Source organism: Ralstonia insidiosa (genome assembly GCF_008801405.1).
Taxonomy (GTDB): Bacteria; Pseudomonadota; Gammaproteobacteria; order Burkholderiales; family Burkholderiaceae; genus Ralstonia; species Ralstonia insidiosa.
In genome coordinates this window covers 57,331-112,171 of record NZ_VZPV01000003.1, presented here as the reverse complement: position 1 = coordinate 112,171, position 54,841 = coordinate 57,331, and the positions used below count along the sequence as shown (strand labels likewise).

Below are 54,841 nucleotides of genomic sequence, written 5' to 3'. Positions count from 1 at the left end.
AACCGCTTCCGTTGCTATGACCGGGCGCCAGGTTCTCGTCATTCAGTGCGGGGGTGACACCGTGTGGCTCCTGCCGGAGCGTGCGCTGTGGTGGCCTGCGCAGCGCATGCTGATGGTGGCGGATGCGCATTTCGGCAAAGCGGCGACGTTTCGCGCACGCGGTGTGCCTGTTCCCGCCGGCACTACGGCCCAGGCGATTGCGCGATTGGACGCCATATTGGAACGACTGCCAGTGATGCATATTGCGTGGCTGGGCGATCTGCTGCACGCGCGCGAAGCGCATGCTGCAGTGGGCTCTCTGGTCGACTGGCGTGAGCGGCATGCCGACGTTGTCTGCACGCTGGTCCGCGGCAATCACGATAGGCATGCGGGCGACCCACCAGCCAGCCTTCGCATCGACGTGGTGGAAGAACCCTGGATCGTCGGGCCGTTCGCGCTGTGCCACGAACCGCAAGCGGTGCCTGGCCACTACGTGATCGCCGGACACGTGCATCCGGGCGTTGTCATCAGTGGCCGCGGGCGGGATCGGCTGCGACTGCCGTGCTTTCGCTTTGGGTTGGGCTGCGCACTACTGCCAGCGTTCGGTGAATTCACTGGCTTGTGGACAGCGCCTCCCACACCGGATGAAACGCTATATGTCACCGCCGAGGGACGTGTCTGGCGCCTATCGAGCTAAAGGCACACACAGCCAATGGCATTGGCTCGCCACGCAATATCAATGACAATATCGGCTGCGCCGGCGTGACACGTCCTCGATGGTCATGACGGCATCTCACCACCAAACTCGGAGAACGCCATGCGTGACATTATTGACGGTTTCCTGCGCTTTCAGCGCGACGTTTTTCCGCAGCGCATCGAACTTTTTAAGCAACTGGCGACATCACAAAGCCCCAAGGCGCTGTTCGTGACATGCTCTGACAGCCGCGTCGTCCCTGAGCTGCTTACGCAGCGCGAACCGGGCGAGCTTTTCGTGATCCGAAATGCCGGCAACATCGTGCCATCGTACGGTCCGGAGCCAGGGGGTGTTTCGGCTACGGTCGAGTATGCGGTCGCTGTACTCGGTGTGCGCGACATCGTCATTTGCGGCCATTCGGATTGCGGTGCGATGGGGGCCATCTCGCGCTGCACCTGTCTCGATCATCTGCCAGCAGTGGCCAACTGGCTAAGGCATTCCGATGCCGCAAAAGCGATCAACGCCGCGCATGAATTCGACTCGCCTCGCGCCAAACTTGACGGACTCGTACGCGAGAACGTCATCGCACAGCTAGCAAACCTGCGCACGCATCCTTCGGTTGCATTGGCGCTCGCGCAAGGCCGAATGAATCTGCACGGCTGGGTATATGACATCGAAACTGGCAGCATCGATGCGCTCGACGGCACAACACGCCGCTTTGTGCCACTCGCAGATTCGCCGACCACGGTTGCCGTCACGTCCCGGAACGAGGGCTCGGTGGGGTGAGGTAGGTGGGCGCGGGCCCGTGTACTGCGGCTGCGAGCCACCGGCTGCACGAGTACACGGCCCCACGCGAACAGGGTTACCACCGCACAAACGCAACCTGCGGTGTGCGGTAGAGATTGCGGCGCACGCGCTATTGAGAAGCGTCGTCTGACACGCCGACACCGCCGCTTTTCATGACCGTAAACAGGTCAGTCAGTGCGCCTTCAAGGTAGGGAAAGCGGAATCGGTAGCCCGCTTCCATCGCTCGCCGGGGCTTAACGTGCTGACTCCCAAGAAAGAGGATCGACATGTCCCCCAGCACAATTCGCAACGCCCATGCGGGAACGGACAAGAGCATCGGGCGGTTGAGTGCCCGCGCCAGCGTCTGAGCGAACTCCGTATTGCAGACGAGGTGCGGCGCACACGCGTTGAATGCGCCCCGGCAGTCTTCTCGCTGCAATAGGAAGTCGATCAGGCCAACCTCGTCGTCGAGATGAATCCACGGCATCCATTGCCGGCCGCTACCAAGGCGACCGCCAAGCCCCATGCTGAACGGCAGACGTAGCCTCGGCAGCATGCCGCCATGACGGGCAAGCACCGGAGCCGTACGCAGTAGGACGACTCGCATGCCGAGCTGCTCGGCGCGCTGAGCTTCTTGCTCCCACGCCACGCAAAGCTGACTGCCAAAGTCACCTTCGCCCGGGCGGCTGTCCTCATCCAGGGGCGCGTTCCCGCGGTCTCCATACCAGCCAATGGCGGAAGCCGAGAGCAACACGCGAGGCCGCCGCACACGCTGGCCGAGCCAATCCACGAGTTCACGTGTGAGGTCGATACGGCTGCGCCATAGGACCCTGCGTCTCTGCGCGGTCCACGGGCGGTCGGCAATGGGTGTGCCGGCCAGGTTGACTACCGCATCGAACGGCTCGGCGCCATCCAGCTCGCGCAGCGCGGCAACACCCTTTGCGCCGGCGCACAGCGTTGGCACACGTTGCGGAGTACGGCTCCAGACAACGAGCTCATGGCCCTGCATCTTCCAACAGTGGCAAAGCGCTTGCCCAATCAAGCCGGTGCCGCCGGTCAGCAATATACGCACGGTTGTTCAGGGGTCATGTTGAGGGGAGGATCGGGTCAGCCGGCTTGGCGCGTTGCTCTACAACGTTTCCAGCCGCGCGCGCAGGCTAGCGGCATGCGCGCGCAGGGCATCGAGCGCCTCTGCCGGCATGTTGGCGAGTTGGCGATACACCATCGCAAGGCGAGGGTTGCGGTCGAATACCGCTGCGTGACGCATGAAGAAATCCCAGTACAACGCGTTGTACGGGCAGGCTCGCTCACCAACGCGCTGCTTGCTGTCGTAGTGGCACCCCTTGCAGTAATCGCTCATGCGCGAGAGATAGGCCGCACTGCTCACATACGGCTTGGTGGCGATGCGTCCACCGTCGGCCCATTGGCTCATGCCAACCGTGTTCGGCAGTTCCACCCACTCAAAGGCATCGATGTAGACACCGAGGTACCAGCGGTGTACCTCGGCAGGCGCGATGCCTGCCAGCAACGCGAAGTTGCCAATCACCATGAGGCGCTGAATGTGATGCGCATGCGCCGTTTGCAAAGACTGGCCGATTGCCAGCTGCAGGCAACGCATCTGCGTGTTGCCGCTCCAAAACCACGATGGCAGCGGCGCCTGATGATCAAGCGCGTTGCAGGATTCATATCCGGGCATGTGCGCCCAATAGATGCCGCGCACGTATTCGCGCCAGCCAAGGATCTGGCGTATGAAACCTTCGACAGCAGACAGTGGTGCCCCACCCTCCCGATATGCGGCTTCCACCCGAACGATCACCTCGCGCGGACTGAGCATCTTCACGTTCAAGGCAAACGACAGGAGCGAATGGAACAGCCTCGGGCTGGTGCTGCTCATCGCGTCTTCAAAATCGCCAAAATGCGGTAGCGTCTGCACGACAAACGCCTCCAGGCATGCCAGCGCCTCCGCGCGATTCAAGGGCCAGCGAAACTGCGCGGCCTGTGGGTCTCCAAAGCTCTTCACGCCACTGCGCTCCAGCGTGGCCCATAAATCGCGGTGGTCATGGCTAGGACGCGCGTCAACGGGTTCGCTCGGCGTGCCGCGCCACGGCTTGCGATTGTCGCGATCGAAGTTCCACTGCCCCCCTTCCGGATTGCCGTTGTCGTCCAGCAAGACATGATGGCGTCGGCGCATATCCCGATAAAACCGTTCCATGAGCCACTGTTTGCGGCCCGCAAACATCGTTGCCAAATCATGCCGACCCGTCATGAAGTGTTCTGTGTCCGCTTCATGCGTGGTCAGGCTCTGATTGGCCGCCCAGGCGCGCAGTTGGGCATCGAGCCGCCATTCGTCGGCGGACTGCCATTCCACGCGTATGGCTTCATACCGCTGGGCTAACGCAGCGAGGTTGCCCGTCACCGACTGTGTGTTGCTCGCGTCGTCGATGGACAGGTAGTGCACCCGATGGCCTTGCGCCAGAAGGTAACGAGCGAAGTCGCGCATGGCCGCAAAGATGGCGAGGATTTTTTGCGCATGGTGCAGCACGTAGTCCGTTTCCTGACGCACCTCCATGAGCACATAGACCACATCGCGATCCACCTCAGCAAACCACGAGTGCTGTGGGTTGAGCTGGTCACCGAGCACCAGCCTCACAGTCTTGGCGCCATCCATCACGGTGTCCCCCAGAGGCGAAGGTACTGCCCCTCTGCATCGTATTGCGACAACTGCTTCTGGATATTGAAGCGCCGCCCTCCCCGCGGATCAGTCCCCCGACCCGCGATGTACAGCCAGTTGCCCTGGTTGTTGTAGACGTCATAGTCCACCAGTTGCGCTTCGAACCAGGCCGCGCCCGCGCGCCAGTCGCCCCCGAGTTCGTGGACCAGATAACTGGCCACAACTTGCCGCAGCCGGTTGCTGAGGTATCCCGTCGCCTGTAGCTCACGCATTGCAGCATCCACCAGTGGTTCGCCCGTGCACGCCTGGCACCAACGCTCGAACGCCTTGGCGTTATGTCGCCCCTTAGGGTGCTCCACCAGCCCACCTGCCCGGTACAGCCGACGCCCGTGCTGCAGATGCAGGAAGCGAAAGTAGTCCCGCCACAGCAGCTCGAACCACAACCAGTAGCTGCCATCGTTGGCGCCATTCGTTGCCTCGAACTGCCGGAGCTCGGCCATGATCCTGCGCGCGGACAACGCACCCGTGGCAAGCCACGGTGACCATTTGCTCGAGTAGTCGACACCAGTCAGCGCGTTTCTGGTGCGCTTGTAGCTGTGCGGCAGTTTGCGCGCCAAATACTGCGTCAGATGGGCCAAGCCGGCAGTTTCACCACCGTCAAACGCAGGGGTGCCGTAAGGGAATGACGAACGCATATCCTGGGGGCGGCGCTCGACACTGTCCGCGGCCGAAGTGCAACACAGGCTGGGTGGGACGTCGACGCCCGGAGGCCATGGCATGATTCGCGCCGGCAGCTTCAGGGGCACAGGCGGTTTAACCCCTAAGCGCTCCACCTCCTGGCGAAAGGGTGTGAAGGTACCTGGCAAGGCGTGCACGGCCCACGGCAAGTCACCTGGCTCAAGCAGGCTGTTCTGCCACAGGGTATGGACCCGCAAACCGGCGTTGCGCAGCGCCTCGACCTCGGCCTGCTCTTGCGGGGCGGCGATCTCCTCGCACACCACGGCGGTGGCGCCTACAGCGCGTGCCAACGCAGGAAGCGTGGTGCAGGCCGCCCCCCTGCACTGAAGCAATCGGCTGCCCAGGCGGGCAAGCTGACCATCCACGTCGCGCAGGGCCGCCGCCAGCACTGCACGGCGATGACGACCGACGCGAGTGAACCCCCACGGGGTCGGCTCATCGTAGTCCGCATGGCAGTACACCGGCACGACGTACCGGGCGCCACTCGTGCATGCGGCACGCAGTGCAGGCTGATCGTGCAGACGCAGATCGCCGCGAAACCAGAACAGCACCGTACTCAAGCCGCCCCCTCTTCACCGGCAACCCGTTTGCGCGCCTGACGGCACCGTGCTGAACAGTACTTGACCCCGTCCCAGGTCTTCGCCCACTTCTTGCGCCAGACAAAGGGCAAACCACATTGAGGGCACTGTTTGCTCGGCAGGTTCTGCTTCTTGTGCATGCGTGAGGTCAGACATCGAGACTTTGCTGCTGATGCATGGAGCAACGCGGCATGGTCATGCCCCCGCAGATCACGCTTGAACCAGACCACGGTGAACGTCATCGCAGCACACCCAATTATTTGGCTGGGACTGGGTCCTGACGTTCGTGCGACACCCAGATCATCGCCGCGGTGTCGATGCCGAGCCCGCGCGCCCGCGCAACAACCGACTCGCGCTGCACCGGGTCAAGATGCTTGTCGCGCGCCAGGATCCAGCAGTAGCTGCGGTCCGGCCCCACGACGAGCGCCCAACGGTAGTCGGGATCGAGTGCCGCCACGTGATAGCCGCCGTAGAAGGGCCCGAAGAACGAGACCTTTAAAGAGCCGGTGCCGTGATCCCCGGTGAACAAGGCCCTGCCGATCGCTTGCCGCCACATTCCGGTGGTGGGATCAAAACCGCGGTTCACCACGCGCACGCTCCCGTCAGGCTGTGACTCGTACGTTGCCGAAACATCCGTCAAGCCGCGCTCGAACGCGTGATCCAGCCGCGCCTGCTCGTACCATCGGCCCTCATAGCGCTGGAGATCGAACGGTGCGACTGGGTAGATGCCCTGTGGAGGACTGGTCGGAGCGCAGGCCGCCACCAAGACTGCGCAAGCCATCATCACGCCCAGCAGTTGCAAACGCCCTCGGCGCCCTCGCGTTACCCCTGTCGACGGCGGCAGGTGTTTCCGCAGACACCACAGACACCACATGCGTTTGAACAGATGGTTGATCCAAGAAGCGGTGTGATCGTCGTGCATGTATCTCACCTTTTGCCTTGTCTGCTGGACGGCTCTGCCACCTGCGCCTCGGCACCAGGAGGGCACGCGTGGCCGCGCCAGCCGCCTTGAATTGCGACACCCAGATTCATGAAACGAACTCGGCCGATGGCATCAACGCTCGGCATTGCTGTGACGATGCCGTGGAGTATAGGGAAGCAAGGGGTTTGCTGCGCCCTGCTGGTTGCGAATTCGGCCACCAATATCAACGCATTCTCGACTCACGTGCCAGCCACGCATTTCATCGCGCCAAAAGGTTTTGTCTTCTGATGCATTCAGCCACTAGCCTCATGCTGTGATCAGGAGAGATCGTGGGAAAGCACAACACCTCAATGGAGCCACGTCGCTATCGAAGCGGTGAAGCCGCCCGTCTGGCACGGATGCCCGCCGCCACGTTGCGGATCTGGGAACGTCGATATGCAGTGGTCTCCCCCCCAAAGACCCCTTCAGGTCAACGTCTCTACTCAGACGACGACTTGCAGCGGCTGCGGTTGATCAAGACCCTCGTGGATCAAGGGCACCCCATCAGCGCAATCGCCGGCCTCGACTGGGAGGCACTGAAAGCACTCATGCTGTCACGGGAAAGCACACCGCCGGAGTTACCCGAGACGCTCTCTCTCCTGGTCGTTGGCCCCGCAGACATGCCGAGCGCTGGATCGGCGTTTGGCAGCATGCGCATCTGCATGCGTGCCGGTTCCATCGAGGAAGCGTTCCAATACGCCGATACCGGGAAGACAGCGGATGCGCTGTTTGCCTCGGTCACGTCCCTGCATGTCGAGACGGTCGCACGCATCGTGGCACTGGCAGAAGGCGTACATGCAAAAGCGGTTAGCGTGGTCTACGCATTCGGCACCCGTCGCGCAATTGAACTGGCGGGTCTTGCGGGAGTGCGCGCCATCGGCCAAGCCGACACGCAGGCCAGGCCCGCACAACTGATCGCCGAACTCGCTGACTGGGCGACGGCACATCGACAGGCAGACATGCTGAATGCCGGCACCGGGCCGCGCGCGATGCGCCGCTTCGACGACAAAGCCCTTGCCACTCTCGCAGATATTTCGTCAGCCATTCAGTGCGAATGCCCGCGGCATCTTGCCGAGCTTGTACTGCAACTCAGCGCGTTTCAACGCTACAGCGATGAGTGCAGATCGCAGTCGCCTGCTGATGCCCTGCTGCATCACCGCCTTGGCACCGTCGCGAATCGCGCGGTGCAACTGCTCGAGACCGCGCTGGCAGAAATTGTGCGTCAGGAAGGACTGGTGAACCGCGCGCTGTCGCAAGCGGTTTGAGGGAATCGAGGTCGGAACAATCGAGGTCGGAACGCGTGAGGAAGCATCCATGGGATTTGTGTGGATTACAGGCGCCAGCGGCGCTGTCGGCAATGCCCTCGCGAGACGATTGAACCACGCAGGAACACCACTGGTCCTGACGGCGCGAAATCGGGAGAGACTGGAGACGCTTGCCGCTTCGCTTGCGTCGCCGGAGGTCTTGGTTTGTCCCGCTGACACAATCGACCGGAATGTCACACAGCTTGCCCTCGAGGCCGGTATTGCACGGTTCGGTGCGCCCGAGGGACTGGCGCACTGTGTTGGGTCTATAGTCATCAGGCCGCTCCACCTGACGTCGGATGACGAACTCCAGCACGCACTCGATACCAACTTCATCTCGGCGTGGAATGTGCTGCGCCTGTTCGTGCAGCAGGTCATCGCTCACAAGACGTGGGCGAGCGCAGTGTTGATTGGTTCCGTCGCCGCGACGGCCGGTTTTCCGAACCATGAAGCCATTGCCAGTGCAAAGGCAGCGGTCGGTGCGCTTGCGCAGTCTGCGGCCGCGACGTACGCGGACCGTGGTATCCGCGTCAACTGCATTCATCCAGGGCTGACCACGTCAGCCATGTCAGCTCGCCTGACCGGCTCCCCAACAGTTGCAGAGCGACTTGCAAATGCCAACCCACTGGGCCGACTCGGGCAAGGCGACGACACTGCGGCGCTTGCGGAATTCCTGCTCAGCGCCGCCGCCTCCTGGATCACTGGCCAGCAGATCGGCGTGGACGGCGGCCAGGGAAGGTTGCTCGTGCCGCCGAAATCATGAGCGCGCTGGACCGCCCACACCAAGCGCTACGCCTTGGAGATGAAGTCCGCCACGTCGGACAGTACCGGCCCAAGAAATTGCAGAGGCGGTGCGAGGGCTGCCACCAGCGTCTTGTGATCCAGGCGCGGGTAGACCTTGAGCGCAACCGGATGCCGATACTTCATCAATCGTTCGGCCAGGGAGAGCGTGTTGCGTCGCACGTCAACATAGGCATCATGTTCTCCGGTAAGTAAAAGCGCGGGTGGCTGCCAACGCTGATCCACATGAAACAGCGGCTGGCTGTCTTGCGTTTCGTGCGGATGATTGAACACGGGCAGTATGTCAGCCGTCTGGATCGGCAAGAAGTTATACGGGCCTGCCATTCCGATCCAGCCAGAAAGCGAATCGGTACGGATCCCCTGCGCCCCCAGCCAGCGCGAATCCGTAGCCAGCATGGCCGCGTTGTAGGCACCCGCGCTATGGCCTGCGACAAACAGGCGTGCATCTGCGTAGCCCTGCTGCGCGAGCCAGCGCCGCGCGAAGGCCGTAGCAGCAGCACAGTCCTCCAGGAAGCCCGGATAGCTGACTTCCGGATACAGCCGATAGTCGGCCACCATGGCAATCGCACCGATCGCCGCCAGCGCCTCGCCGACAAAGGCGTAGTCCGTGCGTGCGCCATCTCGCCAAGACCCGCCGTAAAAAAACACGATCGCGCGCGCGGGCCCCGCCACAGGTTGAACAGGTCGGTAGACATCCAGCTTCTGTCGTGGGTTATCGCCATACGCCAACCCCAGCGTCGGAATACTGGCGCCAGACCTGGATACCGCATTCAAAACATCCAAGCCGGAGCAGCCGGTCAGGCTTGATAGTGCCGCAGCCAGCCATGCTCGACGGGTCAGGCGGGTCATCGACATGCGCACTCCAATGCCAGGGCATGACAGCGCGTATTGCGCCCATTCAGACGTGCGCCGGTGTCAGGCCGTGGCCAGTCAGCACGGCGGAAATTGAGCAGGATCACCATGAAAGTACGCGTGGAATCGTTGTGTCGTCTGGCATATACGGTCCGCCTGCGTGGTTGGATGCAACCGCGCCTGCGCGTGCACCGTCGTCCACCCAGCGCTTCTCAGGTGCGCGATTTATTCTGCATCCAGTCTCGCATGGCAAACGTATATGGAATCAGCGCTGTGTAGCGATGGAAGCAAGCCGCGCAGTGCGCAATCGATACCCGACCAAAGGAGATTGATCCATGAAGCGAGCACTGCTATTGGTTCTAACGTTGACGACCGCAACACTGAGTGCATGCGGAGGTGGCGACGACACACCCACGCCGATGGCATCGATGGCATCGACGGCGTCAACAGCACAATTCCCCCAGAACGCCGACATGTGGTCGGGACTTGGCGGAGACGCCAGCGCACCGGCCGCCATTGCCAAGGTGGTCGACGACGCGGTGTCCGGGTTGCTTGCAGACCCCAAAGAGGCACCGTATTTCGCCAACCTCGGTCAGCCCGGACACGATACGGTGGGGCGTCTCAAGGCTTGCCTCAACCTCCAGTTCAAGGCGCTGTTTGGTGGCCCCTTCAGCTATCCGGGACAAGTCGCCGCGGACGGTGCCACGGTCATGTGTGACGACATGGCCACGGCGCATTCTGATGTCGGCGTTCCCGGCTGCGTGTTCGACCAGTTCATCACCGATGCTGCCGCTGTCATGAAGACCGATGGCGTTCCGGATGGCTACATCTCCCGTGTGGCACCCGTCCTCACGGGTCTCAAATCGGCCATCGTGTCGTCCATGCCTAAGTACCTGGGCCCGAATACCGCCCAGAACTGCCAATGAATCCGCGACGCCCGCTGCAACGGTACACCTTGCTCAGCGTTGCAGCGCTTACGGTCGCGATCGGTCTCGTTGGAGCAATGCACTTGAAGGCAGCTCGCCCTGTGCTCGCCATGCTTGGCGTCCCCTGCCCCGTCAACGACACCACGGCCGAGCAAGTCAGCGCGCTACGTGCCAGCGGATTGGCGCATCTGCGGGCAGACCAGTTGGCACCTGCACGACCGCTCCCGGGCGGGTTCGTGCTGGATGGCACGACTGCGGATGAGGCCGCTCGCTGGGCACACGAAAAGGGCATCGCCTGCGATGCCGTCACGCACGGCTATCAGTATCTTCGCTGCCGCGGCGTTGACGCCTCTAAGCTCGGTCTTGCCGGCCCGCCCGTCAGCGAGTTGTGGCTCAGCTTCGGTCCAAGTGGTCATCTCATCGGTGTAGATGTCTACCGGCGCGGGATGAGCGCCAACGACACCGCCGCCGCGTGGGACGGCGCGACACATGCGCTGCGCAACGCGCTCGGTGCACCAACCTCGACAGTGGGTAATGCATCACCGGCGGTATTGAGCGCATCACCACTGCAAACGGCACGTTTGCAGTATCGATTCGCCGATTACCTGGCGATCGTCACAGCCAGCAACCTGCCATACGCCGGGCTGGCAGTCAGGGAGCAGTACATGTCGTCTCGTCTTTGATTTCCATTGAACGCGCCGGGGCTTCGCGTTACACCTCCGTCCTAAGGGTCGGAGGTTTTTTTTGCCGCCAATAACGCAAAGGCCGGCAAATTTGCCGGCCTTCACTTTCGCTGACTTCATCCGATCGCTGCTGGGACAATGCCAGTCAACGTTATGTGTCATGCATTGCGCCCTTGCCCACGATGGGACCGGTAGCCTGCCCTGTCGGAGACCCGCCTTTCGGCTCCAGCGAGACGGCGAGAATCGCACGCGCATTGAGCTTTGCAGCGTTTTCCCTCGACAGCGGAATCGACGTCGATCGGTCAGACGCGAACACGCCCAACGATATCGGCTTGCTATTCTCAGGAATCAACCAGAGTTCCGTCGAGGCGCTCTCGGCAACCCGCAATGCAACGGCCGGCACCACGACGATCTCCCGCTTTGCCGTGTCGATCGTCATTGTCCAATGCGGCAAGCCATTCTCGTCGGTGATGGCCGCGGCAATGTAGGCCGGCTTCGCGTCAGGCGCTGTCGCGGTCGATGAAAACAGAGAAAGGTTCAGCGCAACAGCCGTGACCGTCGCCAAGCTCGTTGCGAGCGCCACAGTGCGCCAGAGCCCAATACTGTTCCAGATCCGCCGCACCAGCGGCTCAGGTGCGGGCGCCGCAGCGTGATCAACGTGGCCCAGATCGGCCTGGATCCGCTTCCATACGCGCGCAGGCGGCACCATGTCTACGGCGTCTTCTCCGAGGGGAGACAGGCGCGCCTCCCAGGCACTGACCGAGTCCCGTAAGGCAGCATCCTGATCCAGCGCACGCTCAAGCGCCTTGCGCTCCTGGCTGTCCAACAGTCCAAGAACGTACTCGGCGCAATCCAGATCGCGATCGAGCGTCATGGCTGTTGCTCCAGGCACGTCTTCAACTGCAGCAGACTGCGCCGCACCCAACTCTTCATCGTACCGATGGGCACGCTCAGTCGCGCTGCGAGATCTGGGTAGCTCGCGCCCGTATAAAACGCTTCGACGATCACGCCTCGCTGCCGCGCTTCAAGCTTTTGAATACAACCCTCCAGACGCCGGCGCTCCTGAGTCATACCCGCCGCCTCCGGCGGCGTCGCTTGCTCGTCGATGATGTGCGTCCAGTCAGTCTCTTCTCCTGCTGTCTCGCGAGCCTGACGAAGGCGATCGATCGCCTTGTTTCTCGCCAGCGAAATCAGCCACGTCATAGCCGTTCCTCGGCCAGGATCAAATTGATCGGCGCGTTGCCAGATGGCGACATAGATTTCCTGGAGCACGTCCTCCGCTTCACCCGAGCTGCGAAGAATGCCGTACGCGAGCGAATAGAGTTTGGGCGACGTGAGGGTGTAAAGCTCGGCAAAGGCTGGGCGGCTGCCTTCTGCGGTCTGCTTGAGGAGTTGAACTAAATGTTCCCGACCACCATTCTGGCGCGCAGATATTGAGTCCTCAGACTCGAGCAAAGATGCTCCGACAACGTGCATAAGATTTCGCGTGCCTCGGTTGCCCGCAACAGGATGCGACAAAGGTATACCAACCGCATCGCTCGCGCAACGAACGCCCTGAGCATAGCGAAGTGTGGATGGCATGCCGTTCCTCTCATCACTGTTCGAACACGCGCGGGGGCACACGCCCCCGCGTTGTACGGGACCGATTACGGCAGGAGCACCTTGTCCACAACGTGAATCACGCCGTTCGATTGGTACACATTGCCGATCGTCACGGTGGCGACACCGCCCTTGTCGTCAGTGACAAACAGGTTATTACCCTTCTGCATGACGGTGAGTGCATCCCCCTCAACGGTCTTGAGGGTGGCTTTGCCACCGCCATCCGAGACTGCCTTCATGAGGTCCTGCGCAGAGAGCCGGCCAGGTACGACGTGATAGGTCAGCACTTTGACCAAGGTCGACTTGCTCTCGGGCTTCAGCAGGTTGTCGACCGTGCCGGCAGGCAGCGCCGCGAACGCTTCGTTGGTTGGTGCAAACACGGTGAACGGCCCCGGCCCGGACAGCGTATCGACCAGCCCGCCCGCCTTCACGGCGGCCACGAGCGTCGTGTGATCCTTCGAATTCACAGCGTTCTGAACGATGTTCTTGGACGGATACATCGGCGCCCCGCCCACCATCACGGTCGCTTCGCCATCACCCATGGCGGCCGCTGCTACGGCAGCATAGCCGCCAGACAAGATTGCGAGAGAAAGCAGAACACCAGACAACCCAGTCAATTGATGCTTTTTCATTGTTGACCTCAATCGTGGCGCTTCGCAACGTGGAAGCAACCTATATACGTGAGGAACTCGCCGGTGGATGCATCGCTTGATCGCGCAGCAACGCAAACGCTGGTTGTGCTGGATTGAAATGGCTTTGCGTCAGAAAAATTGCGCGGCAGATGTCTCGCGCGCGTTGAGTACTGAATAGAGTACGAAGTCATCGCTCAGCATCGGATTCATCTGCAACTGCGTCCGCAAGCCCGGAAAAATGCCTGGATGCAAGTAGAAGGTTTGACCTTTGAACGATGCAAACGTGATGTCAGACGTTGATCGCGCCAACACGCTCGAGAATGCAGCAGCTTGACGCTCTACCCACTCATTGCATGCACCTTTGCGATATGTTTGCCAAACGCCATCTGACCATCAGAACCGTGGTCGCCACGCTCTGCGCAGCCACAAGCTTTCATGCCTTTGCGGCTTGCCGTGACACCCTGGCGCCAGCCGAACTTTCGGGCAAGGGCGAACTCTGCATCTTCGGATTCTGCTTCTACGACGCACAGCTCTGGAGTGCAAAAATTCCGGCTGGCTATGATGCCGCTTTCGCGTTGGAAGTCACGTACCGACGCCCTGTCACCAGGACCCGCCTGATCAAAACGGCCATTGATGAGATTCGGCGGATTCAGGTGCCTCCGCCATCCGATGCCACTTTGGCGCGATGGCAGGAGGCGATGATGCCCGCGTTCGTGGACGTGAAGCCCGGCGACACACTGTGCGGCGTCTACCTGCCGGACCGCGGTGCGCGCTTCTATGCCAACGGGCAACTGACGACCGAGGTTGACGACCCGGCCTTTGCCCGCGCCTTCTTCGATATCTGGCTCGCCCCCGGCACCCGGGCACCTGCCCTGCGCCACCATCTGCTGGGCGAGTCACAGTGATGCGCATACGGCTAGTTGTCGTCCCCCGGCGACTGGAAGCCTGGTTGCCCAATCTGGCTCGGGAATTGCGGCACGCGCCGGAAGCGCGACGTGTCGTAGCCCATCGCCTCGAAGCGGTTGAGTGCCGCGCGATAGTCGGCATCGCTCATGTCGGGGTCACGCGAGAACACCCAGCCGAGGCTCTTGTCGGGATAGCCCAAGAGCGTCACCCGGTATTCCGGGTCGACATACAGCGTCTGTTGCGAAACGTAGATCGGCCAGAACAAGCGCACGCGCCACTCGCCACCGCCGCTGCCCGCTACCACCGAATCCACAAACTGCATGCGCTTGAAGGGCGCATCGAAACCGCCGGGGCGGTAGACATAGGCATCGTCGATACGGCCGTCGGGCCGCAGCGCCCACTCGGCGTAGCTGCCGACGTTGCCGCGCTCGCCAAAGTACGGGATATTCGCGATGACATACCAGCGGCCCATGTAGCGCTGGAGATCAACCGGCACCGTCTGCAGCGGCACGGCAGCCCGCGGATTGGGATTCGGCGGAGGCCCCGAGCACGCCGCACAGGCAATCAGCAGTGCGGCCACCGAAAAGCGGCCCGCCCAACGTAACAGGACGCGCGAGCCCTGACTTTGACCATGCGTTCCCATCGTGCCCTCCTTTATGCAATTGCCGGACAAGCCGGCTGGTTTGTCTGCGTGCTCAGCGCCGCGCACGATGCCGCGTGGGTTGGCGTCGCCTTCGTCGCGATACTGCTGGGGCTTCATCTGTGGCTAGCCCGCGAGCCGAATAGAGAGTTACGGTTGGTGCTATGGGTGGTCGTGGCTGCGGCGCCTTGGGAGACGTTGCTGATACGCGTCGGACTGATCGACTATCCCCACGGCACACTGTGGGCCGGGTTCGCGCCACCATGGCTGCTTTCGCTCTGGGTGTTGTTCGCGATCCAATTGAATGTCCTCTTTCGTTGGTTGCGTGGCCGGTGGTGGCTGGCAACGGTGTTGGGCGCCGTTGCCGGCCCGTTGTCGTTTCGCGCCGGCGCGGCCCTCGGGGCGGCACAGATGCCGGATGTGGCGCTCACCATGGGTGTGCTGGCCGCCGGCTGGGCGCTGTGGGTGCCTGTGCTGGTATGGATAGGCCAGCGCAGCGACGGAACCGGCCAGTTGCCATGAACGCCTAACGCTTGGCGAACCGGTAATGCGCGACCCCCCACTCGTTGCCACCGGCATAGCCAAACAGCGTCGACACCGCCAGGTAGAACATGCGCCACCGCTGGAACCACACCGCCGCTTCACGCTCGCCATAGGTCTGTGCGAACACCGGCATCAAGCGGCTGCGGGCAGCATCGAGGTTGGCCAACCAATGCTTGGCCGTGCGCGCATAGTGCGTGCCGCTGACCCACCATTGCCTCGTGACACGCAGGTCATCCTGAAAGTGCAGCAGCAGCGCCTCCGACGGCATGGTCCCGCCGGTGAAGAAATACTTCGACATCCAGTCGGTGCCGTCCTGTACCTGGAAGTGATAGGCCAGCGTGCGGTGCGCAAAGATGTGCACGAACAGCACGGCATCCGGGCGCATCCAGCGCGCAATCTTGCCAAGCAACAGCCCGTAGTTTTTCATATGCTCGAACATCTCGATCGATACGACGCGGTCAAATCGGCCACCTTTTGGCATGTCCGCAAACTCGAAATCGACGATGTTTCCGGTGTGCACGCTCAGGTTGGTCAGGCCACGCTCCGCGGCGCGCGCTTCGATCCAGCTGCGCTGGCCCTGCGAGTTGGACAGCGCCACGATGCGCGCATTGGGATAGCGCTTGGCCATCCACAGCGACAGCGAGCCCCAGCCGCAGCCCAGATCGAGAATGCACTGGCCGTCTGCCAAACCCGCCCGTTTGGCATAGCACGCGAACATGGCCTCTTCTGCCTCAGCCAGCGTTTCACCGCCGGTGGGATACAGCGCGCACGAGTACTTCAGTTGCGGCCCGAGATGCGCCTCGAAGAATGCCGGCGGCAGTTCATAGTGCTGCGTGTTTGCCGCATCAGTCTCGATTGCGATAGGGCTGCTTTGCAGTTCGTCGAGCAGGGCGTTGAAGCGCCGTGATCGCAGCTCGCCGTCATGAATACCCTCGTCGCGCAGGCGCTGGCGCATGAGCGCACGCATGCCCGCGCACACCAGCCCATCGGGCAGCCAGCCGCGCTCGCAGCATTGGATGAGCCAGCCGTCACTCGGCTCGGCCGCGGCCCGCGGGGGGATAGTGGGTGTGGACAGTGCAGTCATGTGTGGTCTCCTTGGGTCTGCACATCAATGGCGTGGCGGCCAGGGGATCAGAACGCTCGTGGTACGCGCGTACTCGGCGTAGTCGTCGCGCGTGGCGCGCATGTGGGCTTCCAGCATGGGAACGCCCGAGACCTTCACGAGCAGCCACGCCATCGCCACCGGTGGCAGCAGCGTCAGCCACGCTCCCGGCGCGCCAATCGCCAACGGCACATAGGCGAGCCAATGCACGCATTCAAAGAAGTAGTTCGGATGCCGCGAGTAGCGCCACAGCCCCACTCGGCACGTCTTGCCGCGGTGGGCCGGATCGGCGGCAAACCTGCGCAGCTGCCTGTCGGCCAATGCTTCCCCGACCACCGCGATCCCCCACAGCATGACTGCAGCCGCCATGGCGAACATGCTTGGCGATTCGGGCCGGTAGCTCGGCACGGCAAACGCAATCGAGAGGAACATCGACACCGCGGCCTGCAGCTGGAAGAAGCCGAACATCTTCCTCGGTGCCGCTGCGCCCCATTCCTCACGTAGCTTGCGATAGCGCGCGTCTTCCGGCTTACCAAAATTGCGGCGCCACAAGTGCCAACCGAGTCGGCACCCCCATACCGCACCACCCACGCCGACCAGTACGCGCGCCTGCTCAGCCCCCGTACCGAGCCACGCATAGAGCAATGCCACCACGCCGAGCGAAAATGCCCACACCGGGTCGATCATGCCGGCGTTCTCGTTGGGCAACTGCCACGCCCACACGGCACTGAACACGGCCATCAGAAACAACAGCGCAATGATGGCAACACCAAATACCGACATGCTCACCCCCGTTCGAGCAGGAACTGCGACACGCCGATCCGCCCCTCTTCGAAGCCGGCCTCGCAATAGGCGAAGTACAGCCGCCAGATGCGGATGAAGGCGTCGTCAAAGCCGAGCGAGCGCACCGCATCAAGACGCGCTTCGAAACGTTGGCTCCAGCGGCGCAGCGTCTCAGCGTAATCGCCGCCAAAGTCGAGCCGGTCAATCACACGCATGCCGTGCTGCTCCGCCAGGCGGATAAAGCGCTCGCGACTGGGCAGCATGCCACCCGGGAAGATGAATTGCTGAATGAAATCGGTGCCGGAGCGGTAGCGCTCGAAATGCGCCGCATCAATGGTGATGCTCTGTACCAAGGCCCGACCGCCATGGCGTAGACAGCGCGCCAGCGTCTGAAAATAGGTTGCCCAGTAGGACTCGCCCACCGCCTCGAACATCTCGATCGAGGCGATGGCGTCGTACGCGGCATCAAGATCACGGTAATCGCGCAGCTCGACGCGGGCCTGCGGCTCACCAGCAAGGCGCGCTGCCGTGTAGCGGCGCTGCTCTTCTGACAGCGTGATGCCATGCACACGCGCGCCCCGCCCACAGGCCATCTCCATGAGACCGCCCCAGCCGCAACCGATCTCAAGCACATCCATACCCGGCCCGACCCTCAGCAGATCGCATGCGCGCTGATACTTGGCAGTCTGCGCATCGGCCAGACTGCCGTGTACGTTGCCGTTGAACCACGCCGACGAGTACGCCATGCCCTCGTCAAGCCAGAGCCGATAAAAATCGTTACCCAGGTCGTAATGCAAGTGGATATTGCGGCGACTGCCACGGCGGCTGTTCCTGCGCAGGAGGTGGCGCAGGCGCAGGAGCGAGCGCGCAAGCGCATTCCCGAAGATTGCCTGGTCTAGCGTGGCAGCGTTGACGATCGCTAAACGCAGCAGGCTCGTCAGGTTGCCCGAATCGATCCATCCGTCGCGATAGGCCTCGGCAAAGCCCACATCGCCGCTTCGCAAGATGCGTGCACAAGCGCGCCAGTCCAGGATGCGCAGATCGGCGAGCAGCGGCGAGCCGGCGTTACCGATGTGCATCTCGCCGTCGGGCGTGACAAGGTGGAAGAAGCCGTGCCGCAACCGACCGGCCAGCGCCACGAAAAGACGCCCTGCGGCGGGAACATGGGACGGTACCCAGGCAAGGGACTGCGTGGCGGTCATCGGAAGTTCTCCAGAGACGACTTGTCGCGAGCATCGCGGCGCAAGAAGGGCACGCCCTTGATCCACGGGCGACGGCCCCGCCAATGGATGCGGCCAATGACCGCAAGGGGCTGCGCAGGAAAAGGGCGAATCTTCAAAGGAGCCTCTTTGCGTCGTTGAATACTCACCCCTGGCTGCGGCCGGGCAGCAGCGCAAGAAATTCGCGCCGCAGGTTCGGGTCTGTCAGAAACACGCCGCGCATCACACTGCTGACCATGCGCGATTGGTCGTCTTTCGTGCCGCGCCAGTGCATACAGTAGTGTTCGGCCTCCAGAACCACAGCCAGACCATCGGGCGCCATCCGCTCTTCCAGCAAATCGGCAATCTGTTTGATGGCCTCTTCCTGGATCTGCGGGCGGCTCATGACCCAGTCGATCAGCCGTGCGTACTTGGATAGCCCGATCAGCTGCGAATCTTGACTGGGCATGACGCCGACCCACGCGCGCCCCATCACCGGACACAGATGGTGCGAGCATGCGCTGCGCACCCGCAGCGGCCCCACAACCATCAGTTCATTGAGCCGCTCCACATTCGGGAACGCCGTCACCTCAGGCGCCGCGACATAGCGCCCCGCAAAGACCTCTCGCACGAACATCTTGGCCACACGGCGAGCGGTTTCCCGGGTGTTGTGGTCCTGCTCCACGTCGATGACGAGCGCGCGCAGCACTGCTTGCAGACGCTCCTCGACTTCTGCCTGGAGAAGATCGAGCTCGCCATCGCGCAGGTAGGCGGCGATGTTGTCGTTCGCATGAAAGCGATGGCCGGCGCTCATCAATCGCTCCCGAATCCGGACAGAGAGCGGCACGCTACCCACCGCCCCGGCAAGTCCGGGCGGGTCTAAAGTGAGCTTCATTGAATTGCCTCCGAAAGTGGGCGGCGCACTCACCACCCATGCCGGCTCAGGTGGGCTCCTGAGCAACGTATACGTAGCTAACTCGCAGGTGGATGCATCGTTTCCGCGCGAATGGCGAACTCCATCGCGTCTTCAAGCATCAGCCGGGCGCGGTTGGCGACATCGCCGAGGTGCCGATGGAGTTGTTCGTCGAGCGAAGACCGCACCGCGCAGCCATCGCTGAAGCGCTCGAATGCATCGAGCTGGCGGATCAGCGCAACAAGGTGGCGCGGGCATTCGCAAGCGATCGTCTGCGACGCGTTGGCAAAAATCTCTAGCTGGCGGTCCGTAAAGCGGCGCGCGTTACGCCGCAAGGGCTGCAGCTTTGCGTAGACCGCGTCCACACGCACCAGCTGCGACAGTTCCTGCAGGATCTGATCGAGTTCGCTATGTGCGTTTGGCTCTCGATACAGCCGCACGCCTGCGGCACGAAGCATGTCGGTGGAGCGCACCGTGCCGAAGCTGTAGATCACGCCAACGGCGCTGGCGCCCGAGCTGCGTGCCGCGGCCAGGATGGCTTCGGCCGTTTCGGGCTGCAACGACGCGGCTTCCACAATCAATGCGTCTGTGTGCGGCGGTGGCTCCAGCGGCGTCTGTCCGTCGATGGCTGGCAGCTCGGTAATCGGATCGAGACCCAGCGACGCAAGGGTGCCTTTCCTGCGCCGCACGCGCTCCGCCAATAGTGAGCCGCAGACGGCAAGCGAAATGACTGCGTGGGCTTGGGGTGGCTGAGGCGCTTCAGCCGCGCTGGACGTTTCGAGCAGTTGCTCAAGCTCGGCGCTGGCAGCATGCGCGATCGCACCGATGGCGTGCCCCTGATTCACAAGAGACCTTAGGAGCGTGAGCCGTTTGACGTCCTCCCCGGAATACAAACGCTGTCCGGACTCCGACTTAGCCGGCGAGATCACGCCATAGCGCTGTTCCCACACGCGGAGCGTGGATACAGGCATCTTGGCCATGCGGGCGGCGGTTCCGCTGCGATACCGGGGCGTTGCGTTGTCTTCGTGCTGCACACTCGTCTCCTAGCAGTGCCATGTACTCACTATGAAACGCTGTACAACCAATATCGTCAACGAAATGAAGCGTAAAACGCGGTGACTCAGTGCAATTGAGTCAGATTTGAGTTGTTATTTCACAGAGCCAATGGCAGTTGCGGCACGTGCGTTCTGGCTGTGCAACACCCTTGCCATTGCATTGCTGATCATGATGCAGCACGCGCTGACTGCCTTGCGCGGCCCGCCCAGGTGACGCACTCGCCACCAGTGGTGCACCCAGCACCTTCCTCTCCCAGCAACGCAGGCGTAACCGGCATAACCGGCGCATGGAATCAAAAGCAGGCGCGAACGCGCCCGCTTCTGAAAAAAACCACGGCGTGTGATCAGCTCAGCCGACGTGGACCTCGATCCGCCGTGGCTTGGCTTCGTCGCGGCGCGGAATCGTCAGCTTGAGCACACCGTCGCGCAGTTGAGCATCGATGCGCGACGCATCAAAGTCGGGGCTGAGCACAAAGGTGCGCGAGAAATGCGGGTGCCGGACTTCGCCATGCTGCAAACGCAGACCGGGCGGTGTGGGCACCATCAGTTCCGCATCGATCGTGAGCGTGCCGTCTTGTACCCGAATATCCAGCTTCTCGCGCGGTACGCCTGGCAGATCGGCATACACAGTAATCCCCTGCTTGTTCTCAAAGATGTCGACTGGTGGCGCCAGCGGTGTCTGCCTCGTAGCGCCCTGTTCCGCCTGCCGCCGTGAAGCAGCCGCATTGCCCGGCTGCGATTGCGTGGTCAACTGAGTCGTCTCATTCATGATGTGCTCCGTCATTGGTCTGCAAGGCGTGGCTCAGCCTTGCACGGTGATCTGGCGAGGCTTTGACGCCTCAGATTTGCCGACAGTGATCGTTAGACAGCCGTTGACATAGCGTGCATTGACTTTCTCCGGGTCGACGTCCTGTGGCAGTTCGATCACGCGGCGGAAGGGGCCCACGAAGCGCTCGTCTGCGTAGACGCGCGTGTCCTCCGTAAGCTCGACATCGGGCCGCTTGCGCTCACCACTGATGCTCAGCAGCCCCTTGTCGATCGAGACATCGATTTGCGCGGGATCGAGCCCCGGAGCAAATGCGACGATGACGACGGCGTCGTCGGTGCTGCCAATGTTGACAGGAGGGAAGGTGCCGATGCGCGTTGCGCGCAGGCTTGCGGGTCCCCCCGCGAAGAGGCTGGCCATCTGCCGTTGCAGGCGGTCAAATTCGCCCAGCAGATCGGTGCCAAAAAACAGATCGCTCATAGCTGGCTCCTAAAGGCGAGCCTGCACGGAGACTGAACCGAACTACGCGCTCCAGTTCATCCATCCGTGGCAGGCCACTGACAAACAAATCGAAACACGCAGCGCGAGAACCGCGACTGCATTGACGAAACCTAAAATAGGGAGGCACGCGGAAATTTCAAGGGGCCAAAAGACACCGCATCTGGAGGTGCCGCGGAGCCCAATTGCTGGGGCCCGGCAGACTTATCGCGCTTTTCCTGAGCAAAACAATCCCTTATAAATCAATCAGTTATAAATCCCCTGTCTGACAGACTGAATTTTTCGGATCTGTGCTGAGCGTTGCGAGGCGCTCCAGCTATCGTGACGCCGGGTACGCCGGGTGCCGCCGATCCCCCCTCCAAGATCCCGATGACTTTGATGCCCAAAAAAAGGCCGCACAAACGCTCCATGCTTCAAGTGATGTACAACGAGGCGAACACAGCATGAAGCCCCTGGATCTGACGCGTTTCGATCTCAACCTGCTGGTCGTGCTTGAGGCGCTTTGGGCTGAAAGGCACGTCGGCCGCGCGGCAGAAAGATTGCATTTGTCCCAATCCGCAACCAGCCACGCCCTATCGAGGCTGCGCACAGCCTTTGATGATCCGCTTTTCATTCGTAACCCCCGCGGGATCGAGCCGACGCCGCTGACCGTGGAGTTGATGCCGAGAGTGGCGGCGGTGCTGGAGTCTGTCAGGCTTGTGGCCAGCCCACGTGGCCCGTTCGATCCGGGCCGTTTGCAAGCGACGCTTTCGGTGGCAGCCACCGATCACGCCGTACTGACCGTCATCGCCCCTGCTCTGGCCAAGATCCAGGCCGCCGCACCAGACGCCGTGCTGAAGCTCAGGCCAGCCGATAGCGAAACCGCGCTGCGCATGCTGGACGCCGGCGAACTCGACATCGTGCTGGGGTCGGGCTCCTTTGCCGAGATCCCGCAGCGCTTTGATTGCCAGCTGGTCCATCAGGAACGCTTCATCGGCATCGCGCGCAAGGGCCACCCGGCTCTGATCAAGCGCGACAAGAAGCTGCACATGGACTTGGATGACTTCGCTCGACTGCCCCACGTTCTGGTCTCGCCGCGCGGCGATACACGGGGCGCCGTCGACGATGCGCTGGAGAGCCTCGGCCGCACCCGCAAGGTGAACGTCACCTGCCCCAGCTTTCTGGCGGTTCCGTTCATGGTCGGCGCCTCACAGTCGATTGCCGTGGTTGCAGAGCGAATCGCATTGCAAATGCAGGAGACCGCGCAGCTGAGCCTTTTTGAATTGCCCTTGGCGCTCCCCACCTGGGAGGTACTCGTGATTCGAGCCCGAGGGCGCGCCAACGAGCCCGCCGTTGCGTGGCTGACGAACATGATGATCGCGGGCTGAACATCGGCAGGGGCTTGCTACGGGCGGGGGCGACGGACCATGCATCTGGTGCATCGACATGCTGTGTCGATGCCATTGGATCGATTGCCGCGGTCCTCCTAGAGTTGGGCCATCGTTGATTCAGCCCCACCAGGAGTCCCCCCATGAAAGCAGAGCCCACCTTGGTCATGATCCCTTGCTTTGCCGGAGCCCCGTGGCAGCTTGACCAGTTGAGCGGCTTGCAGGGTCGCGCCATGCGCACCTTACGTTTGCCGGACGACGTGCGCGAACTGGAAAAATTGGCCGACTTCATCCTTGACCAGGTGAAGGACCTCGAGCGCTATGTGCTGGTTGGCGACTCATACGGCGCGGTCTCCTCCATCGCGGTGGCGACGCGGCAGCCGAAAGGCCTTCAGGGCCTGGTGATCTCCGGTGGTTTTGCCAAGAGCCCGATCACGTCGCCCTTGCTCAAGACGCTGGCAGGGCTTGCACCCTTCTTTCCCGGGCCGTTTTACCGGCAGACGACCCTTCGGTTCCATGCAGCGCAGTTGGCTTCGACCTTTGACAAGGAGGGGGAGATTCCTTGGTCTACTGGAAAGAGTCGCGCCTTCTTCATCAAGGAGACGCCCCACAAAGCCTACGTCAACCGCATCCGCTCGATCGAGACAGCGGACTATACGGCCCAGTTGAAGAAGATCAACGTCCCCACGCTGATCCTGACGCCCGAGGAAGACAAGCTGATCGGCAAAGAAGCCGCGGGAATCCTCCTGAACGGCATCAAGGGCGCGCAGGAAGTCGTCATGCCGCGCACCGGCCACATGTTCAGGTTCTCGCATCCTGGCGCCTACTCTCGTGAGATCAGGAAGTTTCTGGAGCGGGCATCGCTTTAAGCGTATGCACCTGGGCGTGGATAGCGCTTGCGCTGGCAAGTTGCAGGCGCTTTCAGCGCATCACAGGCTCATCGCCCCAGCAAATGCGGGGGAAACGGAAAAATCCACCTGCGTCTGCGCCAACGGCTGCATGGCGGTGATGAGCGCGCGGGCATCGCCGCGTCGCCACTGGAAGGCGTAATGCAACGGTGCCAGCGGCGTGCGTGCACCCACCGCGCGCAAGTTCAGCGCACGCACCCAGTACGCAGGCAGAAAACCCACCCCCACGCCTTGCCGCAGCATGCCCGCCACAGCGCCCCAGCTGTTGCATACGATGCGCTCTTGCACCGTCGCACAGTTGGCCAGCAACCAATCATCCAGCAGCCGTGTGGTGCCCGCTCCGGCAGGCAGCGTGACCAACGGGTGGCGTTGCAGAAGCGCCACTGCACCCAGACGGGCCGCACCCGGCAGGCTGGGCGCGGCGGCCCAGGCAAAGTGCGCGGCGCCCACGGGCTGCGACAGCAGTTCACTGCGCGAGGATCGGCCCGCAATCACCGCAAAGTCCAGTTCGCCGTCGGCCAGGCGGCGTTCCAGCACGCCTCCCACGTCCACATAGGGCTCCAACCCCAGTTGCGGGTGTGCCTGCCGCGCTGCCGCCACGAAGGCTGGCAACCAGGTCAGCGCTGAAAGATCACCCACCCCAAAGCGGCAGTGACCCGTGAGTTCGGCCCGTGCATCCAGCGTCTGGCCGAGTGCCGCCATGGCATTGAGCACACCCAGCGCGGCGGGCAGCAGGCGCTCGCCCGCCTCGGTGAGTGCAGCGCGGTGGCCGCTGCGGTCGAACAGCGACTGGCCCAGCGTGGCTTCAAGTTCAGCAATGCGCTTGGACAGCGATGACACCGACAGGTGCACGCGCTCGGCCGCCGTGGCGAAATTGGCGCAGGTTGCGGCCCACCAGAAGGCTTCGAGCTGCTTGATCGACGGTTGAGGCATCGTGATTTCGTTTCGTAAAAGCGAACATAGTCATTCTAAATATTTCGCTTTAATTCGCAAAACCGTCGCCCTACAGTGTCGCAGCTTCTTGGAGTGAACCGCATTCCCCCATGGCTTCCTACGCTGAACCCTCATCCGTCACCCTGCCCGCCGCGCTGCGCAACATGCTGTCGCTGCACGACTTCGAAGCTGCAGCGCGTCGGCGCCTGCCCCGGCCCATCTTTGGCTATATCGCCGGCGCCGCCGAGGACAACGCCTCGCTGCGCGACAACCGGGCGGTGTTTGACGACTACGCGTTCTCGACCCGGGTGCTGCGCGATGTCTCGAAGCGCTCGCAGGCGGTGGAGCTGTTCGGCCAGTGCTACAGCAGCCCGTTCGGCATTGCGCCAATGGGTATCAATGCGCTCACGACCTACCGCGGCGATCTGGTTCTGGCACGCGCGGCGCAACAGGCCGGCATCGTGTCGATCATGAGCGGGACATCGCTGATCCCCATGGAAGAGGTGGCGCGCGAAAGCCCGGCCACCTGGTTCCAGGCTTACATACCGGGTGACCAGGCGCGTATCGACGCACTGATCGACCGCGTGGAGCGCGCCGGCTTCGGCACGCTGATGGTGACGGTGGACATCCCCATCTCGGCCAACCGGGAGAACAACATCCGCACCGGCTTTTCCACCCCGCTGCGCCCCAGCCTCCGTCTAGCCTGGGACGGCATGGTGCGGCCGAGCTGGGTGGCAGGCACCTTCCTGCGTACGCTGCTGCGCCACGGCATGCCGCATTTTGAGAACTCGTTCGCCACACGCGGGGCGCCCATCATGTCGTCCACCGTGCTGCGCGATTTCTCAGCGCGCGACCATCTGACCTGGCGCCACATCGAAGCCATTCGCCGCCGCTGGAAGGGGCCGCTGGTGGTCAAGGGCCTGCTCAGCGTGGAGGACGCACTGGAGGCCCGACGGGTGGGTGCCGATGGCATCGTGCTGTCCAACCACGGCGGCCGGCAGCTCGACGGTGCAGCCTCGCCCATGCGCGTTCTTGAAGCCGTAGTGGCCGCCATGGGGCCTGCTTACCCGGTGCTCATCGACAGCGGATTCCGGCGCGGCTCAGATGTGCTCAAAGCCTTGGCGTTGGGTGCACGCATGGTCCTCGTGGGTCGCCCTTTCAACTACGCCGCTGCCGTGGCGGGGGAGGCCGGCGTGGCCCACGCCATCGGCCTGCTGCGTGATGAAGTCGACCGTAACCTGGCCATGTTGGGTGTAACGCGCTGCGCCGAGCTTGGGCCACAGCACATCGTGCGCCGCCGCGCCTGAGCGGCCCCCTGAGGCTGTCCGTCGACAAGACAGGCAACGACAGATCCATTCCGCCCGGAATGATAAAAACACACACTAAAAACAGAGACACAATGCAAGCACTGCGCCCTGAAACTCCTGATGACAGCAAGACACGACTGAGGAAAGTTGCGGCAGCCACGATCGTTGGCTCCATGCTGGAGTGGTACGACTTTTATCTGTACGCCACGATGGCCTCGATCGTCTTCAGCAAGATCTTCTTTGATACCTCCAACCCGACAAACGCCACGCTGCAGGCATTCGCCACCTTTGCAATCGGCTTTGTCGCCCGGCCGGTGGGTGGAGTGTTCTTCGGCTACTTCGGTGACAAGTACGGTCGCAAGAAGATGCTGTTCGTCACGTTCTGCCTGATGGGACTGTGCACGACGGCCATCGGCCTGATTCCAACCTATGCCTCTATCGGCTTCTGGGCGCCGCTGCTGCTGGTGCTGATCCGCATTGTTCAGGGCCTGGGCGCCGGAGCCGAGCTGGCCGGCGCCGCCGTCACCTCATACGAACACGCCGCAGAGAACCGCAAGGGCCGCCAGGGATCGTGGCCAGCGCTGGGCTTGAATCTGGGCCTGCTGCTTTCGTCGCTGACCGTCTACCTGCTCACGATGGCTGGCGATCAATTCCTGCTCGCGGGTGGATGGCGTATTCCTTTCCTCCTGAGCTTTGTCCTGGTGCTGGTCGGGATGTGGGTGCGCAAGAGCCTGCCCGAAACCCCCGAATACGCCTCTTTTGAAGAGACCAATCGTCAGGAAAAGCCCCTTCGCGATCTGCTGGCCTCGCATCTCAAGGGCCTTGGCGTGGTGTTCTTTATCGCCGTTGGATACAACGCCATCAGCTACATCTTCAAGACGTTCTCTCTGGCTTACCTCACGCAGTTCAAGGGCGTATCTGCCAGCGTGACGTCGCTGTCGGTGACGTTGGCCAGCTTGGTCGCCATTGTCACGGTGCCGTTCTTCGGCTGGATGTGCGACAAGTTCAGCAGCAAGAAGGTGCTGATGGTGGGCGGCATGCTGTCAGCGCTGTTTGCCTATCCCTTCCTCTCGCTGCTGGGCACGGGTGCCAGCACGGCGATCTACTGGGCCATGGTGATTGGTACCGGCGTTCTGGCACCGATGATGTTCGCACCGCAGGGGTCTTTCCTGAGCCGCCAGTTTCCCGTGCAGAACCGTTCGACTGGCGTCGGTTCAGGCCGCGAGATCGGCACCGCCCTGGCGGGCGGGCTGGCACCACTGTGGGCGCTGTCGATGGTTGCCCAATCGACAACGCATGCCACAGGTGGTGTCGTTGTGATCCTGGTCTGCTCTGGTCTGATGGTTGCGGTTGCAACGCTGTTCGACCAGGGGCGTCGATTCGGTAGCCACAAGAACTGAGCACAGACGCGCTGGCAGAGGTGTCTTGCACGTGTGAACCGACCTCTGCCAACCCAAGCGGGTTGCATTCCGGCGATCAGCCCTTCTTGCGTTGCGCAGCAAGGCCTTCGCGACAGGCGGCGTAGCCCTGATCCGGCTGGCCCGCGCCATGCTGGCTTAGCCAGTCCGCCGCTTTGCGGGCGTCGTAACAGCGCGCCAGCGCCAGCAAGCTGAAACCATTGGGATCGGTCAGCTTTAGATTGAGCGTCTTGGGGCCCTGCATCATGGCATCGAGCATATCGACACGGTCATCCATGATCGCGTAGGTGAACGCAGGAAACCCTTTGGTATCGGGCGCATTGGGGTCGACACCATAGCGCAGCAGCACCTTGAGCACCGCAACGCTGTTGGGGCCTTGATTACCGAGTGCAATGCCCAGCGGGTCGTACGCACAGTCGGTACATGGCTTGCCGGTTGCGGCATTGTTGTAGCGCTTGAGCATGGCTTCAACCACATCGGGCCTCGGCCCCTCCGGCATCCAGGCAATGTTCAGCCGCAGATAGCGGGTCAGCAGCGCATTGCCGCCAACCGGATACGGCAGGTCAACGCGCAAGCCGTGGTTGAGCATGTCCAGGAACTTGTCTGGTGCACTGCGGGCAAAGAAGGCAAGCGACGCATTGTCACGCTCCACACCCGTGATAAAGCTGCGAGACACGTCCCCGCCATGTTTGAGCAGCGGCTCGACGGCGTTCCAGTCGATCGTCTTGCCATTGCGCAGTTCAGCTTGAACCAGCGGATCCACTACGTCTGCCGGCAGCTTGCCTCCGGCAGGCGTGGCACGTTGAAATGCGGCGTCCAGCAAGGTCGCATAGAGCGCTGGCTGCCCACGCGCGCGCAACAGCACCTTCGCATCACGCGGATCAAAACCATGCTTGAGCAGGCGGTTCACACCCACCGCGTTCTTCGTGTCGATGACCGAAAAGAACAGCGTGACAGCGTCGCGCGGCTGCACCTTGGCGGCCTTGAAAATTGTCTCGAATGCGGCGTCGGCAACCTGCGGCTCGAGTGCCCACGGCAACACAGCATGGGCAACCGTGCCACCGGATACCTGGGCATCCAACGCGCCTAGCGCTTGCAACCGGGCGAGTGCGTAGGTCGCTTGCGCCTGCGGCATAGCAAGCGTGTACCGAACCACATCCTTCACGACCTGGGCATCGTCAGCCGGGGCCTTGGGCAGACGCGGCAGGATGTCTTCGTTGAACGCGGCGAAATACTCGGCCTGAAGCGGCACAGGCGGGTCGGTATCAAACAACGGCGTGTTGCGCATCAACCAGTGGCGTGCCGCCGGCCACCATGTGTCTTTGCCTGCCTCGTCGCGGGGCACCTCCTCCGCCTTGAGCAGGATCTTCGCCTCCGCGAGCGTGGCTGCGCGGTCCGCGCGCAAGTCAACGCTGGTGAACGCGTCAAGGCTGAGCAGATCATTCAGACGCTGGCCGCAGATCACCTCCGCCTGCCGATCGGGCTTCAGACCATCAAAGCGTTTGCGATAGTCGGCAGGCAAAGCATCGAAGGCGGCCTGGGTGATGGCCGACGGGCGCATACCTGGGCAAACGAAACTCGACGCCTCTTTGCCCGGGATCGCCTTAGGCAGTGGCGGCAGCGGTGCCGGCGACGCGCCTTCGGCCGCCACACGATAAAGATCGCGCCCGTCGACCTGGAAGCCCTGCATGACCAGCATCAGCGCATCCGTACCCATGTGATACGTGCTGAAGTTGCGCCCGGTGATCGACGTGGCCTGGTAGGCCGTGCCCTTCGGGGCTTCGATCAGCAACGCTCCCGCGCCAGCCAGCACGCAACCGTGAGCAAAGGCGATCTCCAACTCCGGCTTGTGGGTCACGTCCACCAATTCGACGGTCTCTGCACTCCAACGGCCGTCTGCCTGTTTGGTGCGCGCAACAAAGCCTTTGTCGTTGTGCTCGATCCGGAAAAATGCGGGGGCACCCTGCTTGGTGGCGAAGTCACCTACCCAGGTTTCGCAGGTGGTGGCCTGGCCGGTCGAGGCAGCGGCCAGTCCAGCCGCCTGCAGCAACCCCAGCGCAAGTGCGGTCGACATCAGGGCGTTGCGTAGTGGGAATCGCTGGCGCCGGATGCCACCGTTGCCCCTCGTGCCAGACGACATGCCTGGTCTGTTGCCGGATGGTGCGGGTACTGCAATGAAGACAGTCATCTGTTTGTCTTGTTAGGTTGTTCTACGACAGAAGACGCGCTCAGGTGCACAGCCTGGATAGACCGCCTCGACGTTCGATACGCAGGCCGCACCTCAGCCTTTCGACTTGGCCGCCACCATGGTATGCGCCTGCTCCATCAACTGCGTGGCCACGATCTCGAAGGGCTCAAGGCTCCGCTCCGCCCGGCTGAGAACAACCGCCCCCTCTACCGAGGCGATCATGACGGTGGCAAAGCGCTTGGCCGCGGCTGCCGGTAACCCACTCCGCCGCAGCAACTGCGCCAGGCGCTCACGCCAGGCGCGGAAAACCGTGGTCGCGTGCGACAACAACTCGGCGGAATCCGTTGCCACAGTCACGGCCAGCACGGCGCACCCCGATTCGCACTGCGACTGGGTCAGCACGAAACGCCAGATGGCGAGAAAGCGCTCGACCACGGCATCAACCGGCATGCCAGCCGTGCTTTCCAGCGCGTCAACCAACACAGCGCCTGCGCGGTCGACTGCGGCAGCCATCAACTCGTCCTTGCCGCCCGGGAAATGGTGGTACAGCGAACCGCGCGGCGCCCCCGTGGCTGCCAGCACCTCCGAGAACGACGTCGCGTGCAGGCCCCGTTGTGCCAGCAGGCCCATCGCCCCCTCCACCATGCGCTCTCGCATCTCACCCGCCATGATCGGGCACCTCCATTCTTTCCTGGGTTGACAAGGACTATGAAGACCATCATAGTGAATTCAACTATGACAATCGTCATAGCCCCACGTGATGCCATCTTCATTCGCCACGCCATCTGTTGAGAAAGGAAGAACCGCCATGACTCTCGAAGACATCCGCAGCGCATTGCTCGGCAACTGGACGAGCATCGCCCCCGAAGTACGCCCAAGCGCGCAGAAGAACCCGGACGGCACGCTCAAACCGTTCTACCTGCGGCGAGACTTCACCGTGCTGCCGGGCGACAGATTCGAGCTGGCCGTCACCAACTTTGTCGATCCGTATGGTCAGGTACCGCTGGCCCGCATCTTCATCCGGGGGCATATGTTCTGGCAGGGGGAGCACCCGATCGCCCCGGGTGCGCAGAAGGTGGATTTCATTGCAGACGAGGCGTACGAGGTGACGCCCCTTCAGCCAGGCTTTGCAGATGTGCTCAACCAAATCGCTGCGCAGGGCTACGCCAAGTGGGAGTCAGGTCAGACGCAGAGCATCTTCGGCAAGAGCTTCGCGCCTTTTGGGTTGGCTGCGGGCAAGCACTTCATGGAGTACGACCTGGTGTACCTGGCGCACGGCCTGTTGTTCTGGGGTGCGCGCAACGTTGACGGACGCGGGTTCGACACCGAGCAGAACCGGCCGACCAACCTGCAGATACCGCTGGCGCGAAGATAAACAACGTCAGGCGATACAAACCCAAAAAGACTCGGGTGGCATGCCTTTGCACGCCGTTCAAGCCGATCTTGAGGCGGGTCGCCTCGTTGAAGTGAAGATTGATGAAGTGCCGCCTGGCGGATTTGCCATGCAGATGTCGGCGGTCTATCCGACGGCATCGCCGCCTGGGCCTGCGGGTCGCTGGCTGATTGAGCGCCTGCGTAGCTGGTCCGCGCGGTAACGTCTGGCGCGCAGACTGAGCGGGCCGATGACATGACCTCAGTCCCCCGTGCGCGCATCGCGCCGCACCGCCTGAGGTGGACGGCCAAATCCACGCATGAACGCCTCACGCATATGGCGGCGATCTCGGAAGCCGGTTTCCCTGGCAATGACATCCAGCGGATGCCGGCCTTGCTCGACCATCAGCCGAGCGGCCTCCAGCCGCAGCCCCTCGATCGCCTTGGCGGGCGACTGCCCCGTTTCCAGCGCAAACACGCGACTGAATTGGCGCGGGCTCAAATGCACGGTCTCGGCCAGTTCTTCCACGGTCAGAGAACGGTGCAAATTCCGACGCGCATAGTTCAGTGCGTTCTGGATCCGATCCGACTTTGGCGCGAGATCGAGCATTTCAGAATGCTGCGACTGACCGCCCGCCCGGTGCTGATGCATGACCAGCTTGTGCGCCACAGAGCGGGCCATGTCCGCGCCCAGATCCTTCTCCACCATCGCCAGCGCCAGATCCAGGCCAGCCGTCATGCCGGCAGACGTCCAGATCGGGCCGTCGACGATGTAGATGCGGTCTTCCTCGACGTGGATGTCTGGAAAACGCCTCTGCATTTCCCGCCCGTACGCCCAATGCGTGGTGGCGCGACGCTGCGCCAGCAAACCCGCCTCCGCCAGCACGAAGGCGCCGGTGCAAATGCCGGCAACACGCCTGGCACGGCTGGCACCCTTGCGCAGAAACGAGACGATTTCGGCAGGGGCCGGTGAACTGACCGGGTCATTGACGCCAGCGACCATCCACGTGTCGACATCGCCCCTGCCGCGCAAGCTTCGCGTGCCGACCGAGAACCCAAGCGACGAGCGCACCTCTGCGCCGCTGACCGAGAAGTTGCCAAGTACATAGAACGGCTCACCGGCCGCCATGTTGGCGTACTCGAACACGGACTGGCTAGCCAGCGCCATGATCTGAAAGCCATCGCTGATCAGAAAGCCGATTCGGTGCATGCCCGTTCTCCGTCAAGCTGTGTCCTGAATCATGACTATATACGTCATTTCAGCCATGACCAATCAGAGCCAGAATGCATTCACGCATTCATCAACCCGCTTCACAACGGAGTGACGTCATGACCCAAGCACATCAAGGTACGGCCCTGATCACTGGCGCATCGTCGGGCATCGGTGCAGTCTACGCAGACCGCCTCGCCCGCCGGGGCTACGACCTGATCCTGGTCGCACGCAACCGCGACCGGCTGGCCGCACTGGCCGATCGCATCACCAATGACACGCAGCGCAGTGTCGAGATTGTCGATGCCGACCTCAACAACCGCACAGCGCTAGCGGCCGTCGAGACCAAGCTCAAGCAAGACGCAAGCATCACCCTGCTCGTCAACAACGCGGGCGTGGGGACGCACACGCCGCTGCTCGACAGCGATGTCGATGCAATGACGCGGATGATCGACTTGAATGTGACCGCGCTCACGCGGCTGACGTACGCCGCTGCGCCAGGCTTTGTCGCACGCGGCAAAGGCGCCCTCATCAATATCGCGTCCATCGTCGCCATCCGGCCGGAACAGCTCAACGGCGTCTACGGCGGCAGCAAAGCGTTTGTGCTTGCCTTCAGCCAGTCGTTGCACCATGAACTCGCAGACAAGGGCGTGCAGGTGCAAGCTGTGCTACCTGGTGCCACCGCCACCGATTTCTGGCAGATCGGCGGCCTTCCGCTGGAAAACCTGCCCAAGGAAATCGTCATGTCGGCAACTGATATGGTCGACGCCGCCTTGGTCGGATTTGACCAGCGTGAACTGGTGACGATCCCGTCATTGCAGCCCCGCGAAGAGTGGGATGCCTATGAAGCCGCGCGGCAGGCGATGTTCTCGCACCTGTCCAGCGCGACTCCTGCAGCCCGGTATGCGTAGGAAACGGCGTTCACTGCCTCCAGACATGCGGAGTACTCAGTCGTCGCTTGCCTCTGAAGAGGCAAGTCGACGACATCGCATTGCTCGAGCGGCCTCCGGCTGCGGTCAGCGCAATCGCATAAGATGGCCGATTCAAGGCCGCCTTTTTCAACGGCAACGCCGTTTCTCACCTTCAGGAAAATTTTTTCGTTCTCCGTATCAGGAATCTGTCAGTGCGGCGACCAAGTTGCACGGAACGCGTTTGCGCACTACCGCAGCGCACCGTACGGCAAAGACGGGCAATCACGCCCTGTCCCCGTCAATGACACCTGCTCAATCAAGGAGAACGAAAATGAAACAACAAGCCATCATCGCCGCCGCCCTGGGTAGCCTGCTCGCACTGGGCGCCCTGTCGACTCCGGTGCAAGCGGCAGACGCAACGGCCAAGGAAAAGTGTTACGGCGTAGCCAAGGCCGGCCAGAACGATTGCGCCAGCCCGGGCAGCGCCCACGCCTGCGCCGGCCAATCGAAGATCGACAAGGACCCGATGTCGTGGAAGTACGTGCCGGCCGGCACCTGCGCGCAGATGGGCGGCACGATGCAAGCGCCGTCCAAGTAACGCGTCTCACCGGTACGGCTAAAGCGAGCGGCACCACCGGGCAGCAGGTTATCGACGAGGTGTTGCTCAAGGCTCAGCCGTCCAAGAGATTCCTGACCATCGATCAGGTGGCCGCGCTTACGGCGTTTCTCGCAAGGGATGCGGCGGCCTCCATGACGGGCGTGGTGATGCCCATCGACGGCGGTCGGACCCCATGGAGACATCATGGCAACCAAGACAGCTCCCATGGCTCCCGTCGCTCCCGACAATGTGCGGCGGATCGGCGCTCAATCGCCCCTCGGACAAACGGTGCTAGTGCTGCAAGGCGGGGGAGCGCTGGGCGCATACCAAGCGGGCGTGTACCAGGCTATGCACGCGGCGGGTATTGAGCCGGACTGGATAGTTGGCACATCGATCGGCGCGATCAACGGCGCGATCATCATGGGAAACCCGCCCGAGCGCCGAATGGAGCAGTTGCACGCCTTCTGGGAACGTACGGAAATCCAGCAAACGGACTTGCAACGCTATTGGGCGAGCCTACTGGGCAACACGTTCACCAACCTGGGAACGTTCACGCGCGGACTCCCCGCTTTTTTCGCGCCTAACCCTGCTGCGATGTTGGGACAGTTTGCTGCCGTGGGTATCGACCACGCCGCCTACTACACCACGGCGCCGCTGCGCCAAACACTCTTGGACCTGGTGGACTTCGATTACCTGGCTCAGCGCGACCATCGCCTGACGGTAGGGGCGGTCAACGCCAATACGGGCGTGATGCGTTATTTCGACAGCCGCCATGAGCCGCTGCGCGTCGAGCACGTGATGGCCTCCGGTGCTTTGCCTCCTGCGTTTCCTGCTGTGCGCGTGGACGGCGAGCCCTATTGGGACGGCGGCATTTATTCCAACACGCCTGTGGAAGTCGTGCTGGATGACAACCCGCGCCGTGACTCCACCATCTTCGCCATCCAATTGTGGACACCGCACGCCAGTGAACCGCAGAGCTTGGCGCAAATCAGCGAGCGACAGAAGGACATCCAGTTCTCCACCCGCGACACGAGCCACGTGCAGCGTCAACAGCAAATCCACAAGTTGCGTCACATCATTCGCGAGATGAGCAAGCGCTTGCCCCCGAAGCTGCGTGACGACCCCGCCATCCGCGAGCTTGCGGCCTGGGGATGCGGCACAACAATGCACCTGGTGCGCCTGCACGCGCCGCGCCTGCCTGGAGAGGACGCGTCCAAGGACATCGACTTCACCCGCCAGGGCATTCGCACGCGCTGGGAAGCCGGCTACAACGATGCCTGTCGTGCCATCGCTCAACGGCCATGGACCACTCCAGTGGATCCGACGGACGGCGTGATGATCCACGATATCTCGTGATGTAAAACCAGTGATGAACGGCTTTATGTTGACGACTGCGCTGACATCAGTCTGCCTGCTGAGCGCAGGCGTGATGGGTTACGCCATTCAGCGCGGCGCAACCTGCACAGTCGTCGCGGTGACAGAAATACTCGACACGCGCCGCTTCGGGCGGCTGCTCGCCATGCTGGAGGCGTCTCTATGGGTGCTGGCCGTCATCCTCGGATTGAAAATGCTCGGCCTGCGGATGCCAATGCCTCAAGGATACGCATCGACTGGTTTAACGGTGGCAGGGGCGGCGCTGCTTGGCATCGGCGCGGCGGTGAACCGGGCATGCGTGTTCGGTGCTATCGCCCGCTTTGGCAACGGCGAGTGGGCCTACATTGCTACGCCCCCGGGATTTCTTGCAGGTTACTGGCTGGCCGCACATGTCTTTCCCTTCATGACTAACGCCCCTTTGCAGCAGGCCGCGCCAGCGTTATCGCTACCGGCATGGGCTGCTGCAATAGTGATGGCTGTCGTCGCCGCACGTGTTGCCTGGACGGTCTATCGCACATTCATCTGCGGTGCCAAATGTCAGGCTGACAATTTAGGCAATCGAAAGAGCTCGCCACGGGTCACCTGGGCAGCGCGGGCGTGGCATCCCTACAGTGCCACGCTCGTCATCGGAGTCACTTTCATTATCCTGCTGACACTGGCTGGCGCCTGGACCTACACCGATACCCTCGCGGATTGGGCGCTCGAGCGCATGAGTGCGGCCGCTCTGCGCGGCCCGCTATTGCTGGCGCTGTTTGCCGGGGCAGCCCTGGGAGGATGGACGGCAGGCCACTTTGTACCGACTCGCCCCACAGGGACGGCGATAGGTCGTTGCGCGTTGGGCGGGGCCCTCATGGGCATCGGTAGTTTCTGGATCCCCGGGGGCAACGACGGCTTAATCCTCACTGGCCTGCCGCTGCTGTGGCCGTACGCTTGGATTGCGTTCTGCACCATGTGCGTGGCGATCGCAGCCTATCAGTTGCTGAGCCGGCATGTCCGGGAGGGTCAGAACAACCGGCCGTAAGGTTGCCTGGCAGTTCTCGACATCCATCACGAGACCCAGCTCACGCTGGTTTCTCGTGACGGTCTGCGTCGCAGTTGTCCTTGTTGTTCCACTCTTCGCTTCATTTCCGTCCGCTTACGTATGCAAGGAAAGCGCCATGCTGAAGGGCCTAGCTATCACTCCACCCGCTATTGGGCGCATTTTCATTGGCAAAATCGCCCATTCTTTGTCAGGAATCGGCGGCGGCCGCGACCAATGTGCACCACGCCACCATCGACCGCTACGCAGCGGGACGTGGTGAGGTGAGTAGCGCTCTCTATGCCCAACCGCAACCCCCTACATTCATGCAAGATGCCATCACACAGGCGCTGAACGCCGCCCTAGCCCGCCACCGCACGGGAGACCTCGGCGCCGCTGAAACGGCATACCGCACCATCCTCGCGGCACATCACAACGACCCCGATGCCACTTATTTCCTCGGCCTGCTGCTGCACCAGACCGGCCGCAGCGACGACGGCATGGCTCTGGTCGAACGCGCGCTGCACCTGCAGCCGGATCGTCCCGAGCGCTACAACGAACTCGGCAATGCCCGCGTACAGCGGGGCGAATTGACCCAAGCGGCCGAGGCGTTCATCCACGCGCTCGAACTGAAGGCGGACGACAAGCTCATCTGGAACAACCTGGGCGCGACCATGCTGGCGCTGGGCATGGCGGACGACGCGGCGACAGCCTTCCAAAACGCCATCGCCCTCGACGCCGACTTTGCCGACGCACTGGAACACTATGCCAACCTGCTCAGCGCGCGTGGCCAGACACAGGAAGCCGCCCTGTACCATTGCCGCGCCATACTTGCCCGCCCCGAAATCGACCAGCCGGAACAACTACGCCGTGTAGCGCTTTACCGGCTGGGCCGGCACGCAGAGGCAGCAGAAATCTATCGGCGCTGGCTGGAAAGAGAACCGGACAACCCCATTGCACGCCACTTCCTTGCCGCATGCGCAGGCACCGACACCCCTCCACGCTGCGCCGACGCATTCGTAGAGCAGACGTTCGACGACGCCGCGCCGCAGTTCGACCAGAAACTGACCGGGTTGCGCTACCGCGGTCCGGAATATGTGGGCGATGCCCTGCGTCAGTTGGCCTTGCCGCAGGGCTCACTGGATGTGCTGGACGCCGGCTGCGGCACTGGCCTGTGCGCACCACACCTCGCGCCCGTGGCCCGAACGCTGACCGGGGTCGACCTATCGGCCGGCATGCTGGCGCTGGCGCAAGCTGCCGGGCTGTACCACCAATTGGTCAAGGCCGAACTGGGTGAATATCTCGGCACCCACCCTACCCAATGGGACCTGATCGTCGTGGCAGACACATTGGTCTACTTCGGAGGGCTGGAACACATCGCTAGCGCGATGGCCGCCGCCTTGCGGCCTGCCGGCCATGCGATCCTGACATTCGAGGCGCTGGACACCAGCAGCGACGGAACCGATTACGTGCTGCAGCCCAGCGGCCGCTACGCACACAAGCTGACTTACATCGAACGCTGCCTTGCCGACGCCGGCTTTACCGGAATCACCAGCCGGAGCGTCCCCATTCGTCACGAATTCGATCGCGAGATTGCAGGCTGGGTGGTCGTGGCGGAACTACCGCGTTGGGACCTTGCCGCACCAGTCGGCACCCGCTCCTGAACTGGACAATTAGAACGCCTTCACGACCCACCGAACCAGTTGTAGCCCTGGTCAACCCAATAGCCACCCGGAAACGTGTTGGTGACGAAGATCTCCATGATGTGCTTCGGATTCTTGTAGCCGAGTTTCGTCGGCATGCGCAGCTTCATCGGGAAACCGAATTCGGCAGGCAGCCGCATGCCGTCGTACTCGAACGTCAGAAGCGTCTGCGGATGCAAGGCAGTCGGCATGTCGATGCTCTCGTAGTAATCATCCGCACACTTGAAGCCGACGTACTTGGCGCTCGTATCGGCCCCCACTCGGCGCAGAAACTGGGCAAACGGTGTTCCGCCCCAGCGGCCAATCGCGCTCCATCCTTCAACGCAGATGTGGCGTGTGATCTGTTCGGCGTGCGGCAGCAAATACAGTTCGTCGAGCGTCCAAGTGCGCTTACCTGTGACCAGACCTGACACAGTCAATCGGTATGTCGATGCATCGACGTGCGGCACCTCCTCCATCGAGTAGAACGCGTTGAAGGGAAATGGCCGTGTCAGGTCGGCTTCGGTGTAGGTGGGGGCAAGGCGCTTGGGGTCAAACAGCCAGGCCTGCACACGGTCATTCATGCGTGAGACCTTCAACAGGAAATCATTGACCGAGGCGTCGTCTACGAGGGTGCAGCCTGTGAGCATCGTCAAACCACCAAGCGTGAGAATGCGCCGGTTGAACAGGCGCCGCGATGGCATCTCGAGTTCACGGCGCACGTCGATCTCGAGCGCGCGCCGGTCCAGGCGATAACGGGTGACAGCATTGCGGGGCTTCGATGGCATGGTGACTCTCCTTTCAACGCCCGCGGATCATTGCCAGCAGCGACCGAGGAACGAGCGCCGCCATCGTGACGTGGACCACAAAGAAAAGGACGAGGAACGCCATCGCCCAGAAATGCACGACACGGGCTGTGTCATAGCCGCCCAGCAGTGTGCGCAGCAGCGGGAACTGGACCGATTTCCAGATCGCGAGACCCGACAGCACAAGCAGAATCAGGTCGATGATCGCTGCCAGGTAGGCTGCGCGCTGGACCGCGTTGTAGACCCTCAGATCGCTGTGACTCAGCTTGCCGTGCAACGCTGCCAAGACATCGCGCAAGAGTGTTCCCGGCGTGACCGGAAAAAATTTCCGGAGGATACGCCCGGTGATGCACGCGAGCGTCAAGTACACCGTGCCGTTGATGAACAGCAGCCACATCGCCGCAAAATGCCATTGCAAGGCACCGCCAAGCCAACCCCCCAGCGTAATGCCGGCCGGAAACTCGAACCATTCATAGATTGGCGAAGCGTTGTAGATGCGCCAGCCGGACAACACCATCGTGATCGCCGCAAGTGCGTTCAGCCAATGGCTCACGCGCACCCACAGTGGATGAATCAACCGCACCGGAACATCCGGCGCGCGGGGAGCAGCAGGAACCGCACTCATCATGCAATCTCCTGAAAGGGACATGGCGGGCTGGTTGACTGGTCAACCGTGCACCGTCCTATCCCGCCTGTGGTGACGCCCTGATCGCAGCGCTCATTCACAGAGGGGCACCGCACCACTTGCTGGTCAAGTGGCGCGGCACTATCACCGTTACTGCTTCATCTCATCCTTTTTCATATCGCCCTTCATCTCGTCCTTCTTCATCTCATCCTTCTTCATCCCCCCCTTCTTCATCTTGTCCTTCTTCATGCCTTCCTTTGCCATCTTGTCGTGCCCCATCGCGTCTTTGGCCATCGGGGCTTCCTCTTTCTTGGGCATGGTATCGGTCTGTGCGAACACGGCACCGGTGCTAACAAAGGCGAAACCGGCGACACAAGCAGCAATCAGTGCTTTCTTCATGGTGCGACTCCTTGGTGGAAAAGGTGTGTGGAACGACTTAGTCGAACATCGTCACCAAAACTGACACGCGATCACAATTTTCTTGCCAACAAATGCATCCAATGCGTCACTTCTTATGGCTTGGTGACGCTATCGGAAGAATTGCGATGTGGTCATCGCTAAGCGTGCGACTCAACGCGATCCTGTGTCAACTAAAGGCATGCGCTCCAGACTTGCTTAAGCGGGCACGGGGTATGACTGAACGGCGGCGCAGCGCGAATCCGGCCACCGCTCACGGGGTAATGCCGGTGTCACCGGCGAGTCAAGCATTGGATTGACCAGGGTAGCCTGCTGGAGGCATCTGATCCGGACGCTCGGCATCCTCGCGCAGCAGGATCTGCGCGCGAAGATGCCGGCGTTGAATGGTGCTGATGTCAGCGCAGCAATTACGCAGCGGCACCCACCTCGGTGATCGCGCTATAGACCAGCGTGCGCAACTGGCGGCGCACCGGATACGCCGACGACGGCAACACCTGCGTCAGGAACAGGCCAATCAGATCCTCCTGTGGGTCGACCCAGAAGAAGGTGCCAGCGGCGCCCCCCCAGAAGAAATCGCCAGTGCTGCCGGGGACCAACGTGGCCAGCTGCGCCACCGTGGTGGCAAAGCCGAGCCCGAATCCCACGCCGTCATAGGCAGCCTCGCTGAACATCGAGCGCGGCGACATGCTGGAGATGCTGGCCCCGCCCGGCAGATGGTTGGCGGTCATCAGCGCCAGCGTCTTCGGCCCCAGCAGGCGCACGCCGTCCAGCTCACCGCCTTGCAGCAGCATGCGCGCGAAGCGCAGGTAGTCAGCAGCGGTCGACACCAGGCCACCGCCGCCCGAAACAAAGCTGGGCGGCTTCAGGTAGAGGCTGGTGCGCGGATCGTCTTGCAAAGCCGGCCGATCTGACACCGCCGTCGAACCAAGCGCCCCCACGGCGTAGCAGGCGCAGAAGCGAGATGCCTTCTCTTCCGGCACGTAAAACGCCGTGTCGACCATGCCTAGCGGATCGAATATCCGCTCCTTCAGGAAGGTCTCGAACGGGATGCCGCTGACCTTCCCAACGAGGTAGCCCAACACATCGGTGGAGACGGAGTAGTTCCAGGCCTCGCCCGGCGAGAACTCGAGCGGCAAGCCAGCCAGCTTCTCGATCATCTCGTCCAGCGTGCCCTGCGTGGCGATGTCGCCCAGCTTGAGCTGGCGATACGCCGCGTCAACGTTGGTGTTCTGGTGGAAGCCGTAGGTCAGGCCGGAGGTATGGCGCAGCAGGTCGACCACCAACATGGGGCGCGCGGTCGGGCGCGTCTGGAAGCCCTGCATGAAGCCACCGGCGTAGACGCCCAGGTTTTTCCACGCCGGGATGTACTTGCTGACCGGATCATCCAGCGCGATCTTGCACTCCTCGACCAGCATCATGATCGCCACGGACGTGACGGGCTTGGTCATCGAGTAGATGCGGAAGATCGAATCCTCGGCCAGCGGGACTTGCCGCTCGCGGTCAGCCTGGCCGAGCACTGAGTTCAGGACCCGCTCACCGCGACACCACACCTGGGTCAGGGCACCGGGCAGCTTGCCGGTGGCGATATAGGCGTCATCGATAAAGCGCTCAACCCGCCCGAGCCGATCCCTGGACATCCCATGTGTTTCGCTACGCCGCGCATCCATGCTTTCCCCTTGTACCTTGTATTCACAACTGCGCCGCTGGCGCAGGCTGACAATGGCATGCCGGTGCGTGGTGTTGCTGACCGCGCGTACCGGCCCGATGGCTGTGTGGTGGAGCGCAGGCATGCCCGGCTTCGCCACACGCCGCCATGATGACATTACCCGCGGCGCTCGATGCGCTTGCACCCCCGGAATGCGCTATTGCCATTCAGATTGATCAAGCTCTGGCGGCAGGCTCCAGGCTTGGCTTTCCGCGCGGAAATAGGCCATGACCTGATTCGCCTCGTGTTCCGTATCAATCAGATCGGGCAGACCCCCATCCACAGCCTCGGACATTGCATCCTCGTCAGAGGGATCGCGCATGCTGGCAGCCAGGACGCGCTCCAGCACCGCTGCCCGTGATGCCATGCCGATGTGCCGGTAGATGTTGGCGATCTCCTGCACGCGCGCCTCCCCAAGGTTGGGGATCGCTGTGTAGCCCTCATTGGCGAAGCCGTCCTCCAGGTCAAAGAGCGCGACAGCATGTTGGAAACCGATGGGGAGAGACCGCAGTTCGTCGTCGGTGTGGCCATGCCCGCTCCGACCGCCACTGGATAGCACGCACACCGGCAGATACTGCAACGCGTCGAAGAACAGGTCGTTGTCTTCGATGGTCCAGAACGCAAGCGGCAGGCGCTTGCCACCCAGTTCGCTTGCCCAGAACTTATGCAGCATGCCGCGCAACGTGAACAGTGCGGGAATCGTATAGATGGGAATGGGTTGGGTGTGGGGCATGGCGTTGAGCACTCGAAAAACGCGGCCATCAAATGCACGGCCACAAGGTCTGACATCACCCGCCTTTGCGCGAGTGCCTGCAAGCAATCGAACCACGCACACCATCCAATTGCCCAGCCCGGCACAAACCGCCGAGTTGGGCACTGCCGTCAGATATCAGATCGACAGGCAAAGCTTACCGAAATGCTTACCCGCCGCCTGATGGGCAAACGCCTCGGCAATGTCCTCCAGCGCGAACGTGCGGTCAATCACCGGCTTGATACCCGTTGCCTCGATCGCGCGCACCATGTCGCGCTGTTGGCTGCGGCTGCCGACAATCAACCCTTGCAGCGTCTGGTGGCGCAGCATCAGCTCAACGGTGGGCACCTGCCCGACAACGCCCGCCAGCACGCCGATCAATGCAATATGGCCGCCAGTGCGGCATGCACGGATGGATTGCGTCAGCGTGTCCGCCCCGCCGACCTCGATCACCTGATCGACGCCCCGCCCGTTCGTGTACTCCAGCACCTTGGCAGCCCAATCCGTGTCGCGGCGGTAGTTGATGGTGTGATCTGCGCCAAGTGCGCGAACGCGTTCCAGCTTCTCGTCGGACGACGACGTTGCGATGACCGTTGCGCCCATCCGCTTGGCGAACTGCAGCGCGAAGATCGATACGCCGCCGGTGCCGAGCACAAGCACGGTGTCACCGGCCTTCAATTGCCTGTCGACCACGAGCGCGCGCCATGCGGTCAGGCCTGCCGTGGTGAGCGTTGCCGCTTCTTCGTGGCTGTAGCCGCGTGGTGCGTGCGTGAACCAGTGTGCAGGGTGGACGACGCATTCGCGTGCGTAGCCGTCAACGCCATCGCCCGGCACGGTCTTGAAGTCCGACAGCGTCGGGCCGCCGTCCAGCCAGGTCGGGAAGAAGGTCGACACAACGGCATCACCCACTGCGAATTCACTGACGCCCTCGCCGATGGCCTCGACAACGCCGGCGCCATCGGACATCGGGATGCGGCCATCCGCGCTGGGCAAACGGCCGGTCACAACGCCAAGGTCATGAAAATTCAGAGAGCTCGCGTGAATGCGTACGCGGATTTCGCCAGGGCCGGGCGCGCCGGGGTCGGCAAGTTCGACCCGTTGAAGTTGATCCAATCCGCCGGGCTGGCGCAAGGTGATGGCTTTCATTGAAACGGTTCCTTGGGAGAGATCGAGACAGCGCCGCAGCCGTACACGGCAACGCAGCGACAGGGGAGATTGTCGAGCTACACATCGATTGCCGCAAGAACGTACAATTATCGCCAGTACTATCAATTTTGTAGGTACAAACCGAATGCGTCGCAAACCTCAAGGCATCAAGAGCGGCTGCGCGGTCGAGGTCACGCTTTCCGTGATCGGCGGCCTGTGGAAGCCCGTCATCCTGTTTCATCTGCTGGACGGCACGAAGCGCTTCATGGAACTGACGCGGCTGATTCCCAACGCCACACAGCGCATGCTGACGCTGCAACTGCGTGAGCTGGAAACCGACGGCATCATCGTGCGGCACGTTTATCCGCAGGTGCCGCCCAAGGTCGAATATGCGCTGACCCCGCTTGGGGAGTCGCTTGCACCGGTGCTGATCAGCCTGCGCGACTGGGGGCAGTCGTACCGGGAGCGCGAAGTGCCGGACGCACTGCCAGAGGCTGTAGAGGCTTAGCCACCCCATCTCCTGCGTTGTTACAATTCTTCTTTGACAAAATCTGACTTGTCAAATACTGTGCAGTCCAACAACGCAACGAGCAGGCCATGAAGCACTACAACCGCGACAACTTCCAACTCTTGCAAAGCGTGGGGTTCTACATCACCCGGGCCCGCAACCTGACCGGGATGGAGCTGGACGACGCACTGAGCCCGCTGGACATCACGAGCCAGCAGATGGGCATTCTGTTGTCGGTGGCGCGCGATATTGCCAATACGCCGTACGAGCTCTCCAAGCTGCTCGGCATAGATACCGGCTTGATGACACGCACGCTCGACAAGCTCGAGCTCAAAGGCCTGCTGGTCCGCAGCCGCAGCCTGGAAGACCGCCGTGTGGTCAACCTGGAGCTGACGGCCAAGGGCGCAGACATCGCCAACCAGGTGCCCGACATTGCCGCCGAGGTGTTGAACCACCGGCTGCAACGCTTCTCCCCCGCCGAGTTTCAGGAATTCCTGCGCTTGCTGAAGAAATTTGCGGAGTGAGTCTTACGGCTCATTTTTTTATCCATTTATCTGACAAATCAGAAAATGCAAAATCAAACTAAACCCGATCGCCTGCTCCGCCGTCCTGCCATTGCGCTGTCGGCCGTGTGCATGGCCGTGCTGGCCGGCTGCGCCAACTACGCCGGCATGCATAGCGACAGGCAGATGATTGAGCCTGACGGCCTCGCCACCACGCAAAGCCTGCCGGCCGAACAGGGCCGCTGGCCCGCCGCAGGTTGGGACGACCAATTTGGCGACGCGCAGCTCAAAACGCTGATCGACGAAGCCCTGCAAGGCAGCCCGTCGCTGGAGATGGCTCGCGCCCGCGTGGCCGCCGCAGCTGCCGCCAGCGAAGGCGCCAACGCCAACACGCTGCCGCAGGTCTCAGCCAGCTACAGCATCAACCGCCAGCGCTTCTCGGAAACCGCCCTCGTGCCGCCGCCGTATGCGGGCGCCTGGCAAACCGAGAACAAGGCCGCAGTCAGCGCCTCGTACGATCTGGACCTGTGGGGCAAAAACCGCGAGGCGCTGAAGTCTTCCGTTTCGGCCCTGCGTGCGAGCGAGGCCGAGACCGAGCAGATCAAGCTCACGCTCTCCACCGCCATCGCCCGCGCGTACAACGATCTGGCCCGCCTGTACGCACTGCGCGACATCGCTGCAGACCAACTCACCCAGCGCCAGCAGGTGCTGCGGCTCACGCAAGGCCGCGTGACGATGGGCCTCGATACCGATGTGGAAAAGAAAGGCGCAGAAGCCGATGTCGCCAGTGCTGAAGCCACCATCGCCTCGCTCGACGGCAGCGTGCAGCGCGTGCGCTACCAGCTCGGCGCGCTGCTGGGCAAAGGGCCAGACCGCGGCCTGGCCATCACCCGCCCCACGTTGGGCGTGGGCGACACGGTGGCGCTGCCGGACAACCTGCCCGCCGATCTCGTCTCCCGCCGCCCGGACCTCGTGGCTGCCCGCTGGCGCGTGGATGCCAGCACGCACGACATTGCCGTGGCCAAGGCCGACTTCTATCCGGACATCAACCTTGCCGCCGCAATCGGCTTGGACGCCTTCGGCTTCGGGCGCTTTCTGACCGCAGCCAGCCGCACCGCCAACGTGGGGCCCGCCATCCACCTGCCGATCTTTGACGGCGGCGCGCTGCGTGCCCAGCTCAAGGGCCGCTATGCCGACTTCGACTACGCCGTCGCGCACTACAACGACACGCTGGTCAACGCGTTGTCCGACGTGGCGACACAGCTCTCGGAAATCCGCTCAGTGGACAACGAACTGGCCGCCAGCGTGCGCGCACAGGACGCCGCCCGTCGCGCATTGCAACTCGCACTCGCGCAGTACAAGGGCGGACTGACCACACAGCTCACCGTGTTGCACGCGCAGGCCAACGCGCTGACGGCCGACCAGCAGGTCGCCAGCCTGCGCATGGCGCGCCGTGACCACCAGATTGCGCTGGCCTCCGCTCTCGGCGGCGGTTACCAGGAAGCACCGCAGAACACGCAAATCCGCTGAACCACCGTCTCCCATCCACATTGCCGGACCAAACAGGTGCCCAAATGAACGCCCCGATCCAGAACGAAACGCAGGCCGTTGCCGAAGCCAACGCCGCCCCGACCACCCGCCTGAAGACCCGCCGCAAGGTGCTGCTGATTGCGCTGGGCCTGGCCACCACCGTGGCCGCTGCCGGCTATGGCGCGTACTACCTGAGCGTGGCCCAGTACCACGAAGATACTGACGATGCCTACGTCAACGGCAACCTCGTCCAGCTCACGCCGCAGGTGTCGGGCACCGTGGTGGCCGTCAATGCCGACGACACGCAGATCGTCAAGGCGGGCGAGCCAATCGTCTCGCTGGACCCGGCCGATGCGGAAGTCGCGCTCGACAATGCCCGCGCCCAGCTTGCGCAGACGGTGCGCCAAGTGAGCAGCCTCTACGTCAACAACACCGTGTACGCCGCCACCATCGCCCAGCGTGAAGCGGATCTCGCACGCGCACGTGACGACCTGCGCCGCCGTACCACGGTTGCCGAAGCGGGTGCCGTGTCTGCCGAAGACGTCGCCCATGCGCGCGACACCGTGCGCGCCGCTGAAGCCGCGCTGGACACCGTGCGCCAGCAACTCGCCAGCAACCGCACCCTGACCGCCCAGACCACGGTGGCCGAACACCCCAGCGTGCAGGCCGCCGCCGCCAAGCTGCGCGACGCTTACCTCGCCAACGCACGCAACACGCTGCCCGCGCCGGTCACAGGTTATGTAGCGCGACGCTCGGTGCAGGTCGGCCAGCGCGTCGCCCCGGGCACGCCGATGATGGCCATCGTGCCGCTGGACGGCGTGTGGGTCGACGCCAATTTCAAGGAGGTGCAGACGAAACACATCCGCGTTGGCCAGCCTGTTGAACTGCGCGCAGACATGTACGGCAACTCGGTCACGTATCACGGCAAGGTGGCGGGCTTCTCTGCCGGCACGGGCGGCGCATTTGCCACGCTGCCCGCGCAGAACGCCACCGGCAACTGGATCAAGGTCGTGCAACGCCTGCCGGTGCGCATCCAGCTGGACCCGGCAGAGTTGCGCGAACACCCGCTGCAGATCGGCCTGTCGATGCAGGTGGATGTGGACACGCACGGTGCCGCCAGCATCCCGCGTGCGCAGCCGGCAGTGCCGCTCAACACGGCCACGCGCACCGATGTGTTCCGCCGGTATGGCGAAGACGCCAACGCCGAGATCGCCCGCATCATCGCGCAGAACAGCACCCTCGATGCCCGTTCGCAAACGCAGCTCGCCCGCGCAGACGCACCGCGTGCGACGGCCCCGCAGATGTAAGCCGCCCCTTTTTTCCCCAACTATCTGACAAGTCAGAAAAATTGACGCAGCCTCTGCGAGGTCATCATGGATGCACAAGCCAATACCGAACCCGCACCGCTCACCGGCGGCAAGCTGGCGCTCGGCTCCCTAGCCGTGGCGCTGGCCACGTTCATGAACGTGCTGGATTCGTCGATTGCCAACGTGGCGATCCCAACCATTGCCGGCAACCTGGGCGTGTCGGTGGATGAAGGCACCTGGGTCATCACGCTGTTTGCGGCAGCCAATGCGGTGTCGATTCCGCTCACGGGTTGGCTGACGCAACGCATCGGGCAAGTGCGCCTGTTCGTGGCGACCATTCTGCTGTTCGCGCTGTCGTCGTGGCTGTGCGGCTTGGCGCCCAACCTGCCGGTGCTGCTGGCTGCGCGCATTCTGCAGGGCGCGGTGGCGGGCCCGATGACGCCGCTGTCGCAGGCCATCCTGCTGGGCTCGTACCCGAAACAAAAGAGCGGCACGGCACTGGCGCTGTGGGCCATGACGGCCACCGTCGGCCCGATTGCCGGCCCGCTGCTGGGCGGTTGGATTACGGACCGCTACTCGTGGTCGTGGATCTTCTACATCAACATCCCCGTCGGCCTGTTTGCCGCGGCGGTCACGTGGTTCCTCTACCGCGATCGTGAATCGGCCACGCGCAAGCTGCCCATCGACAAGATCGGCCTGGTTTCGCTCATCACCTGGGTGGCGGCGCTGCAGATCATGCTCGACAAGGGCAAGGACCTGGACTGGTTCAACTCGCCGTTCATTGTCGGGCTGGCGGTGGTGGCGCTCATCGCGTTTGTGTTCTTCCTGATCTGGGAACTGACGGACCAGCACCCCATCATCGAACTGCGCCTGTTTGCGCGCCGCAACTTCCTCTCGGGCACGGTGGCCATCTCGGTCGCCTATGCCGTGTTCTTCGCCAACCTGGTGATCCTGCCGCAATGGATGCAGCAATGGCTGGGCTACCCGGCCGTCAACGCTGGGCTGGCCACCGCGCCGCTGGGCATCTTTGCCGTGCTGCTCACGCCGGTGCTGGGCCGCATCTTGCCGAAGTCCGACATGCGCGTGCTGGCAACCCTCGCCTTTGCCGGCTTTGCGGGCGTGTTCTTCATGCGCTCGGGCTATACCGCCAATGTGGATACGTGGTCGCTGGTGTTGCCGACACTGCTGCAGGGCATTCCCACCGCAATGTTCTTCGTGCCGCTCACAGCCATCATCCTGTCGGGCCTCCCGCCGGAAAAGATTCCCGCTGCTGCCGGCCTGTCGAACTTCGTGCGGGTGTTCTGCGGCGCGGTGGGCACATCGCTCGCCACCACGGCATGGAGCAACCGCACCATCCTGCACCACGCACAACTGGCCGAACAAAGCAGCGCGAGCAACCCAACCTATAACGCCGCGCTGGACGGCATCCGCGCCGCGTTCGGCTTCAGCCCGGCTGAGGCACTCGCCTACTTCGAGCGTGGCCTGGATGCACAAGCCTCCATGCTCGGGCTAAACGACATCTTCTGGATCTCGGGCGTGATCTTCTTGGTGATCGTGCCGCTCATCTGGTTGGCCAAGCCCGTCAAGGGCACCGGCGGTGGCGCGGTGGCCGCGCATTGAAAGCCCATGCATTCACGGAGCCAACGATGTTGCAGATCCCCCCCATGCCAGATTCGGCCGTGCTGCTGGATGTGCTCGTCTCGGTCAATCGGTTGCACAGCACGCTGCAGCAACGCGTGACGGAGATGCTGGGCAGCACGGGGCTCTCGATCGCGCAGTGGCTGCTGCTTTGCCACTTGCGCTACGCAGCCGCCGGCACGCTGACGGAAATCGCCGTGACGCTGCATCGGGACATCGGCGGGCTCTCACGTGCGGCCCATCTGCTTCAGTTGCGCCGCCTGATTTCTGTCACGCGCGGCGCGGAGGATCGGCGCAGCGTCCGGTTGTCGATCAGCGCGCCCGGCATCGCACTTTGCGAGTTGTTGGATCAACAGATAGCCGAGCGCCTGACCAGCGCGCTGACCGCCAGCATGGGGCTGCAATCCGTGCATGCGCTGCGGCACCTGATGGAAGGCGCTGCCGCATCGCTCACGTAGCGCACGTATCGTCGTGCCGCTTTCAACGTAGCGCGATTGCGGGAATAGATACCGACCTATATAGTCCCGTCGCGTCAACAGCGGCACGCCAATCAGAACAACCTTTGCTGCGTCGCTGGCTTGTTTCCGTCTCTTAATGTTTGGCGATTTCCACGCTCGCCAGAGACTGCGTCCTCTCCAATCGTCTTCCATCGCGCTCTTGATGCGCGCTCTCGCCATGCCTACGTTTGCAGCCCCCGCCGCACAGACTTCCCTGCGCCAAGCCGTGCTGGCGCTAAGCCTCGCGGTATCGTTGCCCGCCATCGCACAAACAAGTGCCACAGCACCGCGCGTGGTTTCCGAGATGAAGGGCATCCTCGTCAAGGCAACCACCGCGCTGCCCAAAGCAGGCGGCAGCGCAAGTGACCGGGAGGATTGCCCGCAGCGGGTCATCCAGCCGAAGTCGGCCGCTGCCAAGCAGGTGGCCGCGCAGGGCTGGGCCGTCATGGCCGACGTGCCGCTGGGGCCCTACCGCGCCGTGAGCTTTGCGGGCCAGATGCAGGCCGGCACCAGCGGCACCTGTGCCGCTACGCAAGGCAACATCGCGGTGTTCAGCAATGACAAGCTGATCGCGCTGGCCTACGGCAAGTCGGCAGACGACACCGCCATCGGCAACCTCGTCCCGCTTGAGGGCGGCACCGTGCGCCTGTGGGATGGCGACATCGTTCCCGCGCCCGCGGGCGACCTGCATGTCGACGCCGACGGCACGGTGCGGCTGACCAAGATGGCTGACGAAGACACCGTCTGCCAGGGCCGCGCCAAGCTGCCGAACGTCTATGGCATGTCGATCGACAAGGCACGCAAGGCGCTGGCTGCCAAGGGCTGGAACCCGGTGCGTGCCAAGGCCAGTGGCGACCCACGGCAAGCGGCGCAGTTCAAACACGGCATCATCGAAACCGACGACTGCTCGGGCACGGGCATGGCCTATTGCAGCTACAGCTACGCCGGCCCGGCCGGCAAGCTGTCGCTGGAAACCGCTGGCGAAGATGACCTGCCGAGCGTGTCGGGCTACAGCGTCAAGTGCCGTTGAGCGCCCTGGCGCTCAGCCGCTCAGTTGTGTTTCGCGACGGATGAGCGCTGCCGTGAGCGCATCCTTGCCTAGGAAATGCTGATTAGCGCGAGCCGATGCTGACGCCCGCGCGTCGGGCCTTGACGCAAAGCACCGGTTGAGCACGAACGCGCCACTGCCCTGGCACACAACGGGCGAGAGCACGGGGCACGCAGCTTGCTAAAGTGGTTGGGTTGCCCTAGCTCGTCCACAGCGCGATGGCGGCGGAACCGCTCGTTGCGCCGCAGTCGTCCCACTCAGCGTGAACCGTTCTTCGTCTTCTCTTCAAAGCATCCAGGCACTGCGAGGCTTTGCCGCGCTCTACGTCGTTGTATTCCATTCCGGCCTGGCGCTGGCCCATGCCGACATGCCCGCCCTGGCGTGGCTGACCACGCACGTGATCAAGCGCGGACATGTGGGAGTGGATGTCTTCTTTGTCATCAGCGGCTTCATCATTGCGTGGGTCGCCATCCTGGGCCCCAAGGGACCGGAGACGCCCGGCGAGTTTCTCGTCAAGCGCGCATTCCGGCTGGCGCCGCCGTACTGGCTGATGTCGGTGCTGCATTCCACATGGCTCAATCCGGTGTCGACTGGCGTGCTGCTCAGCTCACTGGCCTTCCTACCGCAGGCCAATGTGGATGCGCCTTACTTCGGCTATCCCGCGCTCTACGTCGGCTGGTCACTCAACTACGAGGCGTTCTTCTATGCACTGTGCGCGCTGGGCCTGGCGCTGTTTGGCAGACGCGCGCTGTGGCTGGTCGCGCTGGTGTTGTTCACCACAACCATCATCGTGCCGTTCTGGCACAGCGGTGTGGTGCTGCGTGATCCGGAGGCGCTCTACACCTGGGCCACGCCCCTGCAGGCAATGGCCGCCAACCCACTTGTGCTCGAGTTCCTGCTGGGGGCGGGGCTGGCGTGGCTGCATGCGGAACACCGGCACCGCCTGACACCCGTCATGGCCCATGTGCTGTTGGCGGCCGGTCTAGGCACCTTCATCGTCTCCGTGATCGGGCCCGTGCCCAGGTTTGATCTGCTCGCGCGCGGCCTGCCGGCGGGGGCATTGCTGATCAGTCTGGTGGCGATGGAGTACTGCGGCCTGCTACGCGTGCCGCGTGTGGCGGTGTGGCTGGGTGAGTTGTCGTATGCGCTCTACCTGGTCCACCCCAGCGTGATCGAAACCACGCATCGTCTGGTGGGCGTGCTTGCGCCGGAGTGGATCGGTACGCAAGTCCTGCTGTTTGCCGTCAATCTTGCGCTGACGCTTGCGCTGGCGGCGCTGCTCCATCGCTATATCGAGCAGCCCTCCATTGCACTGGGCCGCAAGACGATCGACTGGATGGATACCCAGCGGCATGCGTGGCGCGCACGGCTGGGGCTGCAGAAACCGTGAGCACTGCATAACGTTTCCGGTTTTTATTCGTTCACCGCACGACGGGCGTCTCACACAATGGTTGCCTCAGAAACAATCTGTCGCACGCCATGTCTGCTCGTTCTCACTGGTTCCGTTTTGCCCCTACCGTATTGGCTGCTGCCACGTTGCTGGCAAGCACGGCTGCATCTGCTGACGCCACGCTCGACAAGGTCCAGCAGCGCAAGAAGCTGGTGGTGGGAGTGGTGCTGTCGGGCGGACCCTTCGGTTCCATTGACCCGGTAACGCAACGCGCAACAGGCTTCAATGTCGACTTGGCGCAGGCGCTTGGGCGCGGGCTGGGTGTGGAGGTGGAAACGGTGCAGGTGCAGCCGTCCAACCGCATTCAGTTCTTGCAGCAAGGGCGTGTGGACATTCTTGTTGCCTCGATGGAGCTGAACCCCGAGCGCGCGGAACTGTTGGCCCACGTGCCCTCCCCCTATTACCGCGTGGGTGGCGTAGCGCTGGTGCCCAAGGACAGCCCCGTGCAGAAGTGGAGCGACCTGAAGGGCAAGGATGTGTGCCTGTCGCAAGGCAGCAGCTACACCAAGCCGCTGGCGGCCGAGATCGGTGCCACGCCCAAGGGCTTCAAGAGCCCGGCGGAATCGCTGCTGGCACTGCGCGGCAACAACTGCGCCGCCGCCGTGCATGACGCCACGCTGCTCCAACCGCTGCCGCGCACCAACCCGGAATGGAAGGACTACCGCGTTGTCGGCCCAGATCTGATCCCCTCGCCCACCGTTATCTGGGCACGCAAGGGCGAGAACGACACCGTGGCCGCGCTCGATCGCATCGTGCAAGGCTGGCATCGCGATGGCTGGCTGATCGAGACCGAGAAGAAGAATGGCATCCTGCCGCCCTCGCCCGCGCTGGTCGAATGGCACGAAGCTGCAAAGGGCATCGTCAAGGCGGGCCGTAGCTGACCCGCATTCCGCATGGCTGACGATCTGCTTCTGCGCGTGATTGCGCTGGTCCGCCATACGGGCCTCGACTACGGCTTCCTGGCTGAAGCCTACGAACGGAATGCGCTGCTGCAAGGCGCCAGGCTCTCGCTGCTGGTGATGTTCAGCACCGTGGTGTTGAGCCTCATCTTTGGGGTGGTGCTGGCGCGCTTGCTGATCTCACCGCGCCGGCGTGTCGCGCAACTCGCCCAGGGCTTTGTTGAACTCACCCGCAACACACCCACGCTGGTGCAGTTGTGCTGTGCGTTCCTGGTCGTCAACACACTCATCACGCAAGCGCTGGCGCAGTGGCAGTTGCGCAACCCGCTCACGCCGTTCTTCTGGGCGGTCGCCATTCTCTCGCTGCACAAGGCGGCCTTTCATGCCGAGGCGTTGCGCGGCGGCATCGAGGCCGTACCGCCCGCCATGCTGGAAGCGGCAACGTCGTTGGGCTTCAGCGCACGTGAACGGCTGTGGCGCGTGCAGCTTCCGCTGGCATTCCGTGCCGCGCTGCCCTCGCTGATGAACAACACGGTGGAACTGGTGAAGGCGTCGTCTCTGGCCTCGGCCATTGCGGTGGGCGACATCACCTACAGCGCGCTGATGATCTGGACCCAACGCGACAACGTGCTCGAATGCATGGTGCTGTTACTGCTGTTCTATGGCGTGGTCACCTATGCCGTGCACGCAGCCGGCGTGTGGATCGAACGCCGGCTGCGCATGCCGGGCTATGGGGCCACGGGCCACGCTGTTGCAGGAGGGCCCGCCCATGCCTGACACTCTTCTTGGGACGCTGCTGCACTGGTCACCGGCACTGCTGCGGGGGTTGGCCATCAATATCGGCATCAGCTTGCTTGCCGTTGGGCTGGGCACGTTGATCGGGCTAGCCGTCGGTGCGTTGCACCTGTCGCCGGCAGGCTGGGTGCAACGGTTTGCCGGCAGCTACGTCGTCGCCTTCCGGAATGCGCCCTGGCTTGTGCTCGTGTACGGCATTGCTTACGCCGTGCCGTTCGAGATTGTCGTGCGCGGCCATGTGTTTCCGTTTCCCGACTGGCTCAAGGTCACGCTGGCGCTGGCACTGCCTGCAAGTGCCCACGTAGCGGAAATCTTTCGTGGCGCGGTGCTGTCGATTCCGTCTACGCAGTGGGAGGCGGCGGCATCGCTGGCCTTCACGCGCCGCGACATCCTCTGGCGCATCGTGCTGCCACAGTGCCTGCGCCGCATGCTGCCTTCATGGATGAACCTGTACGCGGTCATCACCATGGGCACCGCCATGGCCTCGCTGGTGGGCGTGCATGACCTGCTCGACACCGCGCAGATTGCCAGCAACACCGTCAACCGTACGCCGTTCACGGTGCTTACCTACTTCACTGTGCTCGGGTTGTTCTTCGTCTATTGCTACCCGATTTCGCGCCTGACCCGGCGCCTGGAGCGCGCCCATGTCCTCGCCTGATCTGCTGCCCCTTGATGCGCCTGCTACCAGTGCTCCGCTCGTAGCGTTGCGCGATGTGCATCTGACCTTCGGCACCACACCTGTATTGCGCGGCATCGATCTCGATGTGCACCGTGGCCAGGCCGTGTCGATCATCGGGCCATCCGGCTCAGGCAAGTCGACGCTCTTGCGCTGCATCAGCGGGCTGTTGCGGCCGCAACGCGGCAGTGTGACGGTGGACGGCATCCGCGTCGACCAGCTCACCACCGAGGCCGACACGATTGCCCTGCGCAAGCGCATCGGCTTCGTGTTCCAGCAGTACAACCTGTTTCCGCACCTGAGCGTGCTGGACAACCTGACGGCCGCCCCCGTGCGCGTGCTGGGCCGAACGAAGCAAGAGGCCGAAGCCGATGCGCATGCCCTGCTCAAGAAGGTAGGTTTGGCCGACAAGGCACGCGCCTATCCGGGCCAGCTCTCCGGCGGCCAGCAACAACGCGTGGCGATTGCCAGGGCGCTGGCAATGCGGCCCGAGCTGATCCTGTTTGACGAGGTGACCTCGGCGCTCGACCCTGAGACGGTGGGCGAAGTGCTCAACGTCATCGGAGAACTGGTCGACGATGGGCTGACCTGCGTGCTGGTGACGCACGAAATGGCCTTCGCACGCGCCATCAGCGATGCGGTGGTG

At 62.9% G+C, this 54,841-nt stretch carries 61 protein-coding genes (2 of these 61 running past the window's edge); 34 read left to right on the top strand and 27 right to left on the bottom strand.

The genetic code is table 11. From position 1 onward, the window contains the following. From F7R11_RS22690 to F7R11_RS22680, 3 genes are all read left to right on the top strand, one after another. On the top strand, positions 1-20 hold the final stretch of the coding sequence (locus F7R11_RS22690; RefSeq protein WP_064807628.1) for a ligase-associated DNA damage response DEXH box helicase. It extends 2,599 nt beyond the left edge of the window; 20 of the gene's 2,619 nt are visible here — the last part of the coding sequence; the start codon falls outside the window, past its left edge; it ends in the stop codon at positions 18-20. Beyond that, on the top strand, positions 17-676 hold the full coding sequence (gene pdeM / locus F7R11_RS22685; RefSeq protein WP_064807631.1) for a ligase-associated DNA damage response endonuclease PdeM: 660 nt from the start codon (positions 17-19) through the stop codon (positions 674-676). Before F7R11_RS22690 ends, pdeM begins: the two co-directional genes overlap by 4 nt. Before the next feature lie 120 nt (positions 677-796). Continuing rightward, a complete protein-coding gene (locus F7R11_RS22680; protein ID WP_064807632.1) occupies positions 797-1,459 on the top strand; it encodes a carbonic anhydrase in 663 nt (220 codons plus the stop codon). A gap of 130 nt (positions 1,460-1,589) precedes the next feature. On the opposite strand, the gene F7R11_RS22675 is transcribed toward F7R11_RS22680, so the two are convergent. The 5 genes from F7R11_RS22675 to F7R11_RS22655 are packed head-to-tail and all read right to left on the bottom strand — an operon-like array spanning position 1,590 to position 6,230. After that, positions 1,590-2,531, bottom strand: coding sequence for a TIGR01777 family oxidoreductase (locus tag F7R11_RS22675; protein WP_064807634.1), 942 nt, complete (start codon positions 2,529-2,531; stop codon positions 1,590-1,592). A gap of 57 nt (positions 2,532-2,588) precedes the next feature. Then, positions 2,589-4,127: a cryptochrome/photolyase family protein gene (locus tag F7R11_RS22670; protein ID WP_064807636.1), complete on the bottom strand. Its 1,539-nt coding sequence runs from the start codon at positions 4,125-4,127 to the stop codon at positions 2,589-2,591. Next, positions 4,127-5,428, bottom strand: a complete 1,302-nt coding sequence (locus F7R11_RS22665) for a DASH family cryptochrome (protein ID WP_064807638.1) — start codon at positions 5,426-5,428, stop codon at positions 4,127-4,129. The genes F7R11_RS22670 and F7R11_RS22665 overlap by 1 nt, the downstream gene beginning before the upstream one ends. Further along, the gene (locus F7R11_RS27545) at positions 5,425-5,688 is read right to left on the bottom strand and encodes a DUF2256 domain-containing protein (protein ID WP_151180568.1); all 264 of its coding nucleotides are present in this window, start codon (positions 5,686-5,688) and stop codon (positions 5,425-5,427) included. Before F7R11_RS27545 ends, F7R11_RS22665 begins: the two co-directional genes overlap by 4 nt. A 14-nt stretch (positions 5,689-5,702) precedes the next feature. Then, positions 5,703-6,230 carry a lipocalin family protein gene (locus F7R11_RS22655; protein WP_231973403.1) on the bottom strand — a complete coding sequence of 176 codons (528 nt, stop codon included), beginning with the start codon at positions 6,228-6,230 and terminating at the stop codon, positions 5,703-5,705. Between the two features lie 264 nt (positions 6,231-6,494). Between F7R11_RS22655 and F7R11_RS27120 the strand changes: the two genes are divergently transcribed. Genes F7R11_RS27120 through F7R11_RS22645 form a run of 3 tightly spaced genes read left to right on the top strand, consistent with a single transcriptional unit; the run spans position 6,495 to position 8,474 of the window. Beyond that, the gene (locus F7R11_RS27120; protein ID WP_156669030.1) at positions 6,495-6,656 is read left to right on the top strand and encodes a hypothetical protein; all 162 of its coding nucleotides are present in this window, start codon (positions 6,495-6,497) and stop codon (positions 6,654-6,656) included. A 41-nt stretch (positions 6,657-6,697) separates the two neighbouring features. Then, on the top strand, positions 6,698-7,672 hold the full coding sequence (locus tag F7R11_RS22650; RefSeq protein ID WP_231973379.1) for a MerR family transcriptional regulator: 975 nt from the start codon (positions 6,698-6,700) through the stop codon (positions 7,670-7,672). Between the two features lie 49 nt (positions 7,673-7,721). Next, entirely contained in the window at positions 7,722-8,474 is a 753-nt protein-coding gene (locus F7R11_RS22645; RefSeq protein WP_064807642.1) for an SDR family NAD(P)-dependent oxidoreductase, read from the top strand. A gap of 26 nt (positions 8,475-8,500) precedes the next feature. Here F7R11_RS22645 and F7R11_RS22640 read toward each other — a convergent pair whose 3' ends face one another. Then, positions 8,501-9,361, bottom strand: coding sequence for an alpha/beta hydrolase (locus F7R11_RS22640; protein WP_064809065.1), 861 nt, complete (start codon positions 9,359-9,361; stop codon positions 8,501-8,503). Between the two features lie 338 nt (positions 9,362-9,699). Between F7R11_RS22640 and F7R11_RS22635 the strand changes: the two genes are divergently transcribed. Beyond that, positions 9,700-10,290 (top strand): globin family protein, encoded by a 591-nt coding sequence (locus F7R11_RS22635; protein WP_031329001.1) that lies wholly within the window; start codon positions 9,700-9,702, stop codon positions 10,288-10,290. 77 nt (positions 10,291-10,367) lie between these two features. Beyond that, positions 10,368-10,973, top strand: a complete 606-nt coding sequence (locus F7R11_RS22630; RefSeq protein ID WP_231973404.1) for a hypothetical protein — start codon at positions 10,368-10,370, stop codon at positions 10,971-10,973. A gap of 151 nt (positions 10,974-11,124) precedes the next feature. On the opposite strand, the gene F7R11_RS22625 is transcribed toward F7R11_RS22630, so the two are convergent. From F7R11_RS22625 to F7R11_RS22615, 3 genes are all read right to left on the bottom strand, one after another. Continuing rightward, the gene (locus F7R11_RS22625) at positions 11,125-11,847 is read right to left on the bottom strand and encodes an anti-sigma factor (protein WP_064807646.1); all 723 of its coding nucleotides are present in this window, start codon (positions 11,845-11,847) and stop codon (positions 11,125-11,127) included. Beyond that, positions 11,844-12,554 carry a sigma-70 family RNA polymerase sigma factor gene (locus F7R11_RS22620; protein WP_031328998.1) on the bottom strand — a complete coding sequence of 237 codons (711 nt, stop codon included), beginning with the start codon at positions 12,552-12,554 and terminating at the stop codon, positions 11,844-11,846. The genes F7R11_RS22625 and F7R11_RS22620 overlap by 4 nt, the downstream gene beginning before the upstream one ends. 65 nt (positions 12,555-12,619) lie before the next feature. After that, positions 12,620-13,204 (bottom strand): fasciclin domain-containing protein, encoded by a 585-nt coding sequence (locus tag F7R11_RS22615; RefSeq protein ID WP_031328996.1) that lies wholly within the window; start codon positions 13,202-13,204, stop codon positions 12,620-12,622. 368 nt (positions 13,205-13,572) lie between these two features. On the opposite strand from F7R11_RS22615, the gene F7R11_RS22610 reads away from it, so the two are divergent. Then, the gene (locus F7R11_RS22610) at positions 13,573-14,109 is read left to right on the top strand and encodes a chalcone isomerase family protein (protein ID WP_082932931.1); all 537 of its coding nucleotides are present in this window, start codon (positions 13,573-13,575) and stop codon (positions 14,107-14,109) included. Between the two features lie 11 nt (positions 14,110-14,120). On the opposite strand, the gene F7R11_RS22605 is transcribed toward F7R11_RS22610, so the two are convergent. Then, positions 14,121-14,753, bottom strand: coding sequence for a lipocalin family protein (locus F7R11_RS22605; protein WP_231973384.1), 633 nt, complete (start codon positions 14,751-14,753; stop codon positions 14,121-14,123). Between F7R11_RS22605 and F7R11_RS22600 the strand changes: the two genes are divergently transcribed. Beyond that, positions 14,742-15,272: a DUF2878 domain-containing protein gene (locus F7R11_RS22600; protein ID WP_064807650.1), complete on the top strand. Its 531-nt coding sequence runs from the start codon at positions 14,742-14,744 to the stop codon at positions 15,270-15,272. The two genes, F7R11_RS22605 and F7R11_RS22600, sit on opposite strands and share 12 nt — an antisense overlap. 4 nt (positions 15,273-15,276) lie before the next feature. Here F7R11_RS22600 and F7R11_RS22595 read toward each other — a convergent pair whose 3' ends face one another. The 7 genes from F7R11_RS22595 to F7R11_RS22560 all read right to left on the bottom strand — a co-directional run bounded on the left by F7R11_RS22595 (position 15,277) and on the right by F7R11_RS22560 (position 21,591). Next, entirely contained in the window at positions 15,277-16,377 is a 1,101-nt protein-coding gene (locus tag F7R11_RS22595; protein WP_064807652.1) for an SAM-dependent methyltransferase, read from the bottom strand. A gap of 24 nt (positions 16,378-16,401) precedes the next feature. Then, positions 16,402-17,178 (bottom strand): DUF1295 domain-containing protein, encoded by a 777-nt coding sequence (locus F7R11_RS22590; RefSeq protein ID WP_048931444.1) that lies wholly within the window; start codon positions 17,176-17,178, stop codon positions 16,402-16,404. 2 nt (positions 17,179-17,180) lie between these two features. Beyond that, positions 17,181-18,380 (bottom strand): SAM-dependent methyltransferase, encoded by a 1,200-nt coding sequence (locus F7R11_RS22585; protein ID WP_064807654.1) that lies wholly within the window; start codon positions 18,378-18,380, stop codon positions 17,181-17,183. 163 nt (positions 18,381-18,543) lie between these two features. Next, positions 18,544-19,272, bottom strand: coding sequence for a GTP cyclohydrolase I (gene folE / locus F7R11_RS22575; protein ID WP_031328994.1), 729 nt, complete (start codon positions 19,270-19,272; stop codon positions 18,544-18,546). A 77-nt stretch (positions 19,273-19,349) separates the two neighbouring features. After that, positions 19,350-20,324: a MerR family transcriptional regulator gene (locus F7R11_RS22570; RefSeq protein ID WP_021193746.1), complete on the bottom strand. Its 975-nt coding sequence runs from the start codon at positions 20,322-20,324 to the stop codon at positions 19,350-19,352. A gap of 370 nt (positions 20,325-20,694) precedes the next feature. Continuing rightward, positions 20,695-21,114 carry an Hsp20/alpha crystallin family protein gene (locus tag F7R11_RS22565; RefSeq protein WP_048931624.1) on the bottom strand — a complete coding sequence of 140 codons (420 nt, stop codon included), beginning with the start codon at positions 21,112-21,114 and terminating at the stop codon, positions 20,695-20,697. Between the two features lie 33 nt (positions 21,115-21,147). Further along, a complete protein-coding gene (locus tag F7R11_RS22560) occupies positions 21,148-21,591 on the bottom strand; it encodes an Hsp20/alpha crystallin family protein (protein ID WP_048931447.1) in 444 nt (147 codons plus the stop codon). 461 nt (positions 21,592-22,052) lie between these two features. Between F7R11_RS22560 and F7R11_RS22555 the strand changes: the two genes are divergently transcribed. Together F7R11_RS22555 and F7R11_RS22550 are read left to right on the top strand one after the other, a co-directional pair. After that, on the top strand, positions 22,053-22,976 hold the full coding sequence (locus tag F7R11_RS22555; protein ID WP_064807656.1) for a LysR family transcriptional regulator: 924 nt from the start codon (positions 22,053-22,055) through the stop codon (positions 22,974-22,976). Positions 22,977-23,119: 143 nt separating this feature from the next. After that, positions 23,120-23,845: an alpha/beta fold hydrolase gene (locus F7R11_RS22550; RefSeq protein WP_064807658.1), complete on the top strand. Its 726-nt coding sequence runs from the start codon at positions 23,120-23,122 to the stop codon at positions 23,843-23,845. Between the two features lie 60 nt (positions 23,846-23,905). Here the strand turns inward: F7R11_RS22550 and F7R11_RS22545 are convergent, their stop codons facing one another. Continuing rightward, a complete protein-coding gene (locus F7R11_RS22545; protein ID WP_064807660.1) occupies positions 23,906-24,817 on the bottom strand; it encodes a LysR family transcriptional regulator in 912 nt (303 codons plus the stop codon). Between the two features lie 110 nt (positions 24,818-24,927). Here F7R11_RS22545 and F7R11_RS22540 point away from each other — a divergent pair, with 110 nt between their 5' ends. Together F7R11_RS22540 and F7R11_RS22535 are read left to right on the top strand one after the other, a co-directional pair. Further along, a complete protein-coding gene (locus tag F7R11_RS22540; protein ID WP_064807662.1) occupies positions 24,928-26,124 on the top strand; it encodes an alpha-hydroxy acid oxidase in 1,197 nt (398 codons plus the stop codon). Positions 26,125-26,216: 92 nt separating this feature from the next. Next, positions 26,217-27,524, top strand: coding sequence for an MFS transporter (locus tag F7R11_RS22535; protein ID WP_064807665.1), 1,308 nt, complete (start codon positions 26,217-26,219; stop codon positions 27,522-27,524). Positions 27,525-27,600: 76 nt separating this feature from the next. Here the strand turns inward: F7R11_RS22535 and F7R11_RS27175 are convergent, their stop codons facing one another. Further along, positions 27,601-29,616, bottom strand: a complete 2,016-nt coding sequence (locus F7R11_RS27175) for an ankyrin repeat domain-containing protein (RefSeq protein ID WP_064807667.1) — start codon at positions 29,614-29,616, stop codon at positions 27,601-27,603. Positions 29,617-29,823: 207 nt separating this feature from the next. After that, positions 29,824-30,399, bottom strand: coding sequence for a TetR/AcrR family transcriptional regulator (locus tag F7R11_RS22525; protein ID WP_064807669.1), 576 nt, complete (start codon positions 30,397-30,399; stop codon positions 29,824-29,826). Between the two features lie 139 nt (positions 30,400-30,538). On the opposite strand from F7R11_RS22525, the gene F7R11_RS22520 reads away from it, so the two are divergent. After that, entirely contained in the window at positions 30,539-31,105 is a 567-nt protein-coding gene (locus F7R11_RS22520; protein WP_064807671.1) for a hypothetical protein, read from the top strand. A gap of 40 nt (positions 31,106-31,145) precedes the next feature. After that, positions 31,146-31,325 carry a type 2 periplasmic-binding domain-containing protein gene (locus tag F7R11_RS22515; protein ID WP_064807674.1) on the top strand — a complete coding sequence of 60 codons (180 nt, stop codon included), beginning with the start codon at positions 31,146-31,148 and terminating at the stop codon, positions 31,323-31,325. A gap of 38 nt (positions 31,326-31,363) precedes the next feature. Here F7R11_RS22515 and F7R11_RS22510 read toward each other — a convergent pair whose 3' ends face one another. Next, complete coding sequence (locus F7R11_RS22510) at positions 31,364-32,311, bottom strand: GlxA family transcriptional regulator (protein ID WP_064807676.1); 948 nt, start codon at positions 32,309-32,311, stop codon at positions 31,364-31,366. A 119-nt stretch (positions 32,312-32,430) separates the two neighbouring features. Between F7R11_RS22510 and F7R11_RS22505 the strand changes: the two genes are divergently transcribed. The 6 genes from F7R11_RS22505 to F7R11_RS22480 all read left to right on the top strand — a co-directional run bounded on the left by F7R11_RS22505 (position 32,431) and on the right by F7R11_RS22480 (position 37,876). Next, the gene (locus tag F7R11_RS22505) at positions 32,431-33,222 is read left to right on the top strand and encodes an SDR family NAD(P)-dependent oxidoreductase (RefSeq protein WP_064807678.1); all 792 of its coding nucleotides are present in this window, start codon (positions 32,431-32,433) and stop codon (positions 33,220-33,222) included. Positions 33,223-33,553: 331 nt separating this feature from the next. Next, positions 33,554-33,820, top strand: a complete 267-nt coding sequence (locus F7R11_RS22500; protein ID WP_064807680.1) for a BufA1 family periplasmic bufferin-type metallophore — start codon at positions 33,554-33,556, stop codon at positions 33,818-33,820. Continuing rightward, positions 33,754-34,188, top strand: coding sequence for an SDR family oxidoreductase (locus tag F7R11_RS27355; RefSeq protein WP_257784475.1), 435 nt, complete (start codon positions 33,754-33,756; stop codon positions 34,186-34,188). The genes F7R11_RS22500 and F7R11_RS27355 overlap by 67 nt, the downstream gene beginning before the upstream one ends. Further along, the gene (locus F7R11_RS22490) at positions 34,070-35,176 is read left to right on the top strand and encodes a patatin-like phospholipase family protein (protein ID WP_238500893.1); all 1,107 of its coding nucleotides are present in this window, start codon (positions 34,070-34,072) and stop codon (positions 35,174-35,176) included. The genes F7R11_RS27355 and F7R11_RS22490 overlap by 119 nt, the downstream gene beginning before the upstream one ends. A gap of 25 nt (positions 35,177-35,201) precedes the next feature. Next, positions 35,202-36,215, top strand: a complete 1,014-nt coding sequence (locus tag F7R11_RS22485) for a YeeE/YedE thiosulfate transporter family protein (protein ID WP_064807690.1) — start codon at positions 35,202-35,204, stop codon at positions 36,213-36,215. 323 nt (positions 36,216-36,538) lie between these two features. After that, positions 36,539-37,876, top strand: coding sequence for a tetratricopeptide repeat protein (locus F7R11_RS22480; RefSeq protein WP_064807692.1), 1,338 nt, complete (start codon positions 36,539-36,541; stop codon positions 37,874-37,876). A gap of 20 nt (positions 37,877-37,896) precedes the next feature. Here the strand turns inward: F7R11_RS22480 and F7R11_RS22475 are convergent, their stop codons facing one another. From F7R11_RS22475 to F7R11_RS22450, 6 genes are all read right to left on the bottom strand, one after another. Next, positions 37,897-38,682 carry a molybdopterin-dependent oxidoreductase gene (locus F7R11_RS22475; RefSeq protein ID WP_021193730.1) on the bottom strand — a complete coding sequence of 262 codons (786 nt, stop codon included), beginning with the start codon at positions 38,680-38,682 and terminating at the stop codon, positions 37,897-37,899. A gap of 13 nt (positions 38,683-38,695) precedes the next feature. Next, positions 38,696-39,328 carry a cytochrome b/b6 domain-containing protein gene (locus F7R11_RS22470; protein ID WP_064807694.1) on the bottom strand — a complete coding sequence of 211 codons (633 nt, stop codon included), beginning with the start codon at positions 39,326-39,328 and terminating at the stop codon, positions 38,696-38,698. A 147-nt stretch (positions 39,329-39,475) separates the two neighbouring features. Continuing rightward, positions 39,476-39,724: a pentapeptide MXKDX repeat protein gene (locus tag F7R11_RS22465; RefSeq protein ID WP_064807696.1), complete on the bottom strand. Its 249-nt coding sequence runs from the start codon at positions 39,722-39,724 to the stop codon at positions 39,476-39,478. A gap of 425 nt (positions 39,725-40,149) precedes the next feature. Further along, positions 40,150-41,409 (bottom strand): serine hydrolase domain-containing protein, encoded by a 1,260-nt coding sequence (locus tag F7R11_RS22460; protein ID WP_064809067.1) that lies wholly within the window; start codon positions 41,407-41,409, stop codon positions 40,150-40,152. Between the two features lie 195 nt (positions 41,410-41,604). Beyond that, the gene (locus tag F7R11_RS22455) at positions 41,605-42,180 is read right to left on the bottom strand and encodes a heme oxygenase-like domain-containing protein (RefSeq protein WP_064807698.1); all 576 of its coding nucleotides are present in this window, start codon (positions 42,178-42,180) and stop codon (positions 41,605-41,607) included. Between the two features lie 156 nt (positions 42,181-42,336). After that, positions 42,337-43,344 (bottom strand): zinc-dependent alcohol dehydrogenase family protein, encoded by a 1,008-nt coding sequence (locus tag F7R11_RS22450; RefSeq protein ID WP_064807700.1) that lies wholly within the window; start codon positions 43,342-43,344, stop codon positions 42,337-42,339. A 145-nt stretch (positions 43,345-43,489) separates the two neighbouring features. Here F7R11_RS22450 and F7R11_RS22445 point away from each other — a divergent pair, with 145 nt between their 5' ends. From F7R11_RS22445 to F7R11_RS22390, 12 genes are all read left to right on the top strand, one after another. After that, the gene (locus F7R11_RS22445) at positions 43,490-43,852 is read left to right on the top strand and encodes a winged helix-turn-helix transcriptional regulator (protein WP_021193724.1); all 363 of its coding nucleotides are present in this window, start codon (positions 43,490-43,492) and stop codon (positions 43,850-43,852) included. A gap of 89 nt (positions 43,853-43,941) precedes the next feature. Continuing rightward, positions 43,942-44,376 carry a MarR family winged helix-turn-helix transcriptional regulator gene (locus F7R11_RS22440; RefSeq protein ID WP_064807702.1) on the top strand — a complete coding sequence of 145 codons (435 nt, stop codon included), beginning with the start codon at positions 43,942-43,944 and terminating at the stop codon, positions 44,374-44,376. Positions 44,377-44,421: 45 nt separating this feature from the next. After that, positions 44,422-45,885 carry an efflux transporter outer membrane subunit gene (locus F7R11_RS22435; protein WP_064807704.1) on the top strand — a complete coding sequence of 488 codons (1,464 nt, stop codon included), beginning with the start codon at positions 44,422-44,424 and terminating at the stop codon, positions 45,883-45,885. A 44-nt stretch (positions 45,886-45,929) separates the two neighbouring features. Then, entirely contained in the window at positions 45,930-47,192 is a 1,263-nt protein-coding gene (locus F7R11_RS22430) for an HlyD/EmrA/EmrK family protein (protein ID WP_064807706.1), read from the top strand. 66 nt (positions 47,193-47,258) lie between these two features. Further along, on the top strand, positions 47,259-48,812 hold the full coding sequence (locus F7R11_RS22425) for a DHA2 family efflux MFS transporter permease subunit (RefSeq protein WP_064807708.1): 1,554 nt from the start codon (positions 47,259-47,261) through the stop codon (positions 48,810-48,812). Between the two features lie 26 nt (positions 48,813-48,838). Then, positions 48,839-49,288 (top strand): helix-turn-helix domain-containing protein, encoded by a 450-nt coding sequence (locus tag F7R11_RS22420; protein ID WP_064807710.1) that lies wholly within the window; start codon positions 48,839-48,841, stop codon positions 49,286-49,288. Between the two features lie 217 nt (positions 49,289-49,505). After that, positions 49,506-50,357 carry a PASTA domain-containing protein gene (locus F7R11_RS22415; RefSeq protein ID WP_064807712.1) on the top strand — a complete coding sequence of 284 codons (852 nt, stop codon included), beginning with the start codon at positions 49,506-49,508 and terminating at the stop codon, positions 50,355-50,357. A gap of 280 nt (positions 50,358-50,637) precedes the next feature. Then, entirely contained in the window at positions 50,638-51,765 is a 1,128-nt protein-coding gene (locus F7R11_RS22410; RefSeq protein ID WP_064807714.1) for an acyltransferase family protein, read from the top strand. An 89-nt stretch (positions 51,766-51,854) separates the two neighbouring features. Then, complete coding sequence (locus tag F7R11_RS22405; RefSeq protein ID WP_064807716.1) at positions 51,855-52,706, top strand: transporter substrate-binding domain-containing protein; 852 nt, start codon at positions 51,855-51,857, stop codon at positions 52,704-52,706. 12 nt (positions 52,707-52,718) lie between these two features. Next, positions 52,719-53,501 carry an amino acid ABC transporter permease gene (locus F7R11_RS22400; RefSeq protein WP_064807718.1) on the top strand — a complete coding sequence of 261 codons (783 nt, stop codon included), beginning with the start codon at positions 52,719-52,721 and terminating at the stop codon, positions 53,499-53,501. Continuing rightward, positions 53,494-54,177, top strand: a complete 684-nt coding sequence (locus F7R11_RS22395; RefSeq protein WP_064807720.1) for an amino acid ABC transporter permease — start codon at positions 53,494-53,496, stop codon at positions 54,175-54,177. The genes F7R11_RS22400 and F7R11_RS22395 overlap by 8 nt, the downstream gene beginning before the upstream one ends. Beyond that, positions 54,164-54,841, top strand: the 5' portion of a protein-coding gene (locus tag F7R11_RS22390; protein WP_064807723.1) for an amino acid ABC transporter ATP-binding protein. Its footprint extends 177 nt past the window's final position; the window shows 678 of its 855 coding nt (coding positions 1-678); the start codon lies at positions 54,164-54,166; the stop codon falls past the right edge of the window. Before F7R11_RS22395 ends, F7R11_RS22390 begins: the two co-directional genes overlap by 14 nt.

Excerpts from the sequence above, each read along its gene's own strand:
- pdeM (WP_064807631.1), top strand. The coding sequence starts at position 17 with ATGACCGGGCGCCAGGTTCTCGTCATTCAGTGCGGGGGTGACACCGTG.
- F7R11_RS22680 (WP_064807632.1), top strand. The coding sequence starts at position 797 with ATGCGTGACATTATTGACGGTTTCCTGCGCTTTCAGCGCGACGTTTTT.
- F7R11_RS22670 (WP_064807636.1), bottom strand. The coding sequence starts at position 4,127 with ATGGATGGCGCCAAGACTGTGAGGCTGGTGCTCGGTGACCAGCTCAAC.
- F7R11_RS27545 (WP_151180568.1), bottom strand. The coding sequence starts at position 5,688 with ATGACGTTCACCGTGGTCTGGTTCAAGCGTGATCTGCGGGGGCATGAC.
- F7R11_RS22655 (WP_231973403.1), bottom strand. The coding sequence starts at position 6,230 with ATGATGGCTTGCGCAGTCTTGGTGGCGGCCTGCGCTCCGACCAGTCCT.
- F7R11_RS27120 (WP_156669030.1), top strand. The coding sequence starts at position 6,495 with ATGGCATCAACGCTCGGCATTGCTGTGACGATGCCGTGGAGTATAGGG.
- F7R11_RS22645 (WP_064807642.1), top strand. The coding sequence starts at position 7,722 with ATGGGATTTGTGTGGATTACAGGCGCCAGCGGCGCTGTCGGCAATGCC.
- F7R11_RS22640 (WP_064809065.1), bottom strand. The coding sequence starts at position 9,361 with ATGACCCGCCTGACCCGTCGAGCATGGCTGGCTGCGGCACTATCAAGC.
- F7R11_RS22635 (WP_031329001.1), top strand. The coding sequence starts at position 9,700 with ATGAAGCGAGCACTGCTATTGGTTCTAACGTTGACGACCGCAACACTG.
- F7R11_RS22630 (WP_231973404.1), top strand. The coding sequence starts at position 10,368 with ATGCACTTGAAGGCAGCTCGCCCTGTGCTCGCCATGCTTGGCGTCCCC.
- F7R11_RS22625 (WP_064807646.1), bottom strand. The coding sequence starts at position 11,847 with ATGACGCTCGATCGCGATCTGGATTGCGCCGAGTACGTTCTTGGACTG.
- F7R11_RS22620 (WP_031328998.1), bottom strand. The coding sequence starts at position 12,554 with ATGCCATCCACACTTCGCTATGCTCAGGGCGTTCGTTGCGCGAGCGAT.
- F7R11_RS22615 (WP_031328996.1), bottom strand. The coding sequence starts at position 13,204 with ATGAAAAAGCATCAATTGACTGGGTTGTCTGGTGTTCTGCTTTCTCTC.
- F7R11_RS22610 (WP_082932931.1), top strand. The coding sequence starts at position 13,573 with ATGTTTGCCAAACGCCATCTGACCATCAGAACCGTGGTCGCCACGCTC.
- F7R11_RS22600 (WP_064807650.1), top strand. The coding sequence starts at position 14,742 with ATGCGTTCCCATCGTGCCCTCCTTTATGCAATTGCCGGACAAGCCGGC.
- F7R11_RS22605 (WP_231973384.1), bottom strand. The coding sequence starts at position 14,753 with ATGGGAACGCATGGTCAAAGTCAGGGCTCGCGCGTCCTGTTACGTTGG.
- F7R11_RS22595 (WP_064807652.1), bottom strand. The coding sequence starts at position 16,377 with ATGACTGCACTGTCCACACCCACTATCCCCCCGCGGGCCGCGGCCGAG.
- F7R11_RS22590 (WP_048931444.1), bottom strand. The coding sequence starts at position 17,178 with ATGTCGGTATTTGGTGTTGCCATCATTGCGCTGTTGTTTCTGATGGCC.
- F7R11_RS22585 (WP_064807654.1), bottom strand. The coding sequence starts at position 18,380 with ATGACCGCCACGCAGTCCCTTGCCTGGGTACCGTCCCATGTTCCCGCC.
- folE (WP_031328994.1), bottom strand. The coding sequence starts at position 19,272 with ATGAAGCTCACTTTAGACCCGCCCGGACTTGCCGGGGCGGTGGGTAGC.
- F7R11_RS22565 (WP_048931624.1), bottom strand. The coding sequence starts at position 21,114 with ATGAATGAGACGACTCAGTTGACCACGCAATCGCAGCCGGGCAATGCG.
- F7R11_RS22560 (WP_048931447.1), bottom strand. The coding sequence starts at position 21,591 with ATGAGCGATCTGTTTTTTGGCACCGATCTGCTGGGCGAATTTGACCGC.
- F7R11_RS22555 (WP_064807656.1), top strand. The coding sequence starts at position 22,053 with ATGAAGCCCCTGGATCTGACGCGTTTCGATCTCAACCTGCTGGTCGTG.
- F7R11_RS22550 (WP_064807658.1), top strand. The coding sequence starts at position 23,120 with ATGAAAGCAGAGCCCACCTTGGTCATGATCCCTTGCTTTGCCGGAGCC.
- F7R11_RS22545 (WP_064807660.1), bottom strand. The coding sequence starts at position 24,817 with ATGCCTCAACCGTCGATCAAGCAGCTCGAAGCCTTCTGGTGGGCCGCA.
- F7R11_RS22540 (WP_064807662.1), top strand. The coding sequence starts at position 24,928 with ATGGCTTCCTACGCTGAACCCTCATCCGTCACCCTGCCCGCCGCGCTG.
- F7R11_RS22535 (WP_064807665.1), top strand. The coding sequence starts at position 26,217 with ATGCAAGCACTGCGCCCTGAAACTCCTGATGACAGCAAGACACGACTG.
- F7R11_RS27175 (WP_064807667.1), bottom strand. The coding sequence starts at position 29,616 with ATGTCGACCGCACTTGCGCTGGGGTTGCTGCAGGCGGCTGGACTGGCC.
- F7R11_RS22525 (WP_064807669.1), bottom strand. The coding sequence starts at position 30,399 with ATGGCGGGTGAGATGCGAGAGCGCATGGTGGAGGGGGCGATGGGCCTG.
- F7R11_RS22520 (WP_064807671.1), top strand. The coding sequence starts at position 30,539 with ATGACTCTCGAAGACATCCGCAGCGCATTGCTCGGCAACTGGACGAGC.
- F7R11_RS22515 (WP_064807674.1), top strand. The coding sequence starts at position 31,146 with ATGCCTTTGCACGCCGTTCAAGCCGATCTTGAGGCGGGTCGCCTCGTT.
- F7R11_RS22510 (WP_064807676.1), bottom strand. The coding sequence starts at position 32,311 with ATGCACCGAATCGGCTTTCTGATCAGCGATGGCTTTCAGATCATGGCG.
- F7R11_RS22505 (WP_064807678.1), top strand. The coding sequence starts at position 32,431 with ATGACCCAAGCACATCAAGGTACGGCCCTGATCACTGGCGCATCGTCG.
- F7R11_RS22500 (WP_064807680.1), top strand. The coding sequence starts at position 33,554 with ATGAAACAACAAGCCATCATCGCCGCCGCCCTGGGTAGCCTGCTCGCA.
- F7R11_RS22485 (WP_064807690.1), top strand. The coding sequence starts at position 35,202 with ATGTTGACGACTGCGCTGACATCAGTCTGCCTGCTGAGCGCAGGCGTG.
- F7R11_RS22480 (WP_064807692.1), top strand. The coding sequence starts at position 36,539 with ATGCAAGATGCCATCACACAGGCGCTGAACGCCGCCCTAGCCCGCCAC.
- F7R11_RS22475 (WP_021193730.1), bottom strand. The coding sequence starts at position 38,682 with ATGCCATCGAAGCCCCGCAATGCTGTCACCCGTTATCGCCTGGACCGG.
- F7R11_RS22470 (WP_064807694.1), bottom strand. The coding sequence starts at position 39,328 with ATGATGAGTGCGGTTCCTGCTGCTCCCCGCGCGCCGGATGTTCCGGTG.
- F7R11_RS22465 (WP_064807696.1), bottom strand. The coding sequence starts at position 39,724 with ATGAAGAAAGCACTGATTGCTGCTTGTGTCGCCGGTTTCGCCTTTGTT.
- F7R11_RS22460 (WP_064809067.1), bottom strand. The coding sequence starts at position 41,409 with ATGGATGCGCGGCGTAGCGAAACACATGGGATGTCCAGGGATCGGCTC.
- F7R11_RS22455 (WP_064807698.1), bottom strand. The coding sequence starts at position 42,180 with ATGCCCCACACCCAACCCATTCCCATCTATACGATTCCCGCACTGTTC.
- F7R11_RS22450 (WP_064807700.1), bottom strand. The coding sequence starts at position 43,344 with ATGAAAGCCATCACCTTGCGCCAGCCCGGCGGATTGGATCAACTTCAA.
- F7R11_RS22445 (WP_021193724.1), top strand. The coding sequence starts at position 43,490 with ATGCGTCGCAAACCTCAAGGCATCAAGAGCGGCTGCGCGGTCGAGGTC.
- F7R11_RS22440 (WP_064807702.1), top strand. The coding sequence starts at position 43,942 with ATGAAGCACTACAACCGCGACAACTTCCAACTCTTGCAAAGCGTGGGG.
- F7R11_RS22435 (WP_064807704.1), top strand. The coding sequence starts at position 44,422 with ATGCAAAATCAAACTAAACCCGATCGCCTGCTCCGCCGTCCTGCCATT.
- F7R11_RS22430 (WP_064807706.1), top strand. The coding sequence starts at position 45,930 with ATGAACGCCCCGATCCAGAACGAAACGCAGGCCGTTGCCGAAGCCAAC.
- F7R11_RS22425 (WP_064807708.1), top strand. The coding sequence starts at position 47,259 with ATGGATGCACAAGCCAATACCGAACCCGCACCGCTCACCGGCGGCAAG.
- F7R11_RS22420 (WP_064807710.1), top strand. The coding sequence starts at position 48,839 with ATGTTGCAGATCCCCCCCATGCCAGATTCGGCCGTGCTGCTGGATGTG.
- F7R11_RS22415 (WP_064807712.1), top strand. The coding sequence starts at position 49,506 with ATGCCTACGTTTGCAGCCCCCGCCGCACAGACTTCCCTGCGCCAAGCC.
- F7R11_RS22405 (WP_064807716.1), top strand. The coding sequence starts at position 51,855 with ATGTCTGCTCGTTCTCACTGGTTCCGTTTTGCCCCTACCGTATTGGCT.
- F7R11_RS22400 (WP_064807718.1), top strand. The coding sequence starts at position 52,719 with ATGGCTGACGATCTGCTTCTGCGCGTGATTGCGCTGGTCCGCCATACG.
- F7R11_RS22395 (WP_064807720.1), top strand. The coding sequence starts at position 53,494 with ATGCCTGACACTCTTCTTGGGACGCTGCTGCACTGGTCACCGGCACTG.